56 protein-coding genes, 1 tRNA gene and 1 pseudogene (1 of these 58 only partly in view) are annotated in these 55,938 nt (G+C 58.0%); 21 read left to right on the forward strand and 37 right to left on the reverse strand.

Features of this window, described 5'->3' with window-relative positions:
• Positions 1–125 precede the first annotated feature (125 nt).
• The 7 genes from ABM562_RS09030 to ABM562_RS09060 form a co-directional block, all read right to left on the reverse strand.
• The gene (locus ABM562_RS09030; RefSeq protein WP_115087764.1) at positions 126–560 is read right to left on the reverse strand and encodes a GNAT family N-acetyltransferase; all 435 of its coding nucleotides are present in this window, start codon (positions 558–560) and stop codon (positions 126–128) included.
• Entirely contained in the window at positions 553–1,719 is a 1,167-nt protein-coding gene (locus ABM562_RS09035; protein ID WP_115087763.1) for a ribosomal protein uL16 3-hydroxylase, read from the reverse strand. Before ABM562_RS09035 ends, ABM562_RS09030 begins: the two co-directional genes overlap by 8 nt.
• Positions 1,720–1,801: 82 nt before the next feature.
• Positions 1,802–3,172, reverse strand: coding sequence for an adenylosuccinate lyase (gene purB, locus ABM562_RS09040; RefSeq protein ID WP_460421504.1), 1,371 nt, complete (start codon positions 3,170–3,172; stop codon positions 1,802–1,804).
• A 191-nt stretch (positions 3,173–3,363) separates the two neighbouring features.
• Positions 3,364–3,984 (reverse strand): high frequency lysogenization protein HflD, encoded by a 621-nt coding sequence (gene hflD, locus ABM562_RS09045; RefSeq protein WP_045201395.1) that lies wholly within the window; start codon positions 3,982–3,984, stop codon positions 3,364–3,366.
• The gene (gene mnmA / locus ABM562_RS09050; RefSeq protein ID WP_460421506.1) at positions 3,981–5,105 is read right to left on the reverse strand and encodes a tRNA 2-thiouridine(34) synthase MnmA; all 1,125 of its coding nucleotides are present in this window, start codon (positions 5,103–5,105) and stop codon (positions 3,981–3,983) included. Before mnmA ends, hflD begins: the two co-directional genes overlap by 4 nt.
• Positions 5,106–5,175: 70 nt before the next feature.
• Complete coding sequence (locus ABM562_RS09055) at positions 5,176–5,616, reverse strand: NUDIX hydrolase (RefSeq protein ID WP_460421508.1); 441 nt, start codon at positions 5,614–5,616, stop codon at positions 5,176–5,178.
• A gap of 171 nt (positions 5,617–5,787) precedes the next feature.
• Complete coding sequence (locus ABM562_RS09060) at positions 5,788–8,013, reverse strand: NADP-dependent isocitrate dehydrogenase (protein WP_346617620.1); 2,226 nt, start codon at positions 8,011–8,013, stop codon at positions 5,788–5,790.
• 414 nt (positions 8,014–8,427) lie between these two features.
• Between ABM562_RS09060 and icd the strand changes: the two genes are divergently transcribed.
• Positions 8,428–9,684, forward strand: a complete 1,257-nt coding sequence (gene icd / locus ABM562_RS09065) for an NADP-dependent isocitrate dehydrogenase (RefSeq protein WP_123567421.1) — start codon at positions 8,428–8,430, stop codon at positions 9,682–9,684.
• Between the two features lie 63 nt (positions 9,685–9,747).
• On the opposite strand, the gene cspD is transcribed toward icd, so the two are convergent.
• Positions 9,748–10,002: a cold shock domain-containing protein CspD gene (gene cspD, locus ABM562_RS09070; RefSeq protein ID WP_134063333.1), complete on the reverse strand. Its 255-nt coding sequence runs from the start codon at positions 10,000–10,002 to the stop codon at positions 9,748–9,750.
• Positions 10,003–10,227: 225 nt separating this feature from the next.
• Here cspD and clpS point away from each other — a divergent pair, with 225 nt between their 5' ends.
• Both clpS and clpA read left to right on the forward strand, forming a co-directional pair.
• Positions 10,228–10,590 carry an ATP-dependent Clp protease adapter ClpS gene (clpS, locus tag ABM562_RS09075; protein ID WP_009400967.1) on the forward strand — a complete coding sequence of 121 codons (363 nt, stop codon included), beginning with the start codon at positions 10,228–10,230 and terminating at the stop codon, positions 10,588–10,590.
• A gap of 30 nt (positions 10,591–10,620) precedes the next feature.
• A complete protein-coding gene (clpA, locus tag ABM562_RS09080) occupies positions 10,621–12,891 on the forward strand; it encodes an ATP-dependent Clp protease ATP-binding subunit ClpA (RefSeq protein WP_115087757.1) in 2,271 nt (756 codons plus the stop codon).
• A gap of 155 nt (positions 12,892–13,046) precedes the next feature.
• Here the strand turns inward: clpA and infA are convergent, their stop codons facing one another.
• From infA to aat, 3 genes are all read right to left on the reverse strand, one after another.
• Complete coding sequence (infA, locus tag ABM562_RS09085) at positions 13,047–13,265, reverse strand: translation initiation factor IF-1 (protein WP_002553999.1); 219 nt, start codon at positions 13,263–13,265, stop codon at positions 13,047–13,049.
• A 104-nt stretch (positions 13,266–13,369) separates the two neighbouring features.
• Entirely contained in the window at positions 13,370–14,077 is a 708-nt protein-coding gene (locus ABM562_RS09090) for an arginyltransferase (protein WP_115087849.1), read from the reverse strand.
• Positions 14,078–14,134: 57 nt separating this feature from the next.
• The gene (gene aat / locus ABM562_RS09095) at positions 14,135–14,815 is read right to left on the reverse strand and encodes a leucyl/phenylalanyl-tRNA--protein transferase (RefSeq protein ID WP_460421510.1); all 681 of its coding nucleotides are present in this window, start codon (positions 14,813–14,815) and stop codon (positions 14,135–14,137) included.
• Positions 14,816–15,084: 269 nt separating this feature from the next.
• Here aat and ftsK point away from each other — a divergent pair, with 269 nt between their 5' ends.
• The 6 genes from ftsK to cysG are packed head-to-tail and all read left to right on the forward strand — an operon-like array spanning position 15,085 to position 22,639.
• Positions 15,085–17,553, forward strand: a complete 2,469-nt coding sequence (gene ftsK, locus ABM562_RS09100) for a DNA translocase FtsK (RefSeq protein ID WP_415842511.1) — start codon at positions 15,085–15,087, stop codon at positions 17,551–17,553.
• 60 nt (positions 17,554–17,613) lie between these two features.
• Positions 17,614–18,237: an outer membrane lipoprotein chaperone LolA gene (gene lolA, locus ABM562_RS09105; RefSeq protein ID WP_115087754.1), complete on the forward strand. Its 624-nt coding sequence runs from the start codon at positions 17,614–17,616 to the stop codon at positions 18,235–18,237.
• Positions 18,238–18,255: 18 nt separating this feature from the next.
• Complete coding sequence (locus tag ABM562_RS09110; protein WP_115087753.1) at positions 18,256–19,581, forward strand: replication-associated recombination protein A; 1,326 nt, start codon at positions 18,256–18,258, stop codon at positions 19,579–19,581.
• A complete protein-coding gene (crcB, locus tag ABM562_RS09115; RefSeq protein WP_115087752.1) occupies positions 19,578–19,952 on the forward strand; it encodes a fluoride efflux transporter CrcB in 375 nt (124 codons plus the stop codon). Before ABM562_RS09110 ends, crcB begins: the two co-directional genes overlap by 4 nt.
• A 17-nt stretch (positions 19,953–19,969) precedes the next feature.
• Complete coding sequence (serS, locus tag ABM562_RS09120) at positions 19,970–21,250, forward strand: serine--tRNA ligase (protein ID WP_233674856.1); 1,281 nt, start codon at positions 19,970–19,972, stop codon at positions 21,248–21,250.
• On the forward strand, positions 21,251–22,639 hold the full coding sequence (gene cysG / locus ABM562_RS09125; RefSeq protein ID WP_115087750.1) for a siroheme synthase CysG: 1,389 nt from the start codon (positions 21,251–21,253) through the stop codon (positions 22,637–22,639). It abuts the gene before it with no gap.
• Between the two features lie 91 nt (positions 22,640–22,730).
• Here cysG and ABM562_RS09130 read toward each other — a convergent pair whose 3' ends face one another.
• The 8 genes from ABM562_RS09130 to ABM562_RS09165 form a co-directional block, all read right to left on the reverse strand.
• Positions 22,731–23,699, reverse strand: a complete 969-nt coding sequence (locus ABM562_RS09130; RefSeq protein ID WP_346617618.1) for a glutathione S-transferase family protein — start codon at positions 23,697–23,699, stop codon at positions 22,731–22,733.
• A 101-nt stretch (positions 23,700–23,800) separates the two neighbouring features.
• Positions 23,801–24,793: a glycosyl transferase family protein gene (locus ABM562_RS09135; protein WP_460421515.1), complete on the reverse strand. Its 993-nt coding sequence runs from the start codon at positions 24,791–24,793 to the stop codon at positions 23,801–23,803.
• The gene (locus tag ABM562_RS09140) at positions 24,790–25,125 is read right to left on the reverse strand and encodes a TusE/DsrC/DsvC family sulfur relay protein (RefSeq protein ID WP_115087747.1); all 336 of its coding nucleotides are present in this window, start codon (positions 25,123–25,125) and stop codon (positions 24,790–24,792) included. The genes ABM562_RS09135 and ABM562_RS09140 overlap by 4 nt, the downstream gene beginning before the upstream one ends.
• Entirely contained in the window at positions 25,122–25,421 is a 300-nt protein-coding gene (gene tusB, locus ABM562_RS09145; protein ID WP_115087746.1) for a sulfurtransferase complex subunit TusB, read from the reverse strand. The genes ABM562_RS09140 and tusB overlap by 4 nt, the downstream gene beginning before the upstream one ends.
• Entirely contained in the window at positions 25,421–25,780 is a 360-nt protein-coding gene (gene tusC / locus ABM562_RS09150) for a sulfurtransferase complex subunit TusC (RefSeq protein WP_115087745.1), read from the reverse strand. The genes tusB and tusC overlap by 1 nt, the downstream gene beginning before the upstream one ends.
• Position 25,781: 1 nt before the next feature.
• Positions 25,782–26,174 carry a sulfurtransferase complex subunit TusD gene (gene tusD, locus ABM562_RS09155; protein ID WP_115087744.1) on the reverse strand — a complete coding sequence of 131 codons (393 nt, stop codon included), beginning with the start codon at positions 26,172–26,174 and terminating at the stop codon, positions 25,782–25,784.
• Positions 26,175–26,302: 128 nt separating this feature from the next.
• Positions 26,303–27,682 (reverse strand): nucleobase:cation symporter-2 family protein, encoded by a 1,380-nt coding sequence (locus ABM562_RS09160; RefSeq protein WP_045201415.1) that lies wholly within the window; start codon positions 27,680–27,682, stop codon positions 26,303–26,305.
• 194 nt (positions 27,683–27,876) lie between these two features.
• The gene (locus ABM562_RS09165; RefSeq protein ID WP_036994557.1) at positions 27,877–28,548 is read right to left on the reverse strand and encodes a Bax inhibitor-1/YccA family protein; all 672 of its coding nucleotides are present in this window, start codon (positions 28,546–28,548) and stop codon (positions 27,877–27,879) included.
• A gap of 121 nt (positions 28,549–28,669) precedes the next feature.
• Between ABM562_RS09165 and ABM562_RS09170 the strand changes: the two genes are divergently transcribed.
• Positions 28,670–28,757 (forward strand) — tRNA-Ser (locus tag ABM562_RS09170).
• A 123-nt stretch (positions 28,758–28,880) separates the two neighbouring features.
• On the opposite strand, the gene ABM562_RS09175 is transcribed toward ABM562_RS09170, so the two are convergent.
• The 3 genes from ABM562_RS09175 to ABM562_RS09185 form a co-directional block, all read right to left on the reverse strand.
• Entirely contained in the window at positions 28,881–29,948 is a 1,068-nt protein-coding gene (locus ABM562_RS09175; RefSeq protein ID WP_460421519.1) for a phage integrase, read from the reverse strand.
• Between the two features lie 4 nt (positions 29,949–29,952).
• Positions 29,953–30,189, reverse strand: a complete 237-nt coding sequence (locus ABM562_RS09180; protein ID WP_422415134.1) for a DUF4224 domain-containing protein — start codon at positions 30,187–30,189, stop codon at positions 29,953–29,955.
• A 237-nt stretch (positions 30,190–30,426) separates the two neighbouring features.
• Complete coding sequence (locus tag ABM562_RS09185) at positions 30,427–30,828, reverse strand: hypothetical protein (protein ID WP_460421520.1); 402 nt, start codon at positions 30,826–30,828, stop codon at positions 30,427–30,429.
• Between the two features lie 286 nt (positions 30,829–31,114).
• Here ABM562_RS09185 and ABM562_RS09190 point away from each other — a divergent pair, with 286 nt between their 5' ends.
• The 4 genes from ABM562_RS09190 (at position 31,115) to ABM562_RS09205 (ending at position 34,894) form a co-directional block, all read left to right on the forward strand.
• The gene (locus ABM562_RS09190; protein WP_460421522.1) at positions 31,115–31,807 is read left to right on the forward strand and encodes a hypothetical protein; all 693 of its coding nucleotides are present in this window, start codon (positions 31,115–31,117) and stop codon (positions 31,805–31,807) included.
• Between the two features lie 486 nt (positions 31,808–32,293).
• Positions 32,294–33,154, forward strand: a complete 861-nt coding sequence (locus ABM562_RS09195; protein WP_460421524.1) for a hypothetical protein — start codon at positions 32,294–32,296, stop codon at positions 33,152–33,154.
• Positions 33,155–33,350: 196 nt separating this feature from the next.
• Complete coding sequence (locus ABM562_RS09200; RefSeq protein WP_460421526.1) at positions 33,351–33,911, forward strand: PDDEXK family nuclease; 561 nt, start codon at positions 33,351–33,353, stop codon at positions 33,909–33,911.
• 371 nt (positions 33,912–34,282) lie between these two features.
• A complete protein-coding gene (locus ABM562_RS09205) occupies positions 34,283–34,894 on the forward strand; it encodes a recombinase family protein (RefSeq protein WP_460421528.1) in 612 nt (203 codons plus the stop codon).
• Here ABM562_RS09205 and ABM562_RS09210 read toward each other — a convergent pair whose 3' ends face one another.
• Both ABM562_RS09210 and ABM562_RS09215 read right to left on the reverse strand, forming a co-directional pair.
• Positions 34,895–35,764 (reverse strand): DUF2971 domain-containing protein, encoded by an 870-nt coding sequence (locus ABM562_RS09210; protein ID WP_460421530.1) that lies wholly within the window; start codon positions 35,762–35,764, stop codon positions 34,895–34,897.
• 354 nt (positions 35,765–36,118) lie between these two features.
• On the reverse strand, positions 36,119–36,463 hold the full coding sequence (locus tag ABM562_RS09215; protein ID WP_460421531.1) for a hypothetical protein: 345 nt from the start codon (positions 36,461–36,463) through the stop codon (positions 36,119–36,121).
• Between the two features lie 1,123 nt (positions 36,464–37,586).
• On the opposite strand from ABM562_RS09215, the gene mobI reads away from it, so the two are divergent.
• A complete protein-coding gene (gene mobI / locus ABM562_RS09220; protein WP_460421533.1) occupies positions 37,587–38,048 on the forward strand; it encodes a conjugative transfer protein MobI(A/C) in 462 nt (153 codons plus the stop codon).
• 380 nt (positions 38,049–38,428) lie between these two features.
• Here the strand turns inward: mobI and ABM562_RS09225 are convergent, their stop codons facing one another.
• Together ABM562_RS09225 and ABM562_RS09230 are read right to left on the reverse strand one after the other, a co-directional pair.
• The gene (locus ABM562_RS09225) at positions 38,429–38,794 is read right to left on the reverse strand and encodes a hypothetical protein (protein WP_460421535.1); all 366 of its coding nucleotides are present in this window, start codon (positions 38,792–38,794) and stop codon (positions 38,429–38,431) included.
• 543 nt (positions 38,795–39,337) lie between these two features.
• Positions 39,338–40,294, reverse strand: a complete 957-nt coding sequence (locus ABM562_RS09230; protein ID WP_460421537.1) for a site-specific integrase — start codon at positions 40,292–40,294, stop codon at positions 39,338–39,340.
• Between the two features lie 226 nt (positions 40,295–40,520).
• Here ABM562_RS09230 and ABM562_RS09235 point away from each other — a divergent pair.
• Positions 40,521–41,087, forward strand: a pseudogene (locus ABM562_RS09235) (recombinase family protein).
• A 268-nt stretch (positions 41,088–41,355) separates the two neighbouring features.
• Here the strand turns inward: ABM562_RS09235 and ABM562_RS09240 are convergent.
• The 6 genes from ABM562_RS09240 to ABM562_RS09265 all read right to left on the reverse strand — a co-directional run bounded on the left by ABM562_RS09240 (position 41,356) and on the right by ABM562_RS09265 (position 49,832).
• Positions 41,356–43,896, reverse strand: a complete 2,541-nt coding sequence (locus ABM562_RS09240) for a hypothetical protein (protein ID WP_460421538.1) — start codon at positions 43,894–43,896, stop codon at positions 41,356–41,358.
• Positions 43,893–46,562, reverse strand: a complete 2,670-nt coding sequence (locus tag ABM562_RS09245; protein WP_460421540.1) for a hypothetical protein — start codon at positions 46,560–46,562, stop codon at positions 43,893–43,895. Before ABM562_RS09245 ends, ABM562_RS09240 begins: the two co-directional genes overlap by 4 nt.
• 67 nt (positions 46,563–46,629) lie before the next feature.
• Positions 46,630–47,400, reverse strand: coding sequence for a nuclease-related domain-containing protein (locus ABM562_RS09250; RefSeq protein ID WP_460421542.1), 771 nt, complete (start codon positions 47,398–47,400; stop codon positions 46,630–46,632).
• A gap of 691 nt (positions 47,401–48,091) precedes the next feature.
• Positions 48,092–48,682, reverse strand: coding sequence for a helix-turn-helix domain-containing protein (locus ABM562_RS09255; RefSeq protein WP_460421544.1), 591 nt, complete (start codon positions 48,680–48,682; stop codon positions 48,092–48,094).
• Entirely contained in the window at positions 48,675–48,914 is a 240-nt protein-coding gene (locus ABM562_RS09260) for a helix-turn-helix transcriptional regulator (RefSeq protein ID WP_460421546.1), read from the reverse strand. Before ABM562_RS09260 ends, ABM562_RS09255 begins: the two co-directional genes overlap by 8 nt.
• Before the next feature lie 510 nt (positions 48,915–49,424).
• Positions 49,425–49,832, reverse strand: coding sequence for a tyrosine-type recombinase/integrase (locus ABM562_RS09265; RefSeq protein ID WP_460421548.1), 408 nt, complete (start codon positions 49,830–49,832; stop codon positions 49,425–49,427).
• Positions 49,833–50,160: 328 nt separating this feature from the next.
• Here ABM562_RS09265 and ABM562_RS09270 point away from each other — a divergent pair, with 328 nt between their 5' ends.
• Positions 50,161–50,304: a hypothetical protein gene (locus tag ABM562_RS09270; protein ID WP_460421781.1), complete on the forward strand. Its 144-nt coding sequence runs from the start codon at positions 50,161–50,163 to the stop codon at positions 50,302–50,304.
• Between the two features lie 172 nt (positions 50,305–50,476).
• On the opposite strand, the gene ABM562_RS09275 is transcribed toward ABM562_RS09270, so the two are convergent.
• From ABM562_RS09275 to ABM562_RS09290, 4 genes are all read right to left on the reverse strand, one after another.
• Positions 50,477–50,776 carry an inositol monophosphatase family protein gene (locus ABM562_RS09275; protein ID WP_460421550.1) on the reverse strand — a complete coding sequence of 100 codons (300 nt, stop codon included), beginning with the start codon at positions 50,774–50,776 and terminating at the stop codon, positions 50,477–50,479.
• Positions 50,777–51,448: 672 nt separating this feature from the next.
• Positions 51,449–52,072: a DUF6338 family protein gene (locus ABM562_RS09280; protein ID WP_460421552.1), complete on the reverse strand. Its 624-nt coding sequence runs from the start codon at positions 52,070–52,072 to the stop codon at positions 51,449–51,451.
• 123 nt (positions 52,073–52,195) lie between these two features.
• Positions 52,196–52,555, reverse strand: coding sequence for a 4-fold beta flower protein (locus ABM562_RS09285; RefSeq protein ID WP_460421554.1), 360 nt, complete (start codon positions 52,553–52,555; stop codon positions 52,196–52,198).
• Between the two features lie 66 nt (positions 52,556–52,621).
• Positions 52,622–52,768 carry a hypothetical protein gene (locus tag ABM562_RS09290; protein WP_169922231.1) on the reverse strand — a complete coding sequence of 49 codons (147 nt, stop codon included), beginning with the start codon at positions 52,766–52,768 and terminating at the stop codon, positions 52,622–52,624.
• A 384-nt stretch (positions 52,769–53,152) separates the two neighbouring features.
• On the opposite strand from ABM562_RS09290, the gene ABM562_RS09295 reads away from it, so the two are divergent.
• From ABM562_RS09295 to ABM562_RS09310, 4 genes are all read left to right on the forward strand, one after another.
• A complete protein-coding gene (locus ABM562_RS09295; protein WP_460421556.1) occupies positions 53,153–54,028 on the forward strand; it encodes a helix-turn-helix transcriptional regulator in 876 nt (291 codons plus the stop codon).
• A gap of 36 nt (positions 54,029–54,064) precedes the next feature.
• Complete coding sequence (locus ABM562_RS09300) at positions 54,065–54,775, forward strand: hypothetical protein (RefSeq protein WP_460421558.1); 711 nt, start codon at positions 54,065–54,067, stop codon at positions 54,773–54,775.
• Between the two features lie 173 nt (positions 54,776–54,948).
• Entirely contained in the window at positions 54,949–55,062 is a 114-nt protein-coding gene (locus ABM562_RS09305; protein WP_460421770.1) for a hypothetical protein, read from the forward strand.
• A 290-nt stretch (positions 55,063–55,352) separates the two neighbouring features.
• Positions 55,353–55,625 carry a hypothetical protein gene (locus tag ABM562_RS09310; protein WP_460421560.1) on the forward strand — a complete coding sequence of 91 codons (273 nt, stop codon included), beginning with the start codon at positions 55,353–55,355 and terminating at the stop codon, positions 55,623–55,625.
• A 186-nt stretch (positions 55,626–55,811) separates the two neighbouring features.
• Here ABM562_RS09310 and ABM562_RS09315 read toward each other — a convergent pair whose 3' ends face one another.
• A protein-coding gene (locus ABM562_RS09315; RefSeq protein WP_460421562.1) for a hypothetical protein crosses the window boundary here: on the reverse strand, positions 55,812–55,938 show its end. The gene runs 383 nt beyond the window's last position; the window shows 127 of its 510 coding nt (coding positions 384–510); its start codon lies off the right edge, out of view; it ends in the stop codon at positions 55,812–55,814.

A 55,938-nucleotide genomic window follows, 5' to 3' on the forward strand; every position in this document is an offset into this window, starting at 1 on the left:
ACAATACCCCTTGGCGAGAGCAAACAGCCTGATCAAGACAGTTGCTCCCACAAGGATCAGGTTGGCATCGAACCTGTGGGAGCCGGCCTTGCCGGCGATGGGCTGCAAGGCTGCCCCAATCGCAATCAGGCCAGTTCGCGCGACTCGCGAACCATGTCCACGTGCGGAATGCCCGCCTCGAGGAACTCCTCGCTGACCACCTTGAAACCAAGGCGCTCGTAGAATGGCGTGGCGTGCACCTGGGCGCTGAGCATCTGCTGCTTGAGGTCACGGTTCTGCGCTTCGACGATGACCGCCTGCATCAGCGCGTCGCCGACCTTCAGCCCGCGCCAGTCCTTGAGCACCGAGACCCGGCCGATATGGCCGTCGGGCAGCAGGCGCGCGGTGCCGATGGCATAGTCACCTTCCATGGCCAGGAAGTGCACGGCAGTGTTGTCGTCGGCATCCCATTCCAGCTCCGGCGGCACGTTCTGTTCGGCGATGAACACGGCTTCACGAATACGGCGGATATCGGCGTTGTCTTTTTGCCAGTCGGCGAGCCGGACGCGGATCTTATTCATTGGCAAACCCCAGGCTTCCTTGTTTGACCAGTTCGCAGATCAAGGTAATGCCTTGATCGTTTTCAAGCCACTGCTCAAGGTTTTCAATATGCAACGCATCGGCGGCGCAGATCAGCTTCAGCAGTTCGCGCAGGTCGCCCGGCAGCAGGCGGCTCTGGCCGCTGGCGAATAGCAGCAGGTTGTCGTCGACTTCCGACCAGGCCAGGCGCGCGCTCGGGTTGCGGATCAGAATCGCGCCCTGGGCCAGGCTCTCGATCAGCTCGACTTCATCCAGCGTCTCGCCGCTGACCAGCTCCGGGTAACGCGGTTCGGTCATGAACTGGCCGAACCAGGTCAGCAGCAGGCGCTCGTCACCCATGTGCTCGGTGAGCAGCTTTTTCAGGCGGTCGAGGGCGTCGTGCTGAATCTGGTGCGGGTCGCTGACCGGCTCGGCGTCGGCGTCGGTGTAACGCTCTTCGTCGGGCAGGAACTGGCTGAGGAAGTCGGTGAAATGGGTTAGCACTTCAGCGGCGCCCGGCGCACGGAAGCCCACCGAGTAGGTCAGGCAGTCATCTTCGGCAATGCCGTAGTGGGCCAGGCGCGGCGGCAGGTAAAGCATGTCGCCGGGCTCCAGGGTCCACTCGTCGCTTTGCTCGAATTCGGCCAGGATGCGCAGGTCGGCGTGCTCGAGCAGCGGGCTGTCGCTGTCGCACATCTGGCCGATCTTCCAGTTGCGCTTGCCCTGGCCTTGCAGCAGGAACACGTCGTAGTTGTCGAAGTGCGGGCCAACGCTGCCGCCAGGCGCTGCAAAGCTGATCATTACATCGTCGATACGCCAGCTTGGCAGGAAGCGGAAGTGCTCCAGCAGCTCGCCGACTTCCGGCACGAACTGGTCGACCGCCTGCACCAGCAGGGTCCAGTCGCGCTCGGGCAGGGTGCTGAAGGCATCTTCTTCGAACGGGCCGCGGCGCAGTTCCCATGGGCGTTCGCCGTGCTCGATGACCAGGCGCGATTCGACTTCTTCTTCCAGGGCCAGGCCGGCCAGTTCGTCAGCGTCGATCGGGCTTTCGAAGTCCGGGAAGGCCTGGCGTACCAGCAGGGGTTTCTTCTGCCAGTAGTCGCGCATGAATTCGCGGGCAGTGAGGCCGCCCAGAAGCTGCAGAGGAGTATCAGGATTCATGTGTAACCTATTGAAAAAAAGTAATTTTCTTTCGGTAATAAAAACGCCCGGCTGAGCCGGGCGTTTACGCGCAGGGTGCAGATCAGATGCGTTTGGCTTGAGCCGCAGCGTTACCGATGTAGGAGGCTGGAGTCAGCTTCTTCAGCTCGGTGCGTGCTTCTGCCGGCATGTCCAGGCCATCGATGAAGGTCAGCAGCGCTTCAGGGCTGATGCCTTTGCCACGGGTCAGCTCCTTGAGCTTCTCGTAGGGGTTCTCGATGTTGTAGCGGCGCATGACGGTCTGGATCGGCTCGGCGAGGACTTCCCAGCAGGCGTCCAGGTCTTCGGCGATACGGGCTTCGTTGATCTCGAGCTTGCTGATGCCCTTGAGGCTGGCCTCGTAGGCGATCACGCTGTGGGCGAAACCGACGCCCAGGTTGCGCAGCACGGTGGAGTCGGTCAGGTCACGCTGCCAGCGCGAGATCGGCAGCTTGCTGGCCAGGTGCTGGAACAGCGCGTTGGCGATACCCAGGTTGCCTTCGGAGTTTTCGAAGTCGATCGGGTTGACCTTGTGCGGCATGGTCGAGGAGCCGATTTCGCCAGCGATGGTGCGCTGCTTGAAGTAGCCCAGGGAGATGTAGCCCCAGACGTCGCGGTCGAAGTCGATCAGGATGGTGTTGAAGCGAGCGATCGCGTCGAACAGCTCGGCGATGTAGTCGTGCGGCTCGATCTGGGTGGTGTAGGGGTTGAATACCAGGCCCAGCTCGTCTTCGATGAAGGCGCGGGCATTGGCTTCCCAGTCGATCTGCGGGTAGGCCGACAGGTGGGCGTTGTAGTTGCCCACGGCGCCGTTGATCTTGCCCAGCAGCGGTACGGCGGCAACCTGGGCGATCTGGCGCTCCAGGCGGTAGACGACGTTGGCCAGCTCTTTGCCCAGGGTGGTTGGCGAAGCCGGTTGGCCGTGGGTGCGCGACAGCATCGGCACGTCGGCGAAGCGGTGGGCCAGCTCACGGATGGCCTGGGTGATCTGGCGCATCAGCGGCAGCAGCACGCTATCGCGGCCTTCGCGCAGCATCAGGGCGTGGGACAGGTTGTTGATGTCCTCGCTGGTGCAGGCGAAGTGGATGAATTCACTGACCTTGGCCAGCTCCGGCAGCTTGGCGGCCTGCTCCTTGAGCAGGTACTCGATGGCCTTGACGTCGTGGTTGGTGGTGCGCTCGATCTCTTTGACGCGCTCGGCGTGCTCGAGGGCGAACTCATCGGCCAGGCCGTTGAGCAGGGTGTTGGCTTCGGCGGAAAAGGCCGGAACCTCGGCGATCTGCGGGTGGGCGGCCAGGCGCTGGAGCCAGCGAACCTCGACCAGGGCGCGGAAACGGATCAGGCCGTACTCGCTGAAAATAGGGCGCAGGGCCTGGGTTTTGCCGGCGTAGCGGCCGTCAACAGGGGAAACCGCAGTGAGCGAGGAAAGCTGCATGGGGTGTTCTCGGACAGTCAGGCTTTGAAAAGGGCGCATATCATACAGGAAAAACGCGCCCGGGTCGGGTGGCTGACAAATGGTCTGCCGGTAAATCTGTAGATTTTTGCTGGCCTCATCGCTGGCAAGCCAGCTCCCACAGGTGCAGTGCATGCCGTCCCTGTGGGAGCTGGCTTGCCGGCGATTGGCGTTCAGCCACGCAACATCGGATACAGCTCTTTGAGCAGTTTGCGCCGGCTGATCACCAGCTGCCAGCGATGTCCGCCCAGCTGTCGCCACAGGCGCGCGGCGCGAATACCGGCGAGCAGCAGGGCGCGAATCTTCGAGGCATTGCTCGGCTGTTGCAGGTGGCGCATGTCGCCGTGTACCTGGATGCGCTGACGCAGGGTGCTCAGGGTGTCCTGGTACAGGGCGCCGCTGGAAGCAATGACGTTTTCATGCACCAGGCCGAAATGCTCGGCCTGGGACTGGATTTGCGGCAGGCGGTTGCCGATCACATCGAGCATGTCGCCGCGCTTGGCCAGCTGACGCTCCAGGCCGAGCATCGACAGTGCATAGCGCAGCGGCTCGCGCTGCAGGCTGCCCGGGTCGCGTTCCAGGGCGCTGGCCAGGGCGCGGTAGCCGTCACGCAGGTTGAGGTCGTCGCCGCCGAACACCTCCAGGGTGTCCTTGGGGTCGCGCACCAGCAGGCTGCCGAGCATGCAGCCAAGGTTGGCCTCGCTGGCCTGGCCGGTGCGGGCGATACGGTCAACCAGCACCGCGGCCTGGAACACGCCACCCAAGGCAATCAACTGCTCTTGCATGGCATTCATGCGCGCGCGCTCCACGGCTCGGCGGTTTCGATCACGCCGCCGCCGAGGCAGATTTCGCCGTCATAGAACACCACCGACTGGCCTGGGGTCACCGCCCGCTGTGGCTCGTCGAACACCGCGCGGTAGCCACTTGCGGTCTGTTCCAGGGTGCAGCCCTGATCGCTTTGGCGGTAGCGCACCTTGGCCGTCAGGCGTCGAGGGCTGGACAGGTCGATAGGGTTGACCCAGAAGATCTCCGACGCCAGCAGGGCGCGCGAGAACAGCCACGGGTGTTCGTTACCCTGGCCGACCACCAGCACGTTGCGGGTGAGGTCTTTCTCCAGTACGTACCACGGCTCGTCACCGGCGTCCTTCAGGCCGCCGATGCCCAGGCCCTGGCGCTGGCCGATGGTGTGGTACATCAGGCCGTGGTGACGACCGATGACTTCGCCGTCGGTGGTCTGGATCTCGCCCGGTTGCGCCGGCAGGTACTGCTTGAGGAAGTCGCTGAAGCGGCGCTCGCCGATAAAGCAGATGCCGGTGGAGTCTTTCTTCTTCGCCGTGGCCAGGCCGTGTTTTTCGGCGATGGCGCGTACTTCGGGTTTTTCCAGTTCGCCGACCGGGAATAGCGTGCGGGCGATTTCCTTGCCGCCGACCGCGTGCAGGAAGTAGCTCTGGTCCTTGTTCGGGTCCAGGCCCTTGAGCAGTTCGGTGCGGCCATCAGTGTCGCGGCGGCGCACATAGTGGCCGGTGGCGATCAGGTCGGCGCCGAGCATCAGGGCGTAGTCGAGGAAGGCCTTGAACTTGATTTCGCGGTTGCAGAGGATGTCCGGGTTCGGCGTGCGTCCGGCCTTGTATTCGGCCAGGAAGTGCGCGAAGACGTTGTCCCAGTACTCGGCGGCGAAGTTGGCGGTGTGCAGCTTGATGCCGATGCGGTCGCACACGGCCTGGGCGTCGGCCAGGTCTTCGCGGGCGGTACAGTATTCGGTGCCGTCGTCCTCTTCCCAGTTCTTCATGAACAGGCCTTCCACCTGGTAGCCCTGCTCCATCAGCAGGAGGGCGGAGACGGAAGAGTCCACGCCGCCGGACATGCCGACGATAACGCGTGTCTTTTCGGGTTCGTAAAGTGCTGGACTGGTCATAGGTACCGGCTGTGTATCTGGAAAAAGACAACGATTCTATCAGGCTGCGGCCTTCAAGGCATCGTTGCTGTCAGTCGCGGATCAACGCCAGGCTGTGCAGCGGGCCGGCCAGGTAGTCGTCGATGCAGCGCGGTACCAGCTCGCTGCGCCAGCGCTCGGGGTCGGCCAGCAGCTCCTCGCGGCTCAGCCACACGGCACGGACGATGTCGCTGTCCAGGGCGCGCTCGGGATGGTGCTTGATCGGGCGCGCGGCGAAGCAGATGCGCTGGTAGGTCACACCATTGCTGGGGGCGGTATAGAGGTAGATGCCGACCAGGCCGGTCAACTCGACCTCCCAGGCGGTTTCTTCGAGGGTTTCGCGCAGTGCGGCGTCGAGCAGGCTTTCGTTGGCCTCGAGGTGGCCGGCGGGCTGGTTGAATACGTGCTTGCCGGCCTTGAACTCCTCGACCATGAGGAAGCGGCCCTGGTCTTCGATGAGGGTGGCGACGGTGATGTGGGGTTGCCAGGTCATGTTCTGGATCCTTGGGTGATTTCTCGGGCCCTATCGCTGGCAAGCCAGCTCCCACAGGATCACCGCTGACCGTGTGGGAGCTGGCTTGCCAGCGATAGGGCACTGCCGTAGTCCGGAAAAGCGAAAGCCCCGGTGCGTGGCCGGGGCTTTCGATGTTACGTCAAGCGAACCTTACAGTGCGGCAATCGCGCTGTTGAAGGTCTGGCTCGGGCGCATCACTTTGCTGGTCAGCTCGGCATCCGGGTAGTAGTAACCACCGATGTCAGCCGGCTTGCCCTGAACGGCGTTGAGCTCGGCGACGATGGTCGCTTCGTGCTCGGCCAGGGCTTTTGCCAGTGGCGCGAAGCGCGCTTGCAGGGCAGCGTCGTCGCTCTGGGCGGCCAGGGCCTGGGCCCAGTACAGGGTCAGGTAGAAGTGGCTGCCACGGTTGTCGATACCGCCGACCTTGCGCGCAGGGGACTTGTTGGTGTCCAGAAACTGGCCGGTGGCCTGGTCCAGGGTCGCCGCCAGTACCTTGGCTTTCGGGTTGGTGTAGGCAGTGCCCAGGTGCTCCAGGGAAGCGGCCAGGGCCAGGAACTCGCCCAGGGAGTCCCAGCGCAGGAAGTTCTCTTCAACCAGCTGCTGTACGTGCTTCGGTGCCGAACCGCCGGCGCCGGTTTCGAACAGGCCGCCGTTGTTCATCAGCGGCACGATCGACAGCATCTTGGCGCTGGTGCCCAGCTCCATGATCGGGAACAGGTCGGTCAGGTAGTCGCGCAGTACGTTGCCGGTAACCGAGATGGTGTCCTGGCCGGCGCGGATGCGCTGCAGGGAAACCTTCATGGCCTCGACAGGCGACAGGACGCGGATGTCCAGGCCAGCGGTGTCGTGGTCTTTCAGGTACTGCTGGACCTTCTCGATCAGCACGCCGTCGTGGGCACGCTGCGGGTCGAGCCAGAACAGCGCCGGGGTGTTGCTGGCGCGGGCGCGGTTGACGGCCAGTTTGACCCAGTCCTGGATCGGTGCGTCTTTGGTCTGGCACATGCGGAAGATGTCGCCGGCTTCGACTTCCTGGGACAGCAGCAGGTTGCCCTTGCCGTCAACCACACGGATCACGCCGTCGGCCTTGGCCTGGAAGGTCTTGTCGTGGGAACCGTACTCTTCGGCTTTCTGCGCCATCAGGCCAACGTTCGGCACGCTGCCCATGGTGGTCGGATCGAAGGCGCCGTGTTGCTTGCAGTCTTCGATGACGGCCTGGTAGATGGTGGCGTAGCAACGATCCGGAATGACGGCCTTGGTGTCTTGCAGCTGGCCTTCGGTGTTCCACATCTTGCCCGAGTCACGGATCATCGCCGGCATCGAAGCGTCGACGATGACGTCGCTCGGCACGTGCAGGTTGGTGATGCCCTTGTCGGAGTTGACCATGGCCAGGGCCGGGCGGACGTCGTAGACGGCTTTGATGTCCGCTTCGATCTGCGCCTGCTGCTCGGCCGGCAGCGCCTTGATACGGGCGTACAGGTCGCCGATACCGTTGTTCAGGTTGAAACCGATCTGCTCCAGTACTGCGGCGTGCTTGTTCAGCGCGTCTTGGTAGTACTCGGCAACGATCTGGCCGAACATGATCGGGTCGGAGACCTTCATCATGGTGGCTTTCAGGTGCACCGACAGCAGCACGCCCTTGGCTTTGGCATCTTCGATCTCGGCGGCGATGAACTTGCGCAGCGCCTTGGTGCTCAAGACTGCACAGTCGACGATTTCACCGGCCTTGACCGCAGTTTTTTCTTTCAGAACGGTGGTGTTGCCGTTCTTGTCCAGCAGTTCGATGCGCAGGCTGTCATCGGCGTCGATCAGCGCGGCTTTCTCGCTGCCGTAGAAGTCGCCCTGGCTCATGTGTGCCACGTGGGACTTGGAGTCGGCAGCCCAGGCGCCCATCTTGTGCGGGTGCTTGCGTGCGTAGTTCTTGACCGACAGCGGGGCGCGACGGTCGGAGTTGCCTTCACGCAGGACCGGGTTCACGGCGCTGCCCTTGATGCGGTCGTAGCGAGCCTTGGCTTCTTTCTCGGCATCGGTAGCGGCGGCTTCAGGGTAATCAGGAATGTTGAAGCCCTTGGCTTGCAGTTCCTTGATCGCGGCCTTCAGTTGCGGAACCGAGGCGCTGATGTTCGGCAGCTTGATGATGTTGGCTTCTGGTGTGGTTGCCAGTTGGCCCAGTTCTGCCAGATGGTCGGCCACTTGCTTGTCGGCGCCGAGCTGTTCAGGGAAGGCAGAAAGGATACGGCCGGCCAGAGAGATGTCCCGGGTTTCTACGGCGATGTCGGCGCAAGCGGTGAAGGCTTCGATGACGGGGAGCAGTGAATAGGTGGCGAGGGCGGGGGCTTCGTCGGTGAAGGTGTAGATGATCTTGGATCGGGTGGGCATATTCGGGTTAACTCTCTGTTTTGCTGAGCGTGCGCAGAATCTCGAGGTGCGCAGGGTAGGCGCTTCGCTCAGACACATCCATGAGCAGAAGGTCGAAGATTCTGGGCGGTGATGGTGGATTGCATCAGTCGAGTGTCAAACGGCTGAACTGCGGTAACAGCCCAGTCTTGTCGGGGCCGCAGGTCTCGTTTCAGACGGTTCGCCCCCAGTGACCCTTTGGTCACCGGGCGAGTATACCAAAGCCTTGGTCGTATTGATCAAGATCAACCCGTCGCAGGGGCTTTTTTAGACCAAAGATGTAGGCGTTGCTGCCCTATCGCAGGGCATTTGCGCACGTGGTTCCCGTTGCCGTTCAACTGGGGTACGCTCAGGGGATCCAGATGACGAACCACACCAAAAAAAACGGAGTGCAGCATGGGATACCAGAAAATCAAGGTTCCGGCAGTCGGCGACAAAATCACCGTCAATGCGGACCATTCTCTCAATGTTCCTGATAATCCGATCATCCCGTTCATCGAAGGCGACGGCATTGGCGTAGACGTCAGTCCCGTCATGATCAAAGTGGTTGATGCTGCTGTAGAGAAAGCCTATGGGGGCAAGCGCAAGATTTCCTGGATGGAAGTCTACGCCGGTGAAAAAGCCACCCAGGTATACGACCAGGACACCTGGTTGCCCCAGGAAACCCTCGATGCGGTGAAGGACTACGTCGTCTCCATCAAGGGTCCGCTGACCACCCCGGTCGGTGGTGGTATCCGCTCCCTCAACGTTGCCCTGCGCCAGCAGCTGGACCTGTATGTCTGCCTGCGCCCGGTGGTGTGGTTCCAGGGCGTGCCAAGCCCGGTGAAAAAGCCGGGTGACGTCGACATGGTGATCTTCCGCGAAAACTCCGAAGACATTTATGCCGGCATCGAATGGAAGGCCGGTTCGCCGGAAGCGACCAAGGTCATCAAGTTCCTGAAAGAAGAAATGGGCGTCACCAAGATCCGTTTCGACCAGGACTGCGGCATCGGCATCAAGCCGGTCTCCAAGGAAGGCACCCAGCGCCTGGTGCGCAAGGCCCTGCAGTATGTGGTGGACAACGACCGCAAGTCGCTGACCATCGTGCACAAGGGCAATATCATGAAGTTCACCGAAGGTGCCTTCAAGGACTGGGGCTACGAAGTGGCCAAGAACGAATTCGGCGCCGAGCTGCTCGATGGCGGCCCATGGATGAAGTTCAAGAACCCGAAAACCGGCCGTGAAGTCATCGTCAAGGACGCCATCGCCGACGCCATGCTCCAGCAGATCCTGCTGCGCCCGGCCGAATACGACGTGATCGCCACCCTCAACCTCAACGGTGACTACCTGTCCGACGCCCTGGCGGCGGAAGTCGGCGGCATCGGTATTGCCCCGGGCGCCAACCTGTCCGACACCGTGGCGATGTTCGAGGCCACCCACGGTACCGCGCCGAAGTACGCCGGCAAGGACCAGGTCAACCCGGGTTCGGTAATTCTCTCGGCCGAAATGATGCTGCGTCACCTGGGCTGGACCGAGGCGGCCGACCTGATCATCAAGGGCACCAACGGCGCCATCGCCGCCAAGACCGTGACCTACGACTTCGAGCGCCTGATGGACGGCGCGACCCTGGTCAGCAGCTCCGGTTTCGGTGATGCCTTGATCAAGCACATGTAAGCGGCACAAGAAAACCGGCCAGTCCTTGCGGGCTGGCCGGTTTTCTTTTGTCTGATCGCCGGCTCAGGCTTCAGTCGTTTGCGGGCTGGGGGTGGGGGAGGCTGTGGTTGGTGCGGTCGCATTCTCGATTTTGACCGCATGCAAGCCTTTGGGGCCCTGGATGATCTCGAAGCTGACGGATTGTCCGGCTTTCAGGGTTTTATAACCTTCCATCTGGATAGCCGAGTAGTGTGCGAACAGATCCTCTGTTTTCCCGTCTTCATTGATGAAGCCATAGCCCTTGGCGTTGTTGAACCACTTGACTTTACCGCTTGCCATCCTCATATCCCTCTGCAAAGGACTCCATCACTGGAGTATCATCCACTCCATCCGCATATGAACCTGCGAAAATTCTGGTTGACTGCGCGGATCTTTATCGACCACGGTGGGTTCTTATTGGTTGTAACACCGTTTTGCCGATAGTCAAGGTGAGGTGACGGCTGTCCCGCGTCGCCTGTGCGGTCAACCCATAAACCAACCTGTCGAAATGATGAAATTCTTTCCATGCATGCACATAGCCAGATTCGACTAACATTCAATCAGGATCGCCCGCAATCGCATGAGGACGATGGTTCTGGCCTGGCGGTACAGGAGGCCAAACCGGCCCTGCAGGCGCCACCCATGTACAAGGTGGTTTTGTTTAACGATGACTACACACCGATGGATTTCGTCGTCGAAGTGCTCGAGGTGTTTTTTAACCTGAATCGCGAGCTGGCGACCAAGGTCATGCTGGCCGTCCACACAGAAGGACGGGCAGTGTGCGGATTGTTTACCCGTGACATCGCCGAGACCAAGGCCATGCAGGTCAACCAATACGCAAGGGAAAGCCAGCATCCGCTACTCTGTGAAATCGAGAAGGACGGTTAATCGCCGGCCACTTGGGTATGAGGTGAAGCTATGTTAAACCGCGAGCTCGAAGTCACCCTCAATCTGGCCTTCAAGGAGGCACGCTCGAAACGTCATGAGTTCATGACCGTCGAGCACCTGCTGCTGGCACTATTGGATAATGAGGCCGCCGCGACCGTTCTGCGCGCCTGCGGCGCAAACCTCGACAAACTCAAACACGACCTGCAGGAGTTCATCGACTCCACCACGCCGTTGATCCCCGTGCACGACGAGGACCGCGAAACCCAGCCAACCCTGGGCTTCCAGCGTGTACTGCAGCGCGCAGTCTTCCATGTCCAGAGCTCGGGCAAGCGTGAAGTCACCGGTGCCAACGTGCTGGTTGCGATTTTCAGCGAACAGGAAAGCCAGGCTGTGTTCCTGCTTAAACAGCAGAGCGTGGCCCGCATCGACGTGGTCAACTACATCGCCCACGGCATCTCCAAGGTGCCTGGCCATGGTGAGCACTCCGAGGGCGAGCAGGACATGCAGGACGAGGAAGGCGGTGAAACGTCATCCTCGGGCAATCCTCTGGATGCCTATGCCAGCAACCTCAACGAACAGGCCCGTCAGGGGCGCATCGATCCGCTGGTCGGTCGCGAGCTCGAAGTCGAGCGCGTGGCGCAGATCCTCGCCCGTCGGCGCAAGAACAACCCGCTGCTGGTCGGTGAGGCCGGTGTCGGTAAAACCGCCATCGCCGAAGGCCTGGCCAAGCGTATCGTCGACGGCCAGGTGCCGGACCTGCTGGCCCACAGCGTGGTCTACTCCCTGGACCTGGGCGCCTTGCTGGCCGGTACCAAGTACCGCGGTGACTTCGAGAAGCGCTTCAAGGCGCTGCTCAACGAGCTGCGCAAACGTCCGCAAGCGATCCTGTTCATCGACGAGATCCACACCATCATCGGTGCCGGTGCGGCTTCCGGTGGGGTAATGGACGCCTCCAACCTGCTCAAGCCGCTGCTGTCTTCGGGTGATATCCGTTGCATCGGTTCGACCACCTTTCAGGAATTTCGCGGCATCTTCGAAAAAGACCGGGCCCTGGCGCGGCGCTTCCAGAAGGTCGATGTCAGCGAGCCATCGGTGGAAGACACCGTGGGCATCCTGCGCGGGCTCAAGGGGCGGTTCGAGAGTCACCACAACATCGAGTACAGCGATGAGGCCCTGCGCGCCGCTGCCGAGCTTGCAGCGCGCTACATCAATGACCGGCACATGCCCGACAAGGCCATCGATGTGATCGACGAGGCGGGTGCCTACCAGCGCCTGCAGCCGGTGGAAAAGCGGGTCAAGCGTATCGACGTGCCGCAAGTCGAGGACATCGTCGCCAAAATCGCGCGGATTCCGCCAAAACACGTGACCAGTTCCGACAAGGAGCTGCTGCGTAACCTGGAGCGCGACCTCAAGCTCACGGTGTTCGGTCAGGATGCGGCGATCGATTCGCTGGCGACCGCCATCAAGCTGTCCCGTGCCGGCCTCAAGGCGCCGGACAAGCCTGTCGGTTCGTTCCTGTTTGCCGGCCCTACCGGGGTGGGTAAAACCGAAGCGGCGCGACAGCTGGCCAAGGCCCTGGGTGTCGAGCTGGTACGCTTCGACATGTCCGAGTACATGGAGCGGCATACCGTTTCGCGTCTGATCGGTGCGCCTCCGGGCTACGTCGGTTTCGACCAGGGCGGCCTGCTCACCGAAGCCATCACCAAGCAGCCGCACTGCGTGTTGCTGCTCGACGAGATCGAGAAGGCCCACCCGGAAGTCTTCAACCTGCTGCTGCAGGTGATGGACCACGGTACCCTGACCGACAACAACGGGCGCAAGGCGGACTTCCGTAACGTCATCGTCATCATGACCACCAACGCCGGTGCTGAAACCGCTGCGCGGGCCTCGATCGGCTTCACCCAGCAAGATCACTCCTCCGATGCAATGGAAGTGATCAAGAAGAGCTTCACGCCGGAGTTCCGCAACCGCCTGGACACCATCATCCAGTTTGGCCGCCTCAGCCACGAGACGATCAAGAGTGTGGTGGACAAGTTCCTCATCGAGCTGCAGGCGCAACTGGAAGACAAGCGCGTGTTGCTGGAGGTAAGCGATGCGGCGCGCAGTTGGCTGGCGGCCGGTGGCTACGATGCGCAGATGGGCGCGCGGCCAATGGCGCGGCTGATCCAGGACAAGATCAAGCGGCCGTTGGCCGAGGAGATCCTGTTCGGCGAGCTGGCCGAGCATGGCGGTGTGGTGCACATCGACATCCGCGATGGCGAACTGGTGTTCGACTTCGAGACCACGGCTGAGATGGCGTAAGGCAGGCTGGGGCTGCTATGCAGCCCATCGCTGGCAAGCCAGCTCTCACACAATCCCTGTGGGAGCTGCGGTGCGGCGACCCGACTTGCCAGCGATGCTTTTCCAGAGCCAACAAAAACGCCCGGCATTTAGCCGGGCGTTTTCGTTGGTGTCGCTTAGCGGGCGCGGTAGGTGATGCGCCCCTTGCTCAGGTCGTAGGGCGTCAGTTCGACGCGGACCTTGTCACCGGTCAGAATACGAATGTAGTTCTTGCGCATCTTTCCGGAGATGTGCGCGGTAACGACGTGCCCATTTTCCAACTCCACACGGAACATGGTGTTGGGCAGGGTGTCGACGACAGTGCCTTCCATTTCGAAGCTGTCTTCTTTCGACATGCAGTAAAGCCCTCGGTGTCCAGTTAATGGCCCGGTGCACAGCTGCGCCAGGCAAAAAAAGTGGCGTGCATTGTGCCCGAAAAATGGGCCTCAAGCCAATGATTTCAGTTCAACGTCACCCAACGCTGATTGATCAACAGCTCGATGGGGCGGTACTGGGTCTTGTAGTTCATCTTTTTGCAGTTTTTGATCCAGTAGCCGAGGTAGACCGCGTCCAGGCCCAGGCGCAGGGCTTCGGTGATCTGCCAGAGGATGGCGAAGCGGCCCAGGCTGCGCCGTTCTTCGTCCGGCTCGTAGAAGGTGTATACCGCCGAGAGGCCGTTGGGCAGCAGGTCGGTGACCGCCACGGCGAGCAGGCGGTCTTCCAGGCGGAACTCGTAAAAGCGCGAAAATGGCAGGTCGCGGACCAGGAAGGTGGAAAACTGGTCACGGCTGGGGGGGTACATGTCGCCATCGGCATGGCGCTGCTCGATGTAGCGCCGGTAAAGCTCGAAATATTCCTCTTTGAATGCCGGGCGGCCAGCGTTGACGGTGAGGTCGGCATTACGCTTGAGGATGCGCTTTTGCTGGCGGTTGGGCAGAAAGCGTGCAGCCGGGATCCGCGCCGGCACGCAGGCGTTGCAGTTCTGGCAATGCGGGCGATACAGATGGTCGCCGCTGCGCCGGAAGCCCATTTCCGACAGGTCTGCGTAAACGTTGACATCCATCGGCTGGCTCGGGTCGAGAAACAGCGTGGTGGCTTGTTCGTCTGGCAGGTAGCTGCAGGAATGGGGTTGAGTGGCATAAAACTTCAACCGCGCCAGCTCTGTCATGATCAACCCCTCGGGAGGTGCTTTTGTTTTAAGTGTAAGCCAGCTGGAAAAACTCGCCTAGCAAACCCAGCTGGCGCGGTTTGGCTGGTCGAGATAACGCTGCAGGTAGTCGGCAAAGGTGGCCCGGGCGATGGCGCGGGCGCCGAGGCTGTGCAGGTGGTCGGTAGGCATCTGACAATCAATCAGGACGAATCCTGCCTGTTGCAGATGCTCGACCAGGGCCACGAAGCCGACCTTGGAGGCATTGTCGGCGCGGCTGAACATCGACTCGCCGAAAAACAGCCGGCCCATGGCCAGGCCGTACAGCCCGCCCACCAGTTCACCGTCGCGGCGCACCTCGACCGAATGGGCAAAGCCCTGCTGGTGCAGTTTCAGGTAGGCCGCCTGCATGCTGTCGGTGATCCAGGTGCCGTCGGCGTAGTCGCGGGGGGCGGCGCAGGCGTTGATGACAGCGGCAAAGTCCTGGTCGAAGCTGACCTGGTAGTGACCCTGGCGGATGAGCTTGCGCAGCGAGCGCGACACGTGCAATTCGTCGGGAAACAGCACGGTACGCGGGTCGGGCGCCCACCAGAGGATCGGCTGGCCGTCCTGGTACCAGGGGAAGCAGCCGTGGCGATAGGCCTGCACCAGGCGTTCGGCGCTCAGGTCGCCGCCGGCGGCGAGCAGGCCGTTGGGGTCGCGCAGGGCTTTGTCCAGCGGCGGAAAGGTGAGGGTGTCGCGGCTCAACCAGGTCAGCATCGTGGTCCAGTGATGGAAGAGGGGAGGGCACCCAGCATGGCCTGAAAAAGCCTCGCGGGACAAGCCCGCTCCTACAGGCGTGGTGCCTGCAGGCAACTTGCATGACCCTTTGTTGTCACACTTGCACAAAAACACCGCATAAGCCTTTGTCACAAAAGAAAATGCGTGCTCAAATTGCTGTATAGGAAATTGGCCCCCGTTTACGCTTCATTCTGGCGTGCCGCCATGGCGGTAGGCGGGCAGTAATGTTAAAAGTAGTGGTTTGTTGACTGTTCAGTTGGGTCAATCACTGTTGGACGCGCAATGAGCGCAGGAATAGACGCGTTTTGAAGAAATCCACCGCAACACCCAGTCCCTTGCCCGTGCCGCTCTGGCGCCAGCAGCTGCACTATCGGCTCAAGGAAGGTGCGCTGATCGCCGTGGGCGCGCTGTGCCTGTACTTGTGGATGGCCTTGCTGACCTACGACCAGGCCGATCCGGGCTTCAGCCATACCAGCAACGTCGAGCAGGTACAGAACGCCGCCGGCCGTGCCGGTGCCTATTTCGCCGACATCCTGTTCATGGTCCTGGGCTATTTCGCCTACATCTTCCCGTTGCTGCTGGCGATCAAGACCTGGCAGATCTTCCGCGAACGCCACCAGCCGTGGCAGTGGAGCGGCTGGTTGTTCTCCTGGCGCCTGATCGGCCTGGTGTTCCTGGTGCTTTCGGGTGCGGCGCTGGCGCATATCCATTTCCATTCCGCCGCCAGCCTGCCGGCATCGGCCGGTGGCGCGCTGGGCGAAAGCCTCGGCGACCTGGCCAAGAACGCCCTGAACGTGCAGGGCAGCACCCTGATGTTCATCGCCCTGTTCCTGTTCGGCCTGACCGTGTTCACCGACCTGTCGTGGTTCAAGGTCATGGACGTCACCGGCAAGATCACCCTCGACCTGTTCGAGTTGTTCCAGGGCGCCGCCAACCGCTGGTGGGAGGCGCGCAACGAGCGCAAGCGCCTGGTAGCGCAGTTGCGTGAGGTCGACGACCAGGTTCACGACGTGGTCGCCCCGGTAGCGCCGGACCGCCGCGAGCAGGCCAAGGCCAAGGAGCGCATCATCGAGCGCGACCAGGCCCTGAGCAAGCATGTAGCCGAGCGCGTGCAGCAGCCGGCACCGGTGATCATGCCGGCCCCGGCCAAGGCGCCGGAACCGAGCAAGCGCGTGCAGAAGGAAAAACAGGCGCCGCTGTTCGTCGACAGCGCCATCGAAGGCACCTTGCCGCCGATCTCGATCCTCGACCCGGCCGAGAAAAAACAGGTCAACTACTCGCCAGAATCCCTGGCCGGCGTTGGCCACCTGCTGGAAATCAAGCTCAAGGAATTCGGCGTCGAAGTCTCGGTAGACTCGATCCACCCGGGCCCGGTAATTACCCGTTACGAAATCCAGCCGGCCGCTGGCGTCAAAGTCAGCCGCATCGCCAACCTGGCCAAGGACCTGGCCCGCTCCCTGGCGGTGACCAGCGTGCGCGTGGTTGAAGTGATCCCCGGCAAGACCACCGTCGGTATCGAGATCCCCAACGAAGACCGGCAGATCGTACGCTTCTCCGAGGTGCTGTCGTCGCCACAATACGACGAAGCCAAATCGCCGGTGACCATGGCCCTGGGCCACGACATCGGCGGCAAGCCGGTGATCACCGATCTTGCGAAGATGCCGCACCTGCTGGTGGCCGGTACCACCGGTTCCGGTAAGTCGGTGGGCGTCAACGCCATGATCCTGTCGATCCTGTTCAAGTCGGGCCCGGAAGACGCCAAGCTGATCATGATCGACCCGAAAATGCTCGAACTGTCGATCTACGAAGGCATTCCGCACCTGCTCTGCCCGGTGGTCACCGACATGAAGGACGCCGCCAACGCCCTGCGCTGGAGCGTGGCCGAGATGGAGCGGCGCTACAAGCTGATGGCGGCCATGGGTGTGCGCAACCTGGCGGGCTTCAACCGCAAGGTCAAGGACGCCGAAGAAGCCGGCGAGCCGATCTACGACCCGATGTTCAAGCGCGAAAGCATGGATGACGTGCCGCCGCTGCTGAAAACCCTGCCGACCATTGTCGTGGTGGTCGACGAGTTCGCCGACATGATGATGATCGTCGGCAAGAAGGTCGAAGAGCTGATCGCCCGTATCGCCCAGAAGGCCCGTGCTGCCGGTATTCACCTGATTCTCGCGACCCAGCGGCCCTCGGTGGACGTGATCACCGGCCTGATCAAGGCCAACATCCCGACCCGCATGGCCTTCCAGGTCTCGAGCAAGATCGACTCGCGGACCATCATCGACCAGGGCGGCGCCGAACAGTTGCTCGGCCACGGTGACATGCTCTACATGCCACCAGGCACCAGCCTGCCGATTCGTGTGCATGGCGCCTTCGTTTCCGATGACGAGGTCCATCGCGTGGTCGAGGCCTGGAAACTGCGGGGCGCCCCGGACTACAACGAGGACATCCTCAGCGGCGTCGAAGAGGCCGGCAGCGGCTTTGACGGCGGCGGTGGTGGCGGAGACGGCGACGATGCCGAAACCGATGCGCTGTACGATGAAGCCGTGCAGTTCGTGCTGGAAAGCCGCCGTGCGTCCATTTCCGCCGTACAGCGCAAGCTGAAGATCGGCTACAACCGCGCTGCGCGGATGATCGAGGCAATGGAGATGGCCGGTGTGGTCACCGCCATGAACACCAACGGTTCGCGCGAAGTGATTGCCCCCGGGCCGTCCCGCGACTGATCCAACCTGCTGGCGGCCAGTGACGGCCGCCAGCCCCTTCATACTGCAACGAGGATTTCCATGCGCCTGATTCGCATGCTGTTGGTTTCCGCTATGGCCCTGTCCAGCGCTTCGGCAATTGCCGCCGATGCCGATGCGGCACGCCTGACCCAGTTGCTGGACAAATCCAGGACCATCAGCGCCAATTTCTCTCAACTGACCCTCGATGGCACCGGCACTCAGTTGCAGGAAACCACCGGGCAGATGGCCGTGCAGCGCCCGGGCCTGTTCTACTGGCACACCGATGCGCCACAGGAGCAGGTGGTGGTGTCGGACGGCAAGAACGTCACCCTGTGGGACCCGGACCTGGAACAGGCTACCATCAAGAAACTTGACCAGCGTTTGACCGAAACCCCGGCACTGTTGCTGTCCGGTGACGTCTCGAAGATCAGCCAGAGCTTCGACATCACCTCTAAAGAGCAGGGCGAGGTCATGGATTTCGTGCTCAAGCCGAAAACCAAGGACACCCTGTTCGACTCGCTGCGCCTGTCGTTCCGTCGCGGCCTGGTCAACGACATGCAACTGATCGACAGCGTCGGCCAACGCACCAACATCCTGTTCACCGCGGTCAAGGCCAACGAGGCGATCCCGGCGAGCAAGTTCAAGTTCGACATCCCCAAAGGTGCGGATGTCATCTCCGAGTAAGAGGTAGTAGCGCCGTCCATGGACCTGTTTCGTAGCGACCCCGTAGCCCAGCCCCTGGCCGCGCGCCTGCGCCCGGCCAACCTGGACGAGTACGTTGGCCAGGAGCACCTGCTGGCCCGCGGCAAGCCGCTGCGCGAGGCACTGGAAGCGGGCGCACTGCACTCGATGATCTTCTGGGGCCCGCCCGGGGTCGGCAAGACCACCCTGGCGCGGCTGCTGGCGCAGTTCTGCGACGCCCACTTCGAGACCGTTTCGGCGGTGTTGGCCGGGGTCAAGGAAATCCGCCACGCGGTGGACATCGCCAAGCAGCAGGCCGGGCAGTATGGGCGGCGCACGATTCTGTTCGTTGATGAAGTGCACCGCTTCAACAAGTCCCAGCAGGATGCCTTTTTGCCGTATGTGGAAGACGGCACGCTGATCTTCATCGGCGCCACCACCGAGAACCCTTCGTTCGAACTGAACAACGCGCTGCTGTCGCGGGCACGGGTCTATGTGCTGAAAAGCCTCGACGAAGCCGCGCTACGCAAGCTGGTCAACCGCGCCCTGACGGAAGAGCGTGGCCTGGGCAAGCGCCAGTTGCGCGTTGGCGACGAAGCCTTCCAGATGCTCATGGCTGCCGCCGATGGCGATGGCCGGCGCATGCTCAACTTCCTCGAAAACGCCTCGGACCTGGCAGAGGATGGCGGTGAAATCGCTGTCGAATTGCTGCAGAGCCTGCTCGGTGACAGCCGCCGGCGTTTCGACAAGGGTGGCGAGGCCTTCTACGACCAGATCTCGGCGCTGCACAAGTCGGTGCGCGGCTCCAACCCCGATGGCGCCTTGTACTGGTTCGCGCGCATGCTCGATGGCGGCTGCGACCCGCTGTACATCGCCCGCCGCGTGGTACGCATGGCCAGCGAAGACATCGGCAACGCCGACCCCCGCGCCTTGAGCCTGTGCCTGGCGGCCTGGGATGTGCAAGAGCGCCTGGGCAGCCCGGAAGGCGAGCTGGCTGTGGCCCAGGCCATTACCTACCTGGCCTGTGCACCGAAGAGCAACGCGGTGTACATGGGCTTCAAAACTGCGCTGCGCGAAGCTGGCGAGCACGGTTCGCTGGAAGTGCCGCTGCACCTGCGCAACGCCCCGACCAAGCTGATGAAGCAGCTGGGCTATGGCGATGAATACCGCTACGCCCATGACGAACCGGATGCCTACGCCGCCGGCGAAGACTACTTCCCTGACCACCTCGCGCCGCGCCAGTACTACCAACCGGTGCCGCGCGGCCTGGAATTGAAGATCGGCGAGAAGCTCAAGCACCTGGCCGAACTCGACCGCAACAGCCCGCGGCAGCGCAGAAAACCATGATTGCCGTGATCGCCGCAGTCAGCGCCGGGGGCATTGTCGGCACCCTGATGCGCTTTGCCACTGCCAATTGGGTCAACGCGCACTGGCCACGCCACTTCTATCTCGGTACGCTGGCGGTCAATCTGATTGGCTGCCTGCTGATCGGCTTGCTCTACGGGCTGTTTCTGCATCGCCCGCTGGTGCCGGTCGAGCTGCGTGCGGGCCTGATCGTCGGCTTTCTCGGCGGTCTTACAACCTTTTCATCCTTTTCACTGGATACCGTGCGCCTGCTCGAAAGCGGGCAGGCGCCGCTGGCCTTCGGGTATGCCGGGGCCAGCGTATTTGGCGGGCTGCTCGCAACCTGGGCTGGCCTGTCCCTGACCAAATTCTGAACCAACGAGAGAACGATATGCTCGATTCCAAACTGTTACGCGGCCAACTTCAGGAAGTGGCGGACCGCCTGGCCTCCCGTGGCTTCAGCCTGGATGTCGCGCGCATCGAGGCCCTGGAAGAACGCCGCAAGGTGGTACAGACCCGTACCGAACAACTGCAGGCCGAGCGTAACGCCCGTTCCAAATCCATCGGCCAGGCCAAGGCCAAGGGCGAAGACATCGCCCCGCTGATGGCTGACGTCGAGCGCATGGCCGGCGAACTGGCCAGCGGCAAGGTCGAGCTGGACGGCATCCAGGCCGAACTGGATGGCATCCTGCTGGGCATTCCCAACCTGCCGGACGAAAGCGTGCCGGTCGGCGCCGATGAAGAGCACAACGTCGAAGTCCGTCGTTGGGGCACCCCGCGCGCCTTCGACTTCGAGATCAAGGACCACGTGGCCCTTGGCGAGCTGAGCGGCGGCCTGGATTTTGAAACCGCCGCCAAGCTGTCGGGCGCCCGTTTCGCCCTGCTGCGCGGCCCGATCGCCCGTCTGCACCGCGCCCTGGCGCAGTTCATGATCAACCTGCACACCAGCGAGCACGGCTACGAAGAAGCCTACACCCCGTACCTGGTCCAGGCCCCGGCGCTGCAAGGCACCGGCCAGCTGCCCAAGTTCGAGGAAGACCTGTTCAAGATCAGCCGCGACGGCGAAGCCGACTTCTACCTGATCCCGACCGCTGAAGTGTCGCTGACCAACATCGTTGCCGGCGAGATCCTCGACGCCAAGCAACTGCCGATCAAGTTCGTCGCCCATACCCCGTGCTTCCGTAGCGAAGCCGGTGCGTCGGGCCGCGACACCCGCGGCATGATCCGCCAGCACCAGTTCGACAAGGTCGAGATGGTGCAGATCGTCGAGCCGGACAAATCCATGGAAGCCCTGGAAGGCCTGACCGCCAACGCCGAGCGCGTGCTGCAAGCCCTGGAGCTGCCGTACCGGGTGCTGGCGCTGTGCACCGGCGACATGGGCTTCAGCGCGGTGAAAACCTACGACCTCGAAGTCTGGGTGCCGAGCCAGGACAAGTACCGCGAAATCTCCTCGTGCTCCAACTGTGGCGACTTCCAGGCCCGCCGCATGCAGGCGCGCTGGCGCAACCCGGAAACCGGCAAGCCGGAACTGGTGCACACCCTCAACGGTTCGGGCCTGGCGGTCGGCCGTACCCTGGTGGCGGTGCTGGAGAACTACCAGCAGGCCGACGGTTCGATCCGCGTGCCGGAAGTACTCAAGCCGTACATGGGTGGCCTGGAGGTCATCGGTTAAATGGAATTCCTGCCGCTGTTCCACAAACTGCGCGGCAGCCGTGTGCTGATCGTCGGCGGAGGTGAAATTGCCCTGCGCAAATCGCGTCTGCTGGCCGATGCCGGGGCTGTGCTGCGGGTAGTGGCGCCCGAGATCGAAGTGCAACTGGCCGAGCTTGCCCGGCACAGCGGTGGTGAAATTCTCAGCCGTGGTTACCAGCCGGGCGACCTCGACGGTTGCCAGCTGATCATTGCCGCCACCGACGACCAGGCGCTCAACGCCCAGGTCTCGGCGGATGCCCAGCAGCGCTGCGTACCGGTCAATGTGGTCGATGCGCCGGCGCTGTGTTCGGTGATTTTCCCGGCCATCGTCGACCGCTCGCCATTGGTGGTTGCGGTGTCCAGCGGCGGCGATGCGCCGGTGCTGGCGCGGTTGATTCGGGCCAAGCTGGAAACCTGGATTCCTGCTGCCTATGGCGAACTGGCCGGCCTTGGCGCGCGCTTTCGGCACAAGGTCAAGGCGCTGTACCCGGACGTCAATCAGCGTCGCGGCTTCTGGGAAGATGTCTTCCAGGGCCCGATCGCCGAGCGGCAACTGGCCGGGCAGGGCGCTGAAGCCGAGCGTCTGCTGCAAGCCAAGATCGACGGTGCCACCTACCAGGCGCCGGGCGAGGTGTATCTGGTCGGTGCCGGTCCCGGTGACCCGGACCTGCTGACCTTCCGCGCCTTGCGCCTGATGCAGCAGGCCGATGTGGTGCTCTACGATCGCCTGGTCGCCCCGGCGATCATCGAACTGTGCCGCCGTGATGCCGAGCGCATCTACGTCGGCAAGCGCCGCGCCGATCACGCCGTGCCGCAAGCGCAGATCAACCAGCAACTGGTCGACCTGGCGCGTCAGGGCAAGCGTGTGTTGCGTCTGAAAGGTGGCGATCCGTTCATCTTCGGCCGTGGCGGCGAAGAGATCGAAGAGCTGGCGGCCCAGGGCATTCCGTTCCAGGTGGTGCCGGGGATTACCGCGGCCAGTGGCTGCTCGGCCTATGCCGGCATCCCGCTGACCCACCGCGACTATGCCCAGTCGGTGCGTTTCGTCACCGGCCACCTCAAGGACGGTACCAGCGACCTGCCGTGGGATGACCTGGTGGCGCCGGCGCAGACCCTGGTGTTCTACATGGGCCTGGTTGGCTTGCCGACCATCTGTGCCGAGCTGATTCGTCACGGGCGGGCGGCGGATACGCCGGCGGCACTGGTACAGCAGGGCACCACGCCGAATCAGCGGGTGTTCACTGGCACCTTGGCCGACTTGCCCAAGCTGGTGGCCGAGCATGAAGTGCATGCGCCGACCCTGGTGATCGTCGGCGAAGTAGTACAGCTGCGCGAGAAGCTGGCCTGGTTCGAAGGCGCCCAACCTTGAAATCATCGCTGGCAAGCCAGCTCCCACAGGTACTGTATGCACTGCACCTGTGGGAGCTGGCTTGCCAGCGATGAGGCCGGTTTGCCTGGCTTCACACTCCAGTCTTGTTCCAGATTCCCCGCCCCACCAGTCGCTCCCGGTCATGCCCCTGCTCAAAATCCTGCAACGGCCCCTTGGGCACAATCCCGTTCGGATTGATGGTCTTGTGGCTCATGTAGTAATGCTTCTGGATATGCTCGAAATTCACCGTCTCGGCGATCCCCGGCCACTGATACAGCTCCCGTAGCCAGTTCGACAGGTTCGGGTAATCGGCAATGCGCCGCATGTTGCACTTGAAGTGCCCGTGGTACACCGCATCGAAGCGAATCAGCGTGGTAAACAGCCGCCAGTCGGCCTCGGTCAGGTATTCCCCGGCCAGGTAGCGCTGGGTGCCGAGCAGCCGCTCCAGATGATCCAGTTCGGCAAACACCTCATCAAAAGCCTGCTCATAGGCCGCCTGCGAAGTGGCAAAGCCTGCCCGGTACACGCCATTGTTGACCGCCGGATAGATCCGCTCGTTAAGCGCCTCGATCGGCCCGCGCAGTGGTTCGGGATACAGGTCCAGGCGATTGCCGGTCAGCTCGTCGAAAGCCGAGTTGAAGATGCGAATGATCTCCGCTGACTCATTGTTGACGATGCGTTGCTCGTGTTTATCCCACAGCACCGGCACCGTGACCCGGCCGCTGTAGTGCGGATCGTCACGGGTGTAGCGCTGGTGCAGGAAGTCCAGGTGCTCGAGCTTGTCGCCGGTCGAGCCGTTGCTCTGGTCGAAGGTCCAGCCATGCTCGCCCATCAGCCAGCTGACCACCGACACATCGATCAGGTTCTCAAGGCCCTTGAGCTTACGCAAGATCAGGGTGCGGTGGGCCCAGGGGCAGGCGAGCGATACATACAGGTGGTAACGGCCGGCTTGCGCGGCGGGCAGGGCGTTGCGCCGTTGCGCGCTTTCACGCTGGAAAGCGCCGTCTGCGCTGCTTTCATACCACTGGTCATGCCAGCGTCCGTCGATCAACAGGCCCATGCTGAGCTCCTTGGCGATTCGTTCTGAGTTAGAACCCAGTGTACGGAGCTGGGTTCGAACGAATAGCGCAAAGTCCGGGCCTGTTTGATCGGCTTATTCGATCAGTGGCGCTGATCCCAGTAGCGTTGCGCCTGGGCGAAGGCTTCATCTCGGGATTGACCCAGGCCGCGCAGGGCCAGGGCCATGGTCGCCACCACGGCCAGTTCGCCATAGCTGTTCTGCTCATCACCGCGCCACACGGCCAGCAGTTGCCCGGGCTCAAGGCTCGCCGGTTTGACGTGGCGCTGGGCTACCAGGGCGGGCCATTCTTCATCCCAGTCGAGGCCATTGGCGGTGCCATACAGGTGGCTGCTGGTGTCCGGGTTGATCTCGATCTCGCCACCATCGCCCTTTACCACGATCGCCGTGTCGCCCAGCAGGCGGCTGGCCTCGCGGTGCACGGCCTGGTAGCCGGGGTGGAAGATGCTCTGCAGGCCGCAGCGCGCATTCAGCGGGTTGAGCACCCGTGCCAGGGAATGAATCGGCGAGCGCAGGCCCAGGGTGTTGCGCAGGTCGATCATTCGTTGCAGGCGTGGCGCCCAGTCTTGCAGCGGGATGAACGCCAGCTTGTGGGTGTCCAGCGCTTCAGACACCGCATGCCAGTCCCGGCACAATGGAATGCTCAGCAGTTCCAGCGATTGCTCGGTATACAGCCGCCCGGCCGTGTGGGCGCCGCCACCGTGCAGCAGGATGCGCACGCCGTTGGCCGCCAGGCACTTGGCGGCCAGCAGGTACCAGGGCAAATGGCGCTTCTTGCCGGCGTAGCTTGGCCAGTCCAGATCAACCTGGATCGGCGGCGCCTGCAGCCGCTGACGCAGCGCTTCGGTGAAGCCGGCCAGCTCTTCGGGGCTTTCTTCCTTGTGCCGCAGCAGCATCAGGAAGGCGCCGAGCTGGGTTTCCTCGACCTTGCCGTCGAGCAGCATGCCCATGGCCTCGCGGGCTTCCTCGCGGCTCAGGCCACGGGCACCGCGCTTGCCCTTGCCAAGGATGCGCACGAACTGGGCAAACGGATGTTCGGCCGGGGTTTCGGTGATCAGCGGGGTGAGCTCGGTCATATGCAATTGGTCGGCTTTGGCAGGCCCGCAAGTTTTGCGGCGAGTTTGGCGGGAGTGCCCTTGAACAGGCGGTTCAGGTGCAGGCTGTTGCCTTTTTCCGCGCCCAGCTTGAGCGCGGTGTACTTGATCAGCGGGCGGGTGGCCGGCGACAACTCGAACTCCTGGTAGAAGTCGCGCAGCAGGGTCAGCACTTCCCAGTGTTCCGCGGTCAGCTCCAGGTCTTCATGGGCGGCGAGGGCGCTGGCGACCTCCTCGGACCAATCACCAAGCTCGACCAGGTAGCCGTCTTTATCCAGGGCGATGCTGCGCTCGCCGACAGTCAGGGTGCTCATAGCCAGCTGTTGACCTTGTCATAGTGCAGCGACAGCTCGACGAAGGCCGGGTAGTCGATAGCCTTGCCCAGGTCGCTGATGGTAATGGCGCGGGCCTGCAGGTCTTCGTCCAGGGCGAACAGACGCCCGTCCAGCTGGCTGGCCTGCAGCGTGCGCAGCGGCTCGCTACCGGGCTGCAGGGCATACACCGCATCGCCGCACAGCAGCAGGCCGTCGGCGCTGCCAAGCAGGCGCAGGCAACTGCTCAGGCGGTTGTCGCCAAATGGCGAGTGGCAAATCACGTGCAAGGTGCTCATCAGAGGGTCACCACCTGGTCGAAACGGTCGATCAACGCGGCCAGCGCAGCGTCATCCAGCACCTGTACCGGCAGGCTCAGGGTGTCGGCAGCAAGGCCGCGCTCCTGCAGGCTGCTGCCGGCGGCGAACAGTTCCTCGATACCGAACATCGGCAATGCCTGCAGGTTGGCCGCGAGGTTCTTCTGCTGCAGCTGGGCCGGCTGCTGGCCGGGGGCGAGCTGGAACACGCCGTCATCGAGAAACAGCATGCCCAGCGGCAGGTCGAAGGCACCGCCGGCCAGGGCGATATCCAGCGCCTCGCGGGCGGATGGCCCGGCCCACGGCGCCTGGCGGCTGATAATCAGCAAGGACTTGGCCATCTCAATCGCCTCCAAAGCACATCAGTCGATCGGCGACTTGCGCCGCCTCATGCAACTGGCCCAGCCCGGACAGCTCCCAGGGCGCTGGCAGGTTGACCGCCGGGCGCTGGTAGCGCTGGGCTTCCTCGGCATTGAGCACGCCGCGGCGCAGAGCGGCGGCAATGCACACCACGGCATCGAGCTGCTGCGCGCTGACGAACGCGCGCCACTCGGTGGGCAGGTCCAGCTCATCCTGGGGCGTCACGACATTGCCCGAGGCGCTGTGCACGCCGTCCTGATAGAAAAACAGCCGGACAATCTCATGCCCGCCAGCGAGCGCCGCCTGGGCAAAACGCAGGGCGCGGCGCGAGGAGGGCGCATGGGCCGGAGAAAAAACCGCAATGGCGAACTTCATGGAAGTCTCTTTCAGCAAATCTGCGGGAATGATAAAGCAAAAAGCCCGCAGCAACATGCCGCGGGCTCTTCAGGGCTTACCTCGCCCCCTGTGGGAGCTGGCTTGCCAGCGATGGCTTCAACACTGTCTCAAGCCTTGTCTTTATGCTCCGGCAAGAACCAGTTCAGTACCAGGGCACAAATCCCCCCGGTGGCCACCCCCGACTCCAGCACATTACGCAGTGCCGACGGCATATGCGCGAGGAACTCCGGCACCTGCGCCACCCCCAGGCCCAGCGCCAGCGACACGGCAATGATCAGCAGCGCGCGACGATCCAGGCTGATGCTGGCAAGGATATTGATCCCCGAAGCCGCCACCGCGCCGAACATCACCATCGCCGCGCCACCGAGCACCGGCTCCGGCACCGCCTGGATCACCCCGGCCACGCTCGGGAACAGGCCGAGGATCACCAGCATCGCCGCAATCCACACACCGATATGGCGGCTAGCGATACCGGTCAGCTGAATCACGCCATTATTCTGGGCAAAGATCGAGCTCGGGAAGGTATTGAACACCCCGGCCAGCAGCGAGTTGGCGCCGTTGACCAGCACGCCGCCCTTGATCCGCTGCATCCACAGCGGGCCTTCCACCGGCTGGCGCGAAACTTTACTGGTAGCGGTCACATCACCAATGGCTTCCAACGAGGTCACCAGGTAGATCACCAGCATCGGAATGAACAGCGCCCAAGAGAAACCCAGGCCGAAATGCAGCGGTACGGGCACCTGGAACAGCGCAGCTTCGTGCATGCCGGTGAAGTTCAGGCGGCCCAGGTAACCGGCCAGGGCGTAACCCACGGCCAGGGCGATGACGATGGCGCAACTGCGCATCCACACCACCGGAATACGGTTGAGGATCACGATGATCGCCAGCACCACGCCCGACAGCAGGAGGTTCTCGCCGTTGGCGAAGGTGCCGTTGCTCATCGCCGCAAAGCCGCCGCCCATACTGATCAGGCCGACCTTGATCAGGGTCAGGCCGATCATCAGCACGACGATACCGGTCACCAGCGGGGTAATCAGGCGTTTGACGAACGGCAGAATGCGCGAAATGCCCATCTCCACGAACGAACCGGCAATCACCACACCAAAAATCGCCGCCATCACGCCTTCGACCGGCGTGCCTTGCTTGACCATCAACGCGCCACCGGCGATCAACGGCCCGACAAAGTTGAAGCTGGTGCCCTGCACAATCAAAAGCCCGGCGCCAAAAGGCCCGAAGCGACGGCACTGCACGAAAGTGGCGATCCCGGAGATCACCAGCGACATCGACACGATCAGGTTGGTATCACGGGCCGAAACCCCCAGCGCCTGGCAAATCAGCAGGCCAGGGGTGACGATCGGCACAATGATCGCCAGCAGGTGCTGCAACGCCGCCAGCATCGCGATCAACGGACGCGGCCGGTCTTCAAGGCCGAGGACCAGTTCATTGGCCTGCGCGGGTGCGCCGGGTCCTTGCTCGATTGAACTCATGGGAGTGCTGCCCCGGAAGAAAAAAGGAGCGCATTCTACGGGCCCGCACCCGTTTACGGTAGTGCCTTGAGGCTGACACCTATCCCTGTGGGAGCTGGCTTTGCCAGCGATGCAAGGCAAAGCCTTGCCAAACCCCACCCACAAAAAAGCCCGCCGAAGCGGGCTTTCTCTCAACGCATCACACCATTAACCAATCAGTCATCGCGACCCATCAGGCCGAACAGCTGCAGCAGGCTGACGAACAGGTTGTAGATCGACACATACAGGCTGATGGTCGCCATGATGTAGTTACGCTCGCCACCGTGAATGATCGCGCTGGTCTGGAACAGGATGCACACCGACGAGAACAGCACGAAACCGGCGCTGATCGCCAGCTGCAGGCCGCTGATCTGGAAGAACAGGCTGGCCAGCACCGCACCCATCAACACGAAGAAACCGGCGGTGATGAAACCACCGAGGAAGCTCATGTCCTTGCGGGTAATCAGCACATAGGCCGACAGGCCACCGAAAACCAGGGCCGTCATCGCGAACGCCGAGCTGACCACCTCGGCGCCACCGGCCATACCCAGGTAACGGTTGAGGATAGGGCCGAGCAAGAAGCCCATGAAGCCGGTGAGGGCGAAGGTGGACACCAGGCCCCAGACCGAATCACGCAGCTTGTTGGTGAGGAAGAACAGGCCGTAGAAGCCGATCAGCACCACGAAAATGTTCGGGTAGCCGACGCGCATCTGCTGCGCCACGTAGGCCATGATGCCACTGAAGGCGAGGGTGATAGCCAGCAACCCGTATGTGTTACGCAGGACGCGGCTGACCTCCTGCTGCTCGACCTGCTGGCCGTGATTGACGGCGTAATCCTGTTCGCGCATGGCGACACTCCTGTGGGTTTGAAACGTTCAGATGCAAAGATCATAACAGAGCCGCGCAAAGCGGCCACATAGAGAGTTTGACAGCTTGTTTCATTTCGGTATTATGGCGCCCGCAATACGAGGAAGCGTGGCCGAGTGGTTTAAGGCAACGGTCTTGAAAACCGTCGATGGGCAACTATCCTAGAGTTCGAATCTCTACGCTTCCGCCATCTTCAAAGCCCTGATTATTCAGGGCTTTTTGCGTTTTTGGAGGCTGGAAAACTTGACGCTGAAAAGGCCAAGTGTTCCGCAACTTTTCGATGGTGTTCCGCAACTCCTTCGTAAAAGATGTTTCATCGGGTTGGTTTCACGATCTCCCCGACGCGGCGGTAAACGGTCTGCGTGATTCGCTTATCGGTGTGCCCTAGTAGCCTACTCGCGTGCGCCAGGTCTTCAATTTCGCTCGCTGCTTTGGGGCGGATATCGCGAAACTGGAATTGACGAATGCTGTCGGCCAGGACGCTATCAAGGTCTTCCATCGCTTTGACAGCGGCCTTGGATCTAGCATCATCAAAGCGAAGGCGTAGCATCGCTGGCGTCACGTTGCGGCCGTCCTCTGTCACTATTAGGTACGGGTTGCGAACCCCTCGCGCCTTGCGTTGGCTCAGAAGGCGCTCAACCAGTATCCCCAGCTGGCTGGTTTCTGTTTCCGACTCAAGACGTATCCTCAGTTTTTTTGTCGTTTTGCCCTGGGCGAATTGCAGAAAACCATCAACCACGTCTGTCGCCCGAGTGGCCAGTACATCAGCTGGGCGTTGACCGGTCAGATAGCCCAAGTCCATTGCATCGCGCAACTCGGAAGTGGCGTGTTCGTACACCGCATCCCAGATCGCCGGTCCTGCATAGAAGTCCCGAGGAGTCTCCTTGTTCTTGCGGATACCGGTCGCTGGGTTTGGGCGGTCAGTAATGCCCCACTCCCTTGCCATGTTGAAAATGTGAGAGAGAAGGGCGATTTCTCGATTCGCCCTAACCTTGCCTGTCCGTCGATCTCGATATTGGGCAAGTACTTGAGGTGTAATCAGCTCCATCGGGGCATCATCGAAGGCTTTGCGCAGCTGTTTGAGCTCGGCCAGGTTGTCCTTCTGGGTGCGCGGCTTTTTGCCCGGAATGACATCCCTTTCATAGCGATCGAATAGCTGCCCCATCAGGCGCGTTATCTTTGGTATGGCCTTTCTGTCGAGCTTCGCCCATTCCACTTTGGCAATGTCCAGGTCGTTACCTAAAGGTATCTCTCGACGCCTGCCATCTTCGTCCCTGCCGTCGTAGTAGTAAGCAACCCAGATGTTGCCGTTTTTGCGCTTTCGCGTACGCCGAATCATTCGCGGCGGAAGATCTCTATTAGCGGTTTGTTTCGGACGCATCTTGTTAACCCACCCGAGACAAATCGAAAGTCCAAGTCTCTGCGACGGCGTTCATTGCTGTTGGCTTAACTCCAGCTAGCTTTAGGCGAGCGTACACTCGTCCAACGACCGGACGTCTGGCGCCAGATAGGGCGTATTGCCACCCATTACTGGTTAGCCATTGAATTTGCTTCGATGGCAGTTGATAGCCAGTGATAGCTGCAATTTCCTCTTCACCCAGAGTTTCAGTCTGAATTTCCATGATTTTCTCCGCGCCGCGCATGGCGGCAGAGGTGATGAGGAATTCGTTCAGGCGCATGCTTGATATGAACCCAGCGCGGTGTGCTCATTGGGGTGTTCGCTCCCTGCCAGGGAATATGTTTGGGATCATTTTCAGCGCTCCGTATCAGTCCGTTTGAGAACAAGGTACTGGGGCTCAGGAGGGATAGGTTTCGCTTTCAAACGCTTTTAGCGTCGGAAATTGAAATTGCCGCAAAAATTATAATTTTATTGTCTGGGTTCGCTTTGGCGTGGGTTTTTGGTAGGAATCACTGGTTTGCTCAAAATATATGCGGTTCATTGTGCATATGGGGATTGAGTACCCCTGAATGCTCGTCAGTATCGTTTCGTCCCCCTCCCCAACCATGAAGCAGGGATGGCCACGACGGAAACGCATACCCCGCCCGGTGTAATTGCGCAGGATGATTTCCCAAGACTCATCGTCGTAGTAGACGCCCGTGATTTCAGACCAGTTGGCCGAAACGCCGCTTCCAACGATGCCTTCAGGCGTCAGGCAGAAAATTTCCACCTGGTTTTCCTGTGTGGCAGGTACGGCGTAAATCCAGCCATTCGGCGCTATGGGTGGGAAAGTCTGTCCATTGCCTAGGTGACGAAATTCCATGGTGGTGCTCCGCATGCATGAGGTTGCTTGACACGCTATGCCAGGCTCTGGAAATCCCAAGCCGGAACAGCTCACAGGCTTATGCCGTTGGGTTTCTTAAAGGTCTCCGTAAGCTGTGGCAATCAAAACAGGGAGTGGCGCCATGGGTAACAAATCAACAACGATCCGAATCGGCTTGCTGGCCGCGACTGTAGCTCTTCTGGTTGGGTGCTCTGGCACTCAAGGGTCTAGGACTGTGCAGCTTCCTGAGCCGAAAGATGTACCGAGGGAAAAATGGTCGGATGCTATGCATGTTCTGACCGCCATGGGGATTTCCGGTCAGCGTGACGTTCCAATCGAGCTGGCAAGGGCAGTTGGTAGGGCGAGCCCGGCCAGCGGCTCTGGAACAGTGCTCGGGGATGCTGGATTAAGCGCGGTTAGCTTCGCTTCGCCACCTACAGGTTTGAGTGGTGGCGCAGCAGCGGGAATTGGCTTGGGCTTGATGCTGTTGGGCGGTTCTAGCGATCCGGCGCGTGCAACTCAGGTTGTCGCGTGGGTGCCTGCGGACCAGGCAAGCTCGCCGGAGGCGGCGTCAGCTCTCGCATTGCGTAAGGTCGAAGATGCTCGCAAGAGAGTTTTTGCCCACGGCCTATCGAAGTTGCCAATGCTGACTGGTAAACGTCCTGATGGCCATGCCCGCAGCTACGCATCCCTGGCAGATAGCTATGCCGAGCGGCCGATTCCATACAGTGAAGAGGCTGCTAAATCACCGAGCTTTCTGAGATCGCCACTCAGCTATGGGCCTATCTTCATCCGTAACAACCAGTTCTCGCTTGATTCCTATAAGAACGACATGACGACATCGGAAGCTATGCTGCTTGCATCGCAAGACCTGCCTGAGTGGATCTACATCTATCACCCCGGCCAGCGGCTGGGGAAAAACTCGATCCCTGCGGCAATCTTCAATCAGGGCAGGGCGCTTTACTTCGTAGGGAAGTAATTGCGTAATTGCATTTCACTTTATCACCCGTGTGCATCGGATTCGCCCTGTACGCTGGGTGTCCCTGACCGGCAGAAAGCGACACGTATCTGCCTGTGGCGACGGGCAGAAACCGGCCAGAAGAACGCGCTCAAAGCTACTAAAGAAACAGGGGCGAATCCCCCCCCTCTCATTGCATAGCTTTGAGCCCATTGATGTTGAAACTATTGCAATGCGAAATCTGACTCATTGTGTATCAGCCATTCTGCAAGCTAATCTGCAATCGAGCTTGCACGCTGGCGACAGGGTTTTCAAGGTTGTGCATTCCTCAATGGGTAAGCGCTCATGGCGCGCTTTAGGAATCTCATGGCCACCGACAAGACCATGTTATTCACCAAATACGGCGGTTAGAACACCATCTGGTGTCTATTTTAGTTAGGGCTAATACTGGTGGCATCTAAATCTCTTGAACATCTACTTAAGTCAAGCCTGCCTCTTGAGCAGCACGTGGCAGAGATAGCGCTAAAAGTTGGAATGCAACCGTGCGGAGAGTTTTCTTACTTACGGAATAACGAAAATGGATCAGGCGCAGAGTTTTCCATTGATGTATTGGCGAATGCGAGCTATAGCGCGGAGTCTAGCAGCCCGGGAATTGATTTAAATGTGTTGCTTGAGTGCAAATATGCTTCGGGAGCTGTTGAGTGGGTATTTTCTGCGATACCACAGCATGAACCCATAACCTACTCCAGCACATATGCATTCCACTGGCTTGGAACACATTTTTTGGAAAGTAAGAAAAAGCTAAACGAGCTTGAGCCAAAAGACTACTGCACAAGAGGGATTTCTCTTTCTCCAAGCTCTGCTGATCCCAAGCCCATTAGGCACGGGTTACAGCAATTACGCTATTCGGTGCTGCACCTTCTCGACAGGGTTACTACTATGTATGTCAACGACTATGAAGAACATCCTATTCCCGTTATTACCTCGATGCTGGTTACCAATGCGCCAATTCGGGTGATGAAACCAGGTCTGAGTCTGTCAGATATCGAGAAAGCCAATAGTCTTGACGAAATAACGCAGCGGAAAGAGATTGTTTGTGTCTACCAGCCTGCGGGTCCTGAGCTGCTGGAGGTCTGCGGATATATCGCCGAAAAAATATTTACCAAATATAAATCACTTAACCGGCCCTACATCACACAAGACTCTATATTCGAAAGCCTAGTTGATAGTGTTCAATCTATTTCAATAGTTTCACTCAATCGACTGGAAGCACATCTCGAAGGTATAGGTGACGCGCTTTCAAGTGCCACGACAATTAGTCACCGAGATTTTGCAGAGCAATACATGGCTCTCGGTGGTAAAAACTAGTATTGTTGCATCATTTGCATTGCGAGCTTTGGCCGACTAGGGTTTTATTCTTAACAAAACATTAGGAATGCTAGCTTTCAAAAAGCTCGCAATAATAACCAGCTCAATTATAGCTGGCTTCGATTACAAGGCGCCCAAAAGCAAATTTTTTTGGAAGCGTGCTAACATAATAATTAGGCCTAATTTGAGGTGCAGTGTGGAATTCAACAGAATTAAAGCAATCGATACTGAGTACAACGGGTTTCGATTTCGGTCGCGCCTCGAGGCCAGATGGGCTAAGTTTTTCGATACCATAGGGATTAGGTACGAATACGAACTTGAAGGGTATGAGATGGACGGCGGGATACGCTATCTTCCTGACTTCTACCTTCCAGAGTTCAAGCTTCATGTGGAAGTCAAGGCTGACTTAGAGCTCTTGAGTTTTAAAGAGCTTGAGAAGATCGATAGCTTTACCATGTGTGAAGAAAATAAGGTTCTATTGATATGCGGGACGCCTACAAATCAACGCATGTATGTGATGGACGGGACTTTTTGCATCGGAGAATGTCAGTATGAGTTCGATGGAGAAGAGGTATGGACTGAGCAGGGTTTGCTCCATACCTATAAGACCAATGCCTTACCGGAAAAAGAAGTCAGGTTCGGCAAAACGCTGGATGATCGCTCTCTTACCATTGTTTACCGGTCGCACTGGGAACTAAGAGACGTTGCTTATGCTCTTGGCGAAGCAAAGAAAGCTAGATTTGAGTTTGGCGCGTGAGGCCTTACAGTTCACTCAAGCCGAAGCCATTTCGCAGCTCGGCTCGACTCAAGTAATATTGTGCGTTTTTGGCCATTTTCTATCTTCCACGAAGGGCAACTATTAGCCGATTTCTGTCGGTCACAAGCATCGAATGAACTGGTCAAATCCGACGCAAAAAGGCTAGCCAAGCCGAATGGGCGGTCACGTGAGTGCAGTTACACAGTAATTTTGCTGGGCTGTGCCGTGGGTTTTTCGCAAACCTACGGCGATTTTTGAGTATGCCTAGGCTGATACGGGCTGATGACGCCTTTATCAGCCTTTTCTCTTGATATATAACACCCAAAATGCAACAGTTTTAGGACAACACCCTAACTGATACAGGTTGCACCATGTTCATTCGCACCTACCTTCGAGCATCCACCGACGAGCAAGACGCCGGCCGTGCCCGCGCCTCTTTGGAGAAATTCGCCAGCGACCAGAACAAGGTCATCGCGTGCGAGTACCTGGAGAACGCCAGCGGCGCCGCCTCGGATCGGCCGGAGCTGTTGCGCCTGCTTAAGGATGCCCGCAAGGGTGACGTGCTGCTGGTCGAATCCATCGACCGCCTCTCCCGCTTGCCCGCTGATGATTGGGCCAAGCTTAAAGCCGCCATAGACGCGAAGGGGCTGCGCATCGTTGCCCTGGACCTGCCCACCAGCCACCAGGGTATGCGCGACACTAGGGGCGACGAATTCACTGATCGGATGCTGGCCGCGATCAATTCGATGCTGGTGGAGATGATGGCGGCAATTGCCAGGAAGGACTACGAACAGCGGCGTGAGAGGCAGGCCCAAGGCATTCAGAAGGCCAAGGCGGCCGGCAAGTACCAAGGCCGCCCAGTGGACGAAGAGCTGCACAAGCGGGTCAAGGAGCTGTTAGGAGCCGGCCTGGGTATCCGGGCCACGGCCAGGCACGCTAACTGCTCGACCACGACCGTGCTGCGCATTCGGGATTTGGTTTGATTACCAATTATTGAATGGGATATTCGAAGACGTCACTATGTCGGTGTCATACCCATACTGCTTAACTAGGAGTTCTGCAGCTTTTACGGCCCGAGACTGGTTGGGATTCGGCCCCACGATCACTCGCTTGAGTACATGAGGCTTAGCTTTGAGCATATCCATCGAAATGTACGGTATGACATATGAGGGCCCCGGGCGAAAGCAGACCGCCTGGGCAGGCCGGTTCGCGATAATCCGCCACTCCGCCTCCTCATAAAATCCCTCATTCTTGAACAAAGGCGCAAGCTCCGATAGCGACTCGCAAATCCCATCCATAACCCGGTCGGCCTCAGGTTTAAGGTCGCCATCCAATCGCTTCTTGAGCTCGAACATGCAGTCGAGTTTTTCTTCAATAGGAAGCGAAAAAAACTCCTCAACCGTGTGCGGCACCGCCGGAAAGAATTCCTTAGCGTAAGAAATTATGGTCGACACCGCACTAAGCTGTTCTTCATGCTTGTAGAGGCATTTCTCTAGCCTGATGCCCTGCTCCTTGCAGTATTCGGCCATCAGCACTTGGTCAAAACCGATGCAATAACCGCTACCCCCAGGGCAGTACCCCCGCCACTGGCTGAGCAAATCAGGCTTCTCACTGAAAGACGAAACATAAAGGTTGTCTCCACCAAGTTTTTCTAGGTGGTCACGGAGCAAGAAGCCGAAAGACTCCCAGTAGTCGTCATGGTAGGAATGATTTGCCATAGCCCGAGCGAAAGACAGCCCATGAACGAATTCAGTCTGGTCGTTCAGGAAGTGGGTATTGGTTGCCCAAACAGCCTTGCTGTCGAGGATTCCAAGCAATCCTTGCTGGCTGGTGTAGTGATAGAGAATGCTCAACTGCACCCATCCTGCACCCACAGAGTAAAATCCTGCTCCCTGCAGAGCGCCTAAGTTATTGATAAATATGGTGTCCCAGGGCAGGTTCGAACTGCCAACCTTCCCCTTAGGAAGGTCAGAGTTTACCAGTGCTGACGAAGGTCTGCCTGAAAAAGGCTGCATCAGTCAGCTGCTCGCCACTAGCCTGGGAGTTTGAGCGATCGCTCACCATGCAGGGGCAGTACCACCACAGCGCTTAAAGTTCGCGATCAAATGACCGAGTAGCGAAGCATTTTTACGTGCATTCGAGCAGCAATGGCATCCACACGAACTCTACCAAGGCGGTATTCCGGTCGCCTGGATTTCATAGACTTTTTAATGCCCCAGGCAACGGCGCAGTGCTCGAATCATTTTGGCGCGCATGAAAACAGTTGTGACTGACACCGCAAGCGCTATACCGCCCGCCAGTTCGCCGAAACGGACGAACGCAACGATGTTCACCAGGGCGAGAATCATAAGGCCGTAGAACTCGGCATTGGCCTTGCCGGCAGCCAGAGCCTGATGTTCGGTGAGCATCCACTTCGGAGATAGGCAGAAGGGGCATACGGACGACTCAGGGTCACGGCCGGCCACGGGTACTCCGCTGATGTAGAACGGCGCGCTGGTGATTACCTTTGGAACCATCATCTTCTTGCAGCACTGGCATTCAACTTTGCTCATGGCGTGAACCTGCTGGACTTGGCACATGCATGAACATTATCCGAGCGCTGGTGAGTCCCAAGCCCCCCAGGCGGGCCAACAGGTGCCTGCAAACTCAGTGGGTGTGATTTTTTTTATCGAGATGATCCGCGACCTTGTAGCCAATCAGCGTCGCCAATCCCAACGTGCCGATTACGCCAATGACCGCGTAAACCAGTAGCTCAATCGCGTCCATGTCTTGCTCCTTCTGGGCTGAAAATTTGCTCAGAATCCAGCTTCTCACCTGCCGTCCCAATCCCAAGAATTTCGTCCTCCTGAAATCCCTTTCCGTCGGCACTTGGCTGATTGAATTCCAGAGCAACCGACGCACCGCTTATATCCGCTGTGCAACACGTGTTCAAGAAACATGCTCACGCCACCTCTCTTACTTATGGGAGTCTGACGGTTCACCTCACATAGAGAGAATCTGTGGATTTTTGCCGAAGGGGTGTCGTGAAGGGGTGTTGTGCTGTTACCCAGGTAAGGGGTGTCGTGAAGAGGTGTCGTCGCTGCAGTGCTACGATTTCAGGGCTTCCGCCCTTTGCAATGTGCCATGTGGCAGCAGTAATTCGACAACGGATGACAACTGAGCATCAGGACGGGATACGTCAGGCGTGCACTGCGACAACAAATGGGCGACAAATGACGACCTACTAGCTGAGCGAGAGGGCGTGTTTAATGAATGCGCAACAGATGACGACTGTGGGCTGGATCCGTGATCGTTGCATAGTTCGATAGGCAGAAACCGTCCATAAGCAGCTCTAGACCGACAGCTAACGGCCATTAGGCCGCAGTCGCCCCATAGCCGCCCCTCACGAACGGCAGAATCCAGCCAAAAGTGGCCGTTGTGTATCTACGAAACAGGGGCGATTCACTGCTCAGGGGCAAGGCTGTCGTCGTCATCTCTTGTGCATCCTTTGCACGTCATGTTTTTCTTCATCTGACATGTCGTCATCTGTCGCCCATCTGATGCGGGACAGGGTCACAGCGTGGGCCTACCACCTCCTTTCGGTAGATTTCCGGCGATAAAACCGTCTGAAATCGAATTCCGAGTGCTCAGCGATCGGTCACCATTATTGCTCTTACAGCGAAGAGAACCGTGGTTATGAGCAAAGACGCGCAAACGATAGTCAGCCTGCTGGATCAGCAGTATGAGCGGTTGCTCGCGGACGCGAGATGCCTGGTAGCAAGCTATGTGGATGCGTCCATGAGGCTGTACAAAAAAACTGGGGTGAAATCTGTTGTGGCTGCCGTATCAATCAAGCAGGCGAGCCCGAATGCGTACTCGATCTACTGGTGCAAACTGGTGCCACTGCAAGGACAAAAAAACAAGTTCGCACCCTTAACTATTCCCAAGGGCAATGGCAAACACAAATATCCAGCTTCCTCGTTCGAGTTTGTTAAATTCCCGTACCGCCGCCTCGTTTTGCAGGTTGAGGAGCGTCTTGCTGAGATTCGCAGTATTGCCAGTGAGAATCGTCAGTTGCGTCGGACGTTGGTCGCTTATGAGAAAAAGCGGTCTAGATATCAAGCGCTCCATTATGGCGACCTCTACTCGGAGGAGTAGAGGTTGAGTGCAACATAAGCAGTGTCGAACGGATATGATCCGACTGCAATGCCAGAAAGCCCCGTGCAGCTTGGTCTGACCGGGCTTTCCAGTATCAGCAGTGAACTCCGGCGAGATAGGCCTCTGCGTTTGCTCAGGGAAGACGTCGGGTGCGGGTTATAAGCAGTGTAGGGTACAAAATCTGCTCGCTGTCAGCCAGCAGGCCCGTGCAGGCGGGGTTCGCAGGCTGTATTTTCTATTAGCAGTGACGCTTAGACCGAGTCAGTCGGCCAGCTGTGATCTGTATTAGTAGTGAAAGGCTTCACTTTCATAAAATAATCTTTGGTAGGTGTCGGCCTAGCTGGTACCCGTGTCGCGTAGCGGGTGGTGACGGTGACGCGCTACCCCTCACTTCCTCGTTGCTGTTCGAATGCAATGCGGTTCATTACGCAAATGGGGATGGGGTAGCCCTGGATGTGGGTTGTGAGGGTTTCGTTGCCTGCGATCACCATGATGCAGGATAGGCCTCTGCGGAAGCGCATTCCTCGTCCCGAGTAATTGCGCGGGATGATTTCCCATGATTCGTCGTCGTAGTAACAACCAACGATTTCTGACCAGTGCGATTGGATGCCCGCGCCCATGATACCTACTGGGGTCAGGCAGAAAATTTCTACCTGGATTTCCTGCCCAAGAGGTACAGCGTAAACCCGACCGTTTGGTGCAATAGGTGGGAAGTACTGCCCGTTACCGAGGTGACGAAATTCCATGGTGGTGCTCCGGGTAGATGAGGTCGCTAGACACTCTCCGGTGGCTTTCGGAAAACCCAAGAACAGATGTTGCCTGCGAGGCGGCGCACGAGTTTTAGCTTACTGGTCGAGCTAGCTCGCCACATGGCGGGCGTGCATGTCGCTGATCTAAACGCTTCGGCGCTCCGGTCACTTTCGCTATGGTGCGGAAATTGACAGCCCCTACGAAGTCATCCCATGACCTGATAGGCTTGTGAAAATACTGCGTATCGGAGCGGTAGGGTGCCTTGCCGATGGATTTGGGTAAGCGCCCGCTGCCTAGGGGCAGCGGGCAGTTTGTTGCAGATATCTGGTCGTTCCGCTGAAGGCTCAATTGTCGCCGTGCTTCTTGTCCAGATACGTTGCGACCATATAGCCAATTACACCTGCGATAGTCAGCGCACTGACGACGGCAAGCACGGCATATACAAGAAACTCAAAACGATCCATGCCCTGACTCCTTTGATTCGAGATCTGCCAAGGTTAAGGGCGCCTGGTCTAATCCCAAATCTGCGGTGTGAACGCTTAGCTACTGGTGCCGGCGGCTTCCTTCCGCAGGTTGGCTCGGCCAACATACGCATCAGTTTCCCAGATGCGCAAATTCCCGAGCTCGTAGGCAATGTGATTTCGCGCCTCTAGATCCTCGACATTGGGAGCGCTCCCTCCAAGAATCGGGGCTTCATGACCGGACCACTGCTCGTAAAGCTCACATGCGAAGGCTGATCGGCAATCACAGAAGCTCAGCCCATGAGCAAGTAAAATCTCCTCAGCAGCAGGAAATCTGTTTTGCTTCCAGAGCCGCCATGTCTGCTTTGATTGTGGATAGCGATGAACATCTTGGACGGCGGATGCAGTCTCCAAAACGGCGATCTGTTTGGACGTCGAGATGTTAATTGTCCTGCCCGTATATGGCCCTTTTTTACCGCTTTCCAGAGAAATACATTCGCCCCCCTTGGCTGCTTCTAGAGCCGCTTGTGCGTCGAAGAAAACGGCTTCACGTAGTGAGATGCCGAGGTGCCGCACTAACATCAACACCGCCGCCAGGTGCTCTGATAGGCGAGTCTGAACATCTTCCACTGCTGCTTCGAACTTCGCTTGATCAAGGCTGTGTGGGGCGGTAATCCGGGCATGCTTAAGAGAGCCAATATCAGGCATCACGACTTTCCATTCAGCACTGGTCGCGAGTGTCATAACTGAACTCACGGTCTCAAGAAGGCCCACCGCGGTCTGCACCGAAAGATTCCCGTGGTACACCTGCGTACAGAGCTCTTCGCCGTATTGCCGTACCAGTTTTTTACTGACGAGCTCAAGGATATCCACCTCATGAGACTCCTTGGCGTAAATACTAAACTGTGACCACTGCTGGTCGTGGACCATGGCCTCGTGTTGGCTGAGGCGGCCGCGCCGGACTGCCTCCCAGAGGATCGTCGAACCGGCCTTGCTCAAGTCCCGATCAAAATGTAGATGGAAGCTCTGCTTCATGGTCACTCCTCCATTCAGCTCAGGTGCTGAGCTGCTGAAGGAAATGTTGAGCGAGAAAAAATATCCTGGGGTTCGTTTTCGGTCGCTTTTAGCGCCTGAAATTGACGAGCGCGTCCGTACCGTAAACGGTCGTTCATGGCGCACCTATTTCAGATGATTTTTTGGGCTTGGGATTTACCGCTTTCCTGTCACTTTTCCCGTACCGAAATCAGCGTGAGAAAAACGTATGGGAAAACGGATTGGGTACGCCCGAGCTTCGACTGATGATCAGAATCTCGACCTGCAGCGAGATGCACTTGCCCTAGCTGGGTGCTCCGTGGATTACGAAGAGACCATGAGCGGCAAGTCAGTGGATAGGCCGGAGCTGGGGAATAGTCTTAAGGCTTTGCGCAGCGGGGATACTTTGGTCGTATGGCGACTGGATCGTCTGGGCCGCTCTCTGCCTGACCTGGTTGGAATCGTGAGTCGCTTGGAACAGCAAGGGGTTGGACTCGAGTCAATTAACTAGCGTATCGAAACCACTAGCGCTGCCGGCAAGCTGATCTTTCACGTGTTCGCTGCCCTCGCTGAGTTCGAGCGCAACTTGATTCGAGAGCGAACACGTGCAGGGCTGGTGGCTGCTCGCGCTCGAGGACGTAAAGGTGGTCGTAAACCAGTGTTGGAAGAGGCTCAAGTCCGCGAAATAAAGGCTTTACTCAAAGATCCACAGATTCAGGTTAGCGCTGTAGCCAAGCGATACGGGGTATCGAGAACAACACTGTATCGGTACGTCGGTAAGACCGGTCCGAGATAATTTGCGCCTGGCAGCACACGAAATTTCGACCAAGGGATTATGAGTTGCCTAGAAACGCTGCAAGCCTAGTGAAATCGTACCTAGCTTAGCTTAGCTACAGTGAGCTGAAAGTGGAGTCGTAGATGGGTTTAAGTGTAATTGAGTGAAATCCATAAAGGCTGGGTACTGTATCGTCAATGTATTGTCTTTGTACCGCGAAACGGTCAGGTTCTAGCCGCCGCATGCTGTGACTAACAGGCAGGTGTGGTCACGTGCCTGTAGCCAATACTTAGCCCAGAAATGGGTCATGAAATCGATATGCCCGCCCACGTTCATTGATCGGAGCTAGAAGCGCCAATGCCGCGTGGTCGCTCATGCCTTGATTACGCAGTGCGCCGTATAGCTGGTAAAACTCACCGTTCAAATCACCTGCGAAAACACCGGGGTCGTCCGAGCCGAGAGAAATCATAATTTCTGGGTCTCCTTCTTGCACAAAGCCCGGTGCCCGCATCCAGCGCAGGGAGTGATGCTCGCTAAAGCTGTTGTACTGACTAATGCGCACATTGCTTGATGGCAGTGTTTCGATGATCACATTGCGACTAGCGACCTCACGCATCAATGCCTGTTGGATATGCAGATAGGTGGCTTCATCGAAGTAGGCTGCGTCAACGCTCTGTAGTGCTTCACTACGCTCCCACACTTCTCGGTTGCTGAGCCATTCCCACAGAAGCTTTAAATGTTGAGGGCTGCTGCTTTTCGCGTTCAAAACCCTTTGTGCTTCACTCTGCCAGAGGTCACTCAGCGGAGCTATGTCTGCTGACCAGTCCGTTTCTAGAGCAGCCTGCATAAAGCGGGCATTTAGATGTCTTAGCCCCATAGCAGCTTCAAGCGAGTTACAGCTGATATCGCTGCGGAAAATCTCGCCTGCGCATTTGGCCAAATCGTTTGCCACTCGTGCGGTTGTGGCAGCTGCGCTGGGTACGGTACGCAGCAGGCGCCAAGCGGCTAGCAAGTCCAGCATCCACTCGCCTTTCTTGACAACTAACTGACCTGGCATACGTTCCATCCACAACCTGGGAGAGATGCCCATGGCAGTACCGTGGCCGATGCGGTCGCCGTCACGAAGGTCGAGAAGCTCTAGTGCATCACCTATGGTGCGTAGCCCACTCAAAAGGTGCGCAAAGTCCTCACCAGCATGGTAAGTGCGGTGAGTTAGGCCTGCTAGCTTGCATACGCGATAGCAACTGGCAAATATCTCTGGAGGAGCGTGCAGTTCATTTGCTGCAGCGTCTATTCCTCGGACCCAAGTTCGTAGGCGGGGCCAACGTGCGAGGCACTCGAGCAACACATTAGCTGTAAGCTCCAGTTCCTTGCGTTGCTTATAAAAGCGATATGGACCGGCCTTTCGGTTGGGTGCCCAAGGCTTTTTGATGAAATGCACGACCAGCGCTAGGCGGTGATGCGAGCGATCAAGGGGCGAAGTTTTACGATAATATTCTTCCAGCTTTTCCAGTAGCTCACCAAGCTTGCGAGGCACCGGATTTACGCCAAGACCCTGTGGGTCTTGATTGTGCAAGTAACGCCAGTAGCCGCCTAGAACAGCTTTGAGCAATTGGTAATTTTTGCGCACAGTGTCTTTAGGGGAGAATCGTCCTTCCAGATAGGTAGTACGGCTCGAATTTGTCGCTTTGCCATGCATTGCCCAAAAGCGCGGCAGATAGTCTTCTTCGGCGGGATCCCGCAGCTTGTTGTACGTAAATTTCTGAAACTGATCGAAGCCAAATTGCTCCTCGCTTTGTACCAAGAGGCGGTAATACTTATTCTGAAGCATTAGATAAGTATGGAACATGCGCTCAAGTGCTACACTTGGACGGCTCTTGAGCCTGCGTAAAAGCTCTTGCATCCAATACAACTCGTCCGCCGTGCAACTTTGAGCCGAAATCTCCAAGCGAACCTGCGCAGGGGGCGGGATTTCCTTCTGCAGGCTCTCGTCGTCCATCAACTCGAAGAGATCATGAGGCAATGGGGTTTCTGCGTTGAGTGTGTTGGTCGCTGCCGCAACTAGCCACTTTCTCAAGCGGCCTGCCGCCACTAGTTGACGGTGCAATTCAACAGGTGAGAAGTCCGGGTCGATGGATCGCGCCAACTCGCGCACCGCTGCGGCGTCGGCCGCGCTGGGTGTGTACCATTTTACGCTGAAGTCCTTTGTTTCTTGCTTGGGCGTGCGAAGGGCGCGTAGCCAGCAGTTCTCCGCATGGGTGCTGCCATTGAGATGCAGGTGCGTCTCGTGTAGCCCTTCACGTCCTAGGTAATCTTCTACCAAGGGGTCGTACGGGCTGACAACAGGCAAATTCTTGCTAGCCCAACTTTGCGGAGGTTCCCAAGGCCACTGCTTATGCGTCTCGGTTGCGAGCCACGCGCGGGGCTGCACCGAGACCTGTGCCGTGGCCAGCAAGGGGAGGCCCGACATACGACTTACGACGCTTTGCTGCCAAGCACCAAATTTCTGCTGTTTTACATGTAAGTTACCGTGCCGGCTCTCTAAAAACTCATCGGCCATGGCTTCCAATGCACTTATCAGCCGGCCCGTGATGCCTCTGTTCGCAGATTGCTGCTCCAGCAGCTGCCAGCTATGTCCAAACACGTGATCCGGCAGGCGAGCTGACCAAGGCAGATACCCTAGGTAGACCGCCTCACGTAGGTCACTTAAGTTCAGGGGCTGGTGAAACGGCGTACGCCGTACCAACGCAAGTACTTTGTAACTGGAGAGAAGCGTCATGCCGATCTGAGCAAGAACTGAGGCAGGCTGTTCGCGTATTTCTTTGTTCAAGATGTTACTTGCTCCTCATCAGCGCTGTCTTGAGGGAGGCCATCGACAGGTAAATTTTTCCATTTCGTACCGGCAATATATGTTTTATTGATCTTTTTCCATGTGGTGATAGAACACAGCAAATTTTTAGCTGCAGATGCTGAGTCTCCAGAGTCGGAGGCACTTGATTCATCGTGTGCACCCAATGAGGCAGGGTGGCAGGAAAGAAGATCGTCGACTAACTCCTTCGATTTAACGTTTGGCTGCAACAGTCCTAAGAGCAAAGGGCAGGTTGCTATGAGGTAGGTGAGGGGGAGCTTTTGGTGGGAGTCCCTGATGTCCTTGAACTTCTCAATAAAGGCTTTGGCCGACGTCAGTGGGTTAGTACGATCTAACGAAGAATTACTCTCAGTGGAGCTCGCGCTGCTACTTAAATGGTAATCTCGCTCCTCAATATAAACAGCATTGATAACGCACAGCGCAAAAAGCTCCATCAGACTGGCCGTCCCCGTTGACATCGAGGAGACCCTTGGTCTGTTGGCGTCACACACTTTCTCTAGGCTGAAATACAGACGGGTCCAGATCTTGCCAATCAATACGGCCGATGGGTTCAACTGTTTACGAATTCCCAGGGTAGCGGCAAGCCAATGTTTGATTGCTGCTTCAAGCATGGTGAGCTTTCCTGCGTACTCCGAGGCATCTTGCTCGAGCTCTTCCTCATCTGCCGCGTCGGCTTCCCATTGTGGTCGGGAAACGCTTAGCGGAGGGAACGGTTTGGGTAGTACGCTTAGGACGGGGTATTGGCCATCTTTCGGTTGAAGTGAGAGCAACCTGGCTATGAGGCCAAGGATGTTGTAGATCGAGGCATAGGTCCTGGTTGATGTTCCCGATACGTCCACAAGACTCAATGCGAAAGCCGGCAATTCAGCGCATTCTCTGATGACGCTAAGAGCTGCCTTATAGCTCGATTCACTCTCAAGAGGGGCATGGTCAGGCTTGCCCTTGTTGAGTCCAATTATGCCGGAGTAGACCAGGGGGTTCTTCGGGTTAGCTCCATGAGGTGCGGAGAATATTGCTACGGCATGGCGGGCCCAATTGAGGGCGTCTTCTTTGCGACCGATGCCCATATATTGTTCGAACTGTAAGCGAAGAGTCTGACGAGCTTCTTCGGTCTGAAGATCTTTACCCTTGCGCCGCAACACCTGTCCGAACAGTGCCACGCTGCCAGGGGCGGCGAGCATGTAGTCGATTAGTGCTGCCGGGTTCTCCGCGCATAGGCGGGTTACATCCGCTGAAAGCGCGGCGAAGCTGTTCTTGAGATCGGCGTCACTTGGTTGGGGACGGAGGTACACGGCCGTGTCGAAGTCGCCGTCGCGAATTGCCAAGTCAAATACAGCCTTGGTAAGTGCAGGTAATTCGTGAGCGGCTATGGCGTCAACATCCACACCAAACTTATACAAGCTGCCCAAGGCCAATGCGCGTAAGCTCTCGCTGAGGGATTCGGACAGTTCTAGGTTCCATGCGTCGGGCTGGTCATTCGCGCCTTCTGGTGTGAGATAGGGCGCGCATCGAGACAGAACCTGAAGCACCGAACGCAATGGCTGCTTAAGTAGGAATTCTCGATAGAGCTCAAGATCACGTGGGTTTTTGATCCGCAGGCCGCGCCGGATTAAAGTTCTGACTAATTCATTGGGGGTTAGCTGCTTATCCCATTTGGAGTGGGCCAACCGGAACCGGTCCTCATCGTGTTGAAGAAGACTCCACAGTGGTCGCAATTGCAAGCGACGATGCATTGGGAAAAGCTTGAGTAGATATTGGTCTTCTAGGTGATCGACCATTTTATGGCGCTGGTCCGCTCGCTCTTTCGCCTGACCATGTTTGGCATCGCCCAAACTGTCGTAAAAGTGATCCCTCACCATAAGTGAGTACAGCTCAATGTCGCCGGTTACCAAGACCACAAGGCGTGGAGTATCAAGGTATTTGCGGATACATTCGAGCAGGCTGCGCGCGTGTTGTGCATGGGTATCGGCGTCGTCAAAGGCAAGCACGAGCGCCTGAACGCCAAGCGCCTGGCAGGCCAGATCGAGTAGCGCGTGAAGGTTTTTGCGCAAATCTGCGCTGTGCCCTGCGCGCTCCAAGCCCCACTCAAAAAACAGTTCCGGGTCTAGGTCCTGAAGCTGGTCGTGGTTCGAGCTGAACAAGCTCAAGCCGCCAGCTAGTTTCTTGAACTGCTCACGGAAGCGCTCGATAAGGTTTTCCCTATCCAAGCCAGAGCCGAATCTAGCCTCGGTAATGCGGTTTTTGAGCTCTTTGAGGATGCTAAGCAGAATAATTTCACTGCGTTCAATCCGACTTGGATCGACATAAGCAAGAGGGCTGACGCTGGGCTCGGTCTTATCATTGCCCAGCGCATGAAAGGCACTTTGCAAAAAGGTGGATTTGCCTGCGCCGCGGGTGCCATCAATGAAGTAAACCAGCCCGCTACCATAGGGATAGTCATTTTCTACTAGGAAGGCGTTTTTTAATGGGTGGAGTTTTTTAATGCGCTCTAAGTCTGTCTTTATGAGCTTTTTGAGCGTGTTGTAGCTCCGCTGCTGAACAAGCTGGCTAACCTCAAGCTTTGCATTTGTGTCGCTGTGATTGAGGTCGATGATGATTTTAGTCGAGTTTTCGGCTTGTGCGCTCATGTACGTCCTAGGAAATGTATATGGCTACGAAATGGTGTATAGCGTCCGGTGTATTAATGGATCGCTGTTAAAAGCTCTGTATGGTTTTGCATTGGGGGACGGTTGAGCAGCCCCAGAATTGTTGGCTGAAATTGGCCCCTGTCTTCCGGGTGCGAATAACCAGGGCGCTGCTGCATTTCGGGCATTGCCGATTGGCAGTCGGATAACTGCGCCGTTTGAGGTTTTGCACATGCGCGCGGTGGGTGGCGAGGGTTGACGCGCGGTGGCCGGTTTGTAGGGCTTGCAGCATTGCGTCGTTTTCAGCCTCGCTGAATACCGGCGGCTTGAACGAATTGATATGGCGGATAAAGCCGATGAACTGGGTGACGTTAGTTGGCACCTCGGTTTTTAATGTGCTGCCACCGACAAAAGTGATGGCCGAGTGCAGGTGCTCGGTGCTAACGCCAAGAGTGGTTTCCAGGGCTTTCAGGTGCTTGTAGTTTTGCCGCAGCGGGTTCTGGAATTTGAAGGTGCGTTTGTAGAGCCTCTGCACCCACTGCGTCTGCTTTTCACCGCCAAAGATCCAGCCGCTCATGTTCTTCGTTTCCTGAACGACGACGCGGTAAGGCGAGAGGAAAACGTGGTCGATCTGCGTTGTGCCGTTTGGGGTGTTCAGGGTGACGTTGTGCAGGCGGTGGTGGATATGCTTATCCAGTTGCCAGCGGGCAAACAGTCGTACCAGAAATTCGCCAATATGACCCTTGGCCCATGCAGACTTGAGCGGGCCGATCAGCAGCATAAAAAGAATAATCCAGCCTAGCGTACCCCAGGTCTGAGCGATGACGGGTGTGAAATCCATTTCCTGACCTTCAACAATCCTGAGTTAACCGGATATTACCGAAAGTAAGCGTAAATTAACGAAAGTATTCAGTAGCGTTTATAGCTTGAGCGCGGTTTCCTTGTTGCCGAGTGCGGTCAAGAAGGTGGACGGGTACTCCGTCGCGTCATGCTCAAGAGTCAGGTCCGATACGGTGGACTCAATTTCTACTGCATTCATGGATTACCAATGTCCAGATCGCTGATGCGCGAAGCCGGCGATCATAGCCGCTAATTTTTTTGGTGATGGCTACATCTCGGCTGGCGCATACCGCTCTATCGGCGTGCGTCAGCGTCGGTTATTCAGCTCTGCTCAGCCGTATCGGTTTATGCCGGATGCCACTGGCATGTGACAGCCAAGCGCTCTGAGCCAGTGACCGGGAAATCAACCATTACACGATGCCGGAGATGATAAAGGAAAGCGCTTCTGTCATGCGAAAAAGCAGCAGATGGCAGGGCTAATAGGGCCAGTGAAATTCGTCGATTGGAGATTGCGGTAGCTGTCTGTAACCTCATACGGCTCCAGCGCTTTCATTCAGGAGGCTTGCGTCGCCCCAGAGCTGTTCTTTTTTATTTTATCTTTCTTTTTAGCGACTCAGCCTGAGCTGGATTCCGACGCGATGGAGCTCTAGGCGAGCTCCATCCGGATCGAACACAGCTCAGATTGATACGTGTCACTCTGAGCTGTGTATAACATTGCTACAGCGGTTGAGATTTCTGCGTAGCGTTTCTCGTATGCTGGCTGGTAGTCGATCCAGGTCAGTGTTCAATGAGCCTAAATCGATCTGTGAATTTCCTCTGGCCAGGTTGATTTGTATATTCAGGCGCTCGATGTTCAGTATTCGCGTACTTGCGAGATCGCCGGCGATCACTGCTTTTTTTAGCTCGGAAACGGTGTGTTGTGCACGACTTGGCACGTAGTCCCAGGTTGCTACGGTATGTGGGAGGCCGGCCTCAGTGACCTGAACCTTTTCGCGTAGGGTGTAGTGATTGGATCGGCCGGATTTTGTTTTCGTGATAAGGCCGGCCGTTTCGAGAACCCCCAGTGCTCGTTTGACCTGCGCTGGGCTGACGCCAGACTGTTCAGAAATCCGTTCGATGCCCGGATGCGCCATGCCGGAGTAGTAATTGGCGTGTGCCTTAATGACGGCATAAACCGTAAACGCGTGGGGTCCAATTCGGGCGACATCGCCCTGATCGATCATTGCCCTGAAAACATGGAACCACTGGGTCTGCGCGCGCAGTGGGGCTGATACGTTAGTCATTGTTATGCACCCCACGCATCTGTACGTGCGGCCGATTCAGGATCCAAGCAGATATTTCGGTGCTGAGCCAGCCAACCGATCTGCTTCCGCCCAGGTCATAAGGAGCAGGGAATTTCCCCGCTGCTATGTCGCGATAGATTGTGGATCTCTTTTTCCCGACCGCGAAATCAACCTCCGGAAGACGTAGGAAGCGCGGCTCATCTGAACCCAATGCAATAGTGTGTGTTGACATTTATCAATGCTCAGGCGGTGGCGTTGCGGCGATCCTCAGGTGCTGCAATACGCATATTTGTTGGGAGCGGCGCTCGGATTTTTCCTGCTGCAATGCAGGAGGCGTTAGCCAGGCCTTTATGTGACGGGCCGCCGAGTTTTCTTGCCGGCTCCAGCTGATGGATGACAGCTGGAGCTCAGTCGTTGGCGTAGGGAGAGGAGCCCCGCTGGTACGGAATAGAAGTCCGCACATTTTTAGCAGCGTTGCTGCAGACGCATAGGCGCGATAGGCCGTGCAAGATGATACAGATACCCCGATGAGGTAGCTGGGAAGTCCATTTGTTAACAGCAGATGGACTTCGAATTCTTAACGCCGTAACCGGGGCAGCGTGACGATCCCACGGAGTCCTATGAACGTCCCAGGGATGCCAGATTTTTTACCAAGCGAAGATCGGTATTGCAAGTCCAAGCTATGAGATCAGGCCTTGATGGCATCTAGGTAATCTGACCAGCGCTGCATCATGTCACGGCGCTAAGGCAGAAATGAGGTTCGGTCATATGCGCGGCCCAGTGGATTTTTTACCGCGTGAGCAAGCTGATGCTCCAAAAGATCCAGGCGAAACCCCAGTACCTCAGCGCCTATGGTTCTCGCGGTCGCACGAAAACCGTGCCCTGTCATTTTGTCGCCGCTGATGTCCATGCGGCGTAATGCGCTGAGGACGGCATTGTTGGACATCGGTCGCTCGCCTCCTCGGGCTAAGGGGAAGACATATCGATGTCTGCCGGTGAGTGGTTTCAGCTCGCGCAAAACGGCGATTGCTTGTTGGCTGAGGGGAACCAAATGGTCCGGGCGATCCTGTTCGGTTTCAGTAAGGCCCTTCATTTTGTTGCCAGGAATCAACCATTCGCCAGCGTCCAGATTGACCTCTGACCATTCCATGTGTCGAAGGTCTCCGGGCCGACAGAACAGCAACGGGGCCAGTTTTAACGCGCAACAAACAGGCAGCGTTCCGCTTTAGCTATCCAGTGCTTTGAGCAGTGCGCCGAGTTTTCAGGATCGGTCACGGCAGCAAAATGTTTCACCCGCTTGGCTGAAGTACAGCCCAATGGAGGGCGCTACTGGCGCTTGAAGTACCGCTTTCTGGGCAAAGAAAAAGCGGCTGACTCTTGGTGTTTACCCCGAGGTTGGCTTGCAAGAAGCACGGCGCAAACGTGTTGACGCTCGTGTCCAGCTCACCAGCGGCCAAGACCCTTCACTGCAAAGACGTATGGCCAAGGTGGTTAGCCAGCTCGATCACCTGCACACCTTTGAATCGGTTGCCGCGCAATGGCTCAGTATTCGCGAGTGCTCCTGGGATCCGGAGTACACCCGCACGGTACGCCAGCGCCTTGAGTTCAATGCCTACCCCTAGTTGGGAAAGCTCCCGATCAGCAGCATCAGTACTCCGATGCTGGTCGAAAATCTGCAGCGCATTATCAAGCTGTGGTAGAGAGACGGCCCGCCGTGTCGACCAGATCTACAAACAGATTTTCGAATTCGCCGAAGCTGCCGGCATCACTCCACCCAACCAGATTGGAAATCTCTCACGTACGCTCCCAGAGCTCTCGATTAATTTTGGGCTTACCGGCCGCTGCAGTGCTTACCATTACAAGGCTGCCTTCATCGAGATCTTGTTGCGAGAGATCGACTCGAATCGGGGTGCCATTGCGTATCAGGTGATCCATGCCGACAGCCCAAGCAATGCAATCGGACTCACCCTTGGCAGTGACCGGCGCGTGTACAACGCCTAGTACCGGCATGTTTCCCTGAAGCAAACCTACGGACACCGCCGAGCCCGAAAGTCCACGCAAGAAGTCGCTAGTGCCATCGTTCGGATCAACCACCCAGCACAGGCTGTTCCCCGTCAGCCCGCCGACCGCCAGGTCGAACGTACTCCTGAGCTAGGAACTGCCCTGCTTGTTCAACTGTAGAGATTACTAACGAAAGGATTTGCTGCACGTCCAGCTTTTTCAAGCTAGCTCCGAGCGCAGGGGGAGGGCACTTCTGAGTTCAGAAGGAGGTGCATCATCGTAGCATCGGGGTGATTCCAAGACCTGATGTTAGCATCATGAAAGCTAGCCAATCCTTAGCCGCATGCCGCCAATTCCACACACGTCCCCAACCTCTCTTTACAGTCTTACCGCTTTGGAGGAACTGGTGGCGGAGCAGCTGGTGGAGCTGCCGGGCGCTGACTTGTTGTTTGCTTGCTTATGCCGTCATTAACGTGAATCTTGCCGCCAGTTTGATTGGTCATGCTGATTACCGTTTGCTTGGTGGTGGTGGCGCCTTGGGAGGCGTAGCTGGACGCTGTGCAAATGGCTTAGATGGACTTGATTGTCCAGCGCTGGGCAGGCGTGGTTGGGGCGAAATGCCTCTTTCTTCGTACATGATCAGCCTCTTATTTTTTGGGAGCCTTTGGCGGCGCTGGTGGTGGTGCTTTAGGGCGGATATTGGTTGGTGCCGGAGGGCTGACGTTCATGCCATCGTTGGCAATCCGCTGCTCAAGTACATGCTGCCTAGGTTGGTTCTCGTTGCTCACTTTCGGTTACCTCTTCTAAGAATTCGATCAGGTATACGTCGCAGTTGGCGATGAGATAGCTCTCGATCCCAGGCGTCTCTATCCACTGATTGTTTTCGTCCATCCAGCACGGCTGGGTGATCAGGAAATGACCTTCCTTGGGATCGGTCGGCCATACGGCGGGATACCCGAACAGCCTGCGACCATCGAGCAAGGTCAACACGACTGTCATCCCTTCCCGCTTGCGAAATGCATAAATCCACTCTGGGTACGAGGAACGGGAGGTGAGGGTCAGCCATCTGGCGAACCTGTATAGGTAGTCATGATTCGACGCGAAGGCTAAAAGCAAGCCCAGCACCACCGCCAAGCCGATACCCCAGACACCCTCTACTTGGATCGTCCATTCACCCAACGTGAAGTAGTGCTCACCAACCCAGCTCAGGCCTACTTTGATGCCTGCGATCATCATGGTGATCAGGCCGGTGCCGATCAGTGCTTGAACGGTGCGTTCGAACTGGCCAGGTTTTTTCACATCTGCCAGCCAGTAGAAAATCATGGCGGTAAGGAAGCCTGGGATCAGCGTCTGAACCAGCGGGATTATTTTTGTGGCCAGGTCTTCCATTACGTACCTCTGAATAAGCCACCAACTGGTGGAATCCCGGAATTCCGCTCAATGACCAAGCAAGGGTGTTGGAGGGTTACTCACCCAAACACGTCCATGTGTGAGGAGTTACCTGATTGGTGATTAGAAGAAGAAAAATTGCTGACCGGAGAGCTGAGACCAGGTGCTCCGATTCAACGGTTTCAACGGCCTGAGTTGTCGCAACTGCTTAAGAGGCTTCAGTTGCTTCAACCTCTTAAGTGGAATCAGTCGAAGCATCGGCCGCGTTACGCCAAGTCTTGCACCATCGGTGAAAAAGGCGACATGGCCACTGTTGTCGCGTATGACTCCGTCAGTCATGAGTCCTAGGTGTTGTCCCTGGTAGGAATAAACGGAGCCATCATATAGGTAGGCTACGGGGCGGCCGCTGATTGTGAAGATGTGCTCACCATCATCGGTATACGCGATGGGGGCACCGGCTCGATCGTAGAAATTCAATGACATGAAAACTCTCCATCCGAGAGGAGGGCAGGGCACCGATGTGCCCTGAGCTCTGTTAAGCGATCAAAATCAATTGGCCGCTTTAGGGCGAATTACGATGCGAAACGGCTGGCCGTTGGCGCGACGTATCACCTTGCCGTTGCGAGTGCGGATGGTCATGCGGTAGATGACCTCGCCTTCGGCTTCGGGCTTATCGAACATTTCGAGCTGAGACATGGCTTGTCTCCTATCGAGGCGGCTCGAACACAGAACTCGCTACTCTTGCGTCAGCAGTCCACAAGGGCTACCATCGCAAAGTTTTCTGAACAAAAGCGCGAGAGATATCTGGAACCAGTTCAGATATCTTTTTCCTAAAGCCGGTCAAGGTGCGAACTTGATCGGCTTTTTCGTTTCTGGCTGATTGCCTCCATCCATGCCCCTTCCGATTCACGTCAGGTGCTGTAGATAAGGGTCTATCGACACCATGTGCAAAGCCTATCATCATCAATTTGATTAGGTCAAGCGATCATGTGCTACGATGCGACCCTATGAAACGACCGGCCATGCTCTTGGTCGGACAGCAAGACAGGTAAGACGGTGAAAAGGCAAGACGGAGTGGATATGAGTAAATTGAGCGAACACAGCCAGGCCCAGCGTGAGCGCCTGGTTTACATCGATTTTCGCCTGTATTTCACGGGTGTGGTCTCGCGTAATGATCTGATGGATCGATTCGGTTTGGGCGCTGCGGCTGCTACTCGAGATTTTGCTCAGTATCGTGAAATAGCTCCGGGCAATACTGAGCTCGACACTGTCAGCAAGCTATACGTGATCCGGGAAACATTTTCCCCGCTGGTAGCGCATCCGCCTGAGCGAGTGCTAACTGCACTAACGCAGGGATACGGGTACAGCCTAGATGGTGAGAAGCCGCTCATTCTCAACGAATCCGTTTCGCTGCTCAGCCAGCCTAAGGTGGAGATCCTTGCGCCGATCTCGCGCGCGATTAGCCTGAACCAGGTGGTGAAAATCAGCTATACGTCGGCCTCGGGTGAATCTGAGCGTGAAATCGTGCCCTTTGCCATTAGCTGTGATGGCCTGCGATGGCATGTCCGGGCTTACGATAGAAAGCGCGAAGATTTCGTGGACTTTGTTCTAGCCCGCGTCGGCGCTGCTCAGATTCAGCAGGGGCAAAAGCCCTTGGAGAAAGAGACTCTAAAGAATGATGACCAGTGGAATCGGATGCTGGATCTACCCCTAGTCCCGCACCCTGATAAAAACTGCGCTCAAATCATGATGCGGGACTACGATATGCCTGACGGCGTGCTTAGGCTGCGGGTGCGCGCCGCGATGGCTGGGTATGTGCTGCAGCAGTACCACGTGGACTGCTCGACCGATCACAGCATTGCCGACGAGGCCTATAGGCTCTGGTTGAGCGACCCCTTGGCTCTCTATGGCGTTAAAAGCGCCAAGCTTGCGCCGGGTTATAAAAGTCCCAACTGACAGTCAGGTCGGGCTGAACCATCCAAAGGAGAGGGGATGAGCATTTTGAGCCGGCTTTTCAATAGGCCCAAACCTGCCAGCGCCCTAGCGCACTCCAAAAATGTCGAGGCGCGACCCTCAGAGCCTCAGATTCACCGTGACGATCACTTCCTGAGGGTCGAGTACCTCGACTTCTTGGGTTTGTATCAACGTTCCAAGTCCAAACAGTGGGCGATCGGGTGGCGGGATTCAGATCCGGCCGCGGGGCGAGGTGGGCATAGGGAGTCAGGCTTTGGAGCCTACGTGCTTGCGGATCTGAGCAGCGGCACGGTTAGCTGCCACGGCAGTATGCCCAGGCCAAACAATGGCCACGTTTCTGACTCCGGGGTTTTCTGTTTGGAGGATTGGCACTTTGGCAGCTCTCTTTCGGGCACATTCACTGTCTTCGATCTTTCTGGCTCCGTACTCATCGCCAAGGAGCTCTCGGCCAATATCTTCACCAGCGGCATATCCAGGAGTGGGAAGTACGCTTTTTGCGCCACAGCCAACAGCCCCACCGATCACGGCAACAAGGTCTTCCTGTTTGACCTGGTTAAGCGGGTCGAGCTGTACTCCGTGCCCCCAAAGGCCGGATGGCCCGATAGCTATGAGGTGGATGAGAAAACGGGAGAGCTTGTTGCGCAGTTCAAGGATGTTGGGAGCTTCCGCTACGACATCGATGGCCGATTTTTGGATGCTGATCAGCTCGATGATGCCAATCTCACTTAGTCTCGTTATGACCGCATCATCCTCGCAGCTGAGATGCTTCTGGAGGATGTCGATATTACAGACGAGCGCGCCCTGGAAGTCCTCACCGCCATCCAGCGTGCTCGCTCGATGCAGACGAAAACTTAGCGTGGAAACCAACTGCCTTGAAAGTCCAAGGGCTTGCCCATGAACAGTTGCGCCAGTACGTAGAGGCCGTCCTAGTCTATGAGGAGGCGCTTACTTTGAACCCTAAGATTGGTGTGAAACGCAGGCTGGCATCAGCAAACAAGAAGATCAGTGCTGGCTAGCGGCTCAGGCTAGGAGAGAGCAGTCACCCGAGGGCGGCAATCTTTACAGGGATTGCCAGATTTGAGATCAGCATCCCCCACCATGGAGTCCGAAGCTGTTGGGCAGATCGTGCTCTCGCCTCAGTTTGGTTTAAGTTGGAATCTCTCCCAATGAGCGGACTGGCCGGGGAGGTAGACACCCTAGAAACGAATGAGAGGGGCTGGTGGGTATTTCGACCCCCCGTTTTGGTTCGCCATCGCTCGAAATGTGGGTCAACCTGATGACCTTTTAAGCGCCGATGGAGGCAAAGGTGAAAATCCTACGAGAGCTGTTCAGTTACACCCAAACCCAGCAAGCCAAGGTGCTCGGTGCCTGGGTGATCATTCCTGGCTGTCTAGCGATGGCAGGCAAGGAGATGTGGAATCTTGCGGTGGCCACCCAAGAGCTCATTCACGGCATGTCATTCTGGGAGTCCTTCCCGTATGTCGCTGCATGTGCCACGGTCTTCGCAATCACTGGTTGCTTCAAGGTGGTTGTCATCCAGTTGCGCCGTGAACACCCGCTCGCCAAGGCCGTTGGGTAGGTCAGGCGTTGCATTGCACTGTCATCGTCCGTAGCATTGCTAGTTGACTACGTAGACAGCAGAAAATTTGTCGGCGGTGCTGCGTAGGCCCTTTAGCTGTGGGTCATATGAAGGGAAATCGGAAGCGCTTGGGCTGTTCCGCTTCAGTGCGGGAGGCTTGCTTCTGAGGCCGTCCTTCCTCCGTAGTCACGAAATGCTGCGTACCTTGGCCTCCGTCGCGTGAAAAGCCGTGACGGGGGCCAAGTACTTTCTGCCTCCTTCCTGGCAAACCTTGATGATGGCCACTGCCTGGTAGCGTGTCTTTCCCACCAGC

Source organism: Pseudomonas sp. ZL2 (assembly GCF_054788455.1).

Coding starts and splice junctions, on each gene's coding strand:
- ABM562_RS09255 (WP_460421544.1), bottom strand. CDS start 48,682: ATGACTAACGTATCAGCCCCACTGCGCGCGCAGACCCAGTGGTTCCAT.
- icd (WP_123567421.1), top strand. CDS start 8,428: ATGGGATACCAGAAAATCAAGGTTCCGGCAGTCGGCGACAAAATCACC.
- ABM562_RS09165 (WP_036994557.1), bottom strand. CDS start 28,548: ATGCGCGAACAGGATTACGCCGTCAATCACGGCCAGCAGGTCGAGCAG.
- ABM562_RS09035 (WP_115087763.1), bottom strand. CDS start 1,719: ATGAATCCTGATACTCCTCTGCAGCTTCTGGGCGGCCTCACTGCCCGC.
- ABM562_RS09260 (WP_460421546.1), bottom strand. CDS start 48,914: ATGTCAACACACACTATTGCATTGGGTTCAGATGAGCCGCGCTTCCTA.
- ABM562_RS09290 (WP_169922231.1), bottom strand. CDS start 52,768: ATGTCTCAGCTCGAAATGTTCGATAAGCCCGAAGCCGAAGGCGAGGTC.
- ABM562_RS09130 (WP_346617618.1), bottom strand. CDS start 23,699: ATGGGCCTGTTGATCGACGGACGCTGGCATGACCAGTGGTATGAAAGC.
- ABM562_RS09060 (WP_346617620.1), bottom strand. CDS start 8,013: ATGCCCACCCGATCCAAGATCATCTACACCTTCACCGACGAAGCCCCC.
- ABM562_RS09230 (WP_460421537.1), bottom strand. CDS start 40,294: ATGAAGCAGAGCTTCCATCTACATTTTGATCGGGACTTGAGCAAGGCC.
- ABM562_RS09055 (WP_460421508.1), bottom strand. CDS start 5,616: ATGACCTGGCAACCCCACATCACCGTCGCCACCCTCATCGAAGACCAG.
- ABM562_RS09110 (WP_115087753.1), top strand. CDS start 18,256: ATGGACCTGTTTCGTAGCGACCCCGTAGCCCAGCCCCTGGCCGCGCGC.
- mnmA (WP_460421506.1), bottom strand. CDS start 5,105: ATGACCAGTCCAGCACTTTACGAACCCGAAAAGACACGCGTTATCGTC.
- cysG (WP_115087750.1), top strand. CDS start 21,251: ATGGAATTCCTGCCGCTGTTCCACAAACTGCGCGGCAGCCGTGTGCTG.
- lolA (WP_115087754.1), top strand. CDS start 17,614: ATGCGCCTGATTCGCATGCTGTTGGTTTCCGCTATGGCCCTGTCCAGC.
- ABM562_RS09140 (WP_115087747.1), bottom strand. CDS start 25,125: ATGAGCACCCTGACTGTCGGCGAGCGCAGCATCGCCCTGGATAAAGAC.
- ABM562_RS09205 (WP_460421528.1), top strand. CDS start 34,283: ATGTTCATTCGCACCTACCTTCGAGCATCCACCGACGAGCAAGACGCC.
- cspD (WP_134063333.1), bottom strand. CDS start 10,002: ATGGCAAGCGGTAAAGTCAAGTGGTTCAACAACGCCAAGGGCTATGGC.
- tusC (WP_115087745.1), bottom strand. CDS start 25,780: ATGGCCAAGTCCTTGCTGATTATCAGCCGCCAGGCGCCGTGGGCCGGG.
- crcB (WP_115087752.1), top strand. CDS start 19,578: ATGATTGCCGTGATCGCCGCAGTCAGCGCCGGGGGCATTGTCGGCACC.
- ABM562_RS09185 (WP_460421520.1), bottom strand. CDS start 30,828: ATGGAATTTCGTCACCTAGGCAATGGACAGACTTTCCCACCCATAGCG.
- ABM562_RS09135 (WP_460421515.1), bottom strand. CDS start 24,793: ATGACCGAGCTCACCCCGCTGATCACCGAAACCCCGGCCGAACATCCG.
- ABM562_RS09180 (WP_422415134.1), bottom strand. CDS start 30,189: ATGGAAATTCAGACTGAAACTCTGGGTGAAGAGGAAATTGCAGCTATC.
- clpS (WP_009400967.1), top strand. CDS start 10,228: ATGCATGCACATAGCCAGATTCGACTAACATTCAATCAGGATCGCCCG.
- aat (WP_460421510.1), bottom strand. CDS start 14,815: ATGCTGACCTGGTTGAGCCGCGACACCCTCACCTTTCCGCCGCTGGAC.
- ABM562_RS09215 (WP_460421531.1), bottom strand. CDS start 36,463: ATGAGCAAAGTTGAATGCCAGTGCTGCAAGAAGATGATGGTTCCAAAG.
- ABM562_RS09285 (WP_460421554.1), bottom strand. CDS start 52,555: ATGTCATTGAATTTCTACGATCGAGCCGGTGCCCCCATCGCGTATACC.
- tusD (WP_115087744.1), bottom strand. CDS start 26,174: ATGAAGTTCGCCATTGCGGTTTTTTCTCCGGCCCATGCGCCCTCCTCG.
- infA (WP_002553999.1), bottom strand. CDS start 13,265: ATGTCGAAAGAAGACAGCTTCGAAATGGAAGGCACTGTCGTCGACACC.
- ABM562_RS09090 (WP_115087849.1), bottom strand. CDS start 14,077: ATGACAGAGCTGGCGCGGTTGAAGTTTTATGCCACTCAACCCCATTCC.
- ABM562_RS09300 (WP_460421558.1), top strand. CDS start 54,065: ATGAGCATTTTGAGCCGGCTTTTCAATAGGCCCAAACCTGCCAGCGCC.
- clpA (WP_115087757.1), top strand. CDS start 10,621: ATGTTAAACCGCGAGCTCGAAGTCACCCTCAATCTGGCCTTCAAGGAG.
- purB (WP_460421504.1), bottom strand. CDS start 3,172: ATGCAGCTTTCCTCGCTCACTGCGGTTTCCCCTGTTGACGGCCGCTAC.
- ABM562_RS09225 (WP_460421535.1), bottom strand. CDS start 38,794: ATGGAATTTCGTCACCTCGGTAACGGGCAGTACTTCCCACCTATTGCA.
- mobI (WP_460421533.1), top strand. CDS start 37,587: ATGAGCAAAGACGCGCAAACGATAGTCAGCCTGCTGGATCAGCAGTAT.
- ABM562_RS09250 (WP_460421542.1), bottom strand. CDS start 47,400: ATGGATTTCACACCCGTCATCGCTCAGACCTGGGGTACGCTAGGCTGG.
- ABM562_RS09280 (WP_460421552.1), bottom strand. CDS start 52,072: ATGGAAGACCTGGCCACAAAAATAATCCCGCTGGTTCAGACGCTGATC.
- hflD (WP_045201395.1), bottom strand. CDS start 3,984: ATGAATGCCATGCAAGAGCAGTTGATTGCCTTGGGTGGCGTGTTCCAG.
- ABM562_RS09030 (WP_115087764.1), bottom strand. CDS start 560: ATGAATAAGATCCGCGTCCGGCTCGCCGACTGGCAAAAAGACAACGCC.
- ABM562_RS09270 (WP_460421781.1), top strand. CDS start 50,161: ATGGCCAAGGTGGTTAGCCAGCTCGATCACCTGCACACCTTTGAATCG.
- ABM562_RS09160 (WP_045201415.1), bottom strand. CDS start 27,682: ATGAGTTCAATCGAGCAAGGACCCGGCGCACCCGCGCAGGCCAATGAA.
- serS (WP_233674856.1), top strand. CDS start 19,970: ATGCTCGATTCCAAACTGTTACGCGGCCAACTTCAGGAAGTGGCGGAC.
- ABM562_RS09265 (WP_460421548.1), bottom strand. CDS start 49,832: ATGGAATGGTCAGAGGTCAATCTGGACGCTGGCGAATGGTTGATTCCT.
- ABM562_RS09245 (WP_460421540.1), bottom strand. CDS start 46,562: ATGAGCGCACAAGCCGAAAACTCGACTAAAATCATCATCGACCTCAAT.
- ABM562_RS09295 (WP_460421556.1), top strand. CDS start 53,153: ATGAGTAAATTGAGCGAACACAGCCAGGCCCAGCGTGAGCGCCTGGTT.
- ABM562_RS09190 (WP_460421522.1), top strand. CDS start 31,115: ATGCATGTTCTGACCGCCATGGGGATTTCCGGTCAGCGTGACGTTCCA.
- ABM562_RS09175 (WP_460421519.1), bottom strand. CDS start 29,948: ATGCGTCCGAAACAAACCGCTAATAGAGATCTTCCGCCGCGAATGATT.
- tusB (WP_115087746.1), bottom strand. CDS start 25,421: ATGAGCACCTTGCACGTGATTTGCCACTCGCCATTTGGCGACAACCGC.